The organism is Verrucomicrobiaceae bacterium, assembly GCA_016713035.1.
Lineage (GTDB): Bacteria > Verrucomicrobiota > Verrucomicrobiia > Verrucomicrobiales > Verrucomicrobiaceae > Prosthecobacter.
The window spans coordinates 57,672-115,342 of record JADJPW010000001.1; the positions used below are offsets into that span (position 1 = coordinate 57,672).

Here is a 57,671-nt window from a genome sequence, read left to right on the forward strand (position 1 = left end):
CCGACGCGGGCGACGACGGTTTCCTCGGTGGCACCGCCGACGAAGCGGTCGAGATTGGTGCGGACGGTGACGCGTGCGCGGACGCGGAGGGAGATGCCATCTTTGGCCACGGCGTCGATTTTGCCGCCGCGTCCCATGTCGGGGTGTGGGCAGTCGATGACTTTGGGGTTGATGCTGGTGCGTACGGCTTCGAGGACGGTTTTTCCGGTGCCTTTACAAGCGAGGTCGATGGCGCAGGCGCGATTGTAGTCGAGCGGGATGCCGGCTTTATCCGCAGCGATGAGGGCGAGGACGACGTGGGTGACTTCGCCACCGGCGAGGAAGTGTGCTTCGAGCTGATCGGTATTGATGGGGATGCCTGCTTTGGCGGCGGTGATACGGGTATCGACGATGAGTGCGTTTGGCACGCCGCGTAGCCACATGGCGAGTAGGGTGGTGAAGCTGACGGGGGCATTGGCGATCCACGCACGGAGCCAGAGATTGAAAAATTTCGTGCCGAGGAGAAGCAGGATTAGCCCGACGATGACGGCGATGCCGGTGAGGAGGATTTCAAAGGTGCTCATGGGAGTGGTGGGGTGTATTGGATGAAAGCGTGTGACGTGTGGAGTGGAAAAACCGTGTTAAATCGGACGGACGACCAAGGAACCGAAGTCTTGTGCGATGACTTCGATGGCGGTGCCGGCTGGTGCATGTCCTGTCTGGCAACGCACTTCGTAGCGCTGGCCGCCGATCTCTGCGCGGCCGAGTGGGCGTAGCTCGGTGATAGCGATGCCTTTGGTGCCTGGTGTGGCGGCTAGTTTTGGCTCTGCGCTGCTGCCGATGGCGGTTTCGAGGGTGAAGCTGCGCCGGAAAAACTTCACTGCGAACCATTTCAGCCACAACAGCATGACGATGGTGGCGAAGAGGATGATGCCTACGGCCATGGCTGTCCGCTGGGCTCCGCTCCAGTCATGCAGGTCGTCTGCGGTGAGGGTGAGCCAGACTGCCGTAATGAGGCTGAGTGTACCGATGATGCCTGCGATCATGCCCGGTAAGAATGTCTCCAAGAGGAGCAGCAGGATGCCGAACAGTGCGAGGGTGAGGATACTGACAAGCATGCAGGGGATGCTGGACGCCAGTGGTCTGAGCGTCAAGGGGGCTCTTCTGCCCGCTGCGCCGGGGCTAAAACTCAGCCTCGACACGCATGGCGGCGCTGAGGTGGGCGGCTAGCTCGCTAGCGGTGATGGGGTGGTGGCCTGCTCGCTCGGCGGCGTGGCCACAGAGCCAGGCTCCGAGTGCGGCGGCGCGGTGAAGCGGCACCCGCTGTGCGGCGAAGGTGGCACAGACTCCGGTGAGTACATCTCCCATGCCGCCACTGGCCATGCCGGAGTGGCCGGTGGTGTTGTAGAGTGTGACCTCGCCTGCGGTGGCGATGATGGTGCGGGCTCCTTTGAGCAAGAGGCTGCGGCCCGGCGCTGCTTTCACAAAGCGCTCTGCGAGTGTGCGCCGATCCATGCCGTGCCAGCCGGGGAAGCTGTCGAGGATGCGTGTCATTTCACCAGGGTGCGGGGTGAGCAGGCGCGGTAGGCCGTGCATTGCATCGAGCGTATCGGGATGGCGTGAGAGCATGGTGATGGCGTCAGCATCGAGGACGCAGGGCGCTTTCACCTGTCGTAACACTTCGAGGATCTCTTTTTCATGCTCAAAACCCAGCCCAGGACCGATGGCGAGTGCATCGGCCTTCAGATCGAGTGCTTCGCGGTAGTCATCGACGCATTTCACCATCACCTCGGGCGGCACGCGGGCGGCGAGTAGGTCATAGACGTCTTCTTTGACCAGGAGTGTGGTCAGGCCGGCTCCTGCGTGCAGGGCTCCGCGGCAGGCTAGCTCTGCTGCGCCGAGGAGGCCGCGTGAGCCTGCCAGGATGAGCACGCGGCCTGCATCGCCTTTATGCCAGTCATTGTGCCGGTGGGGCAGCCAGGTGCGGACGGTGTGTGGTGTGAGGATGGCGGCACCTGCATCTCCCTGCGCCTCTGCCAGAGCGGGGAGTGGCACGAGAGCGATGCGGCCGACGTTTCGCTCGGCACCGTCTTCGAGCAGGGTGTCTTTGATATGAGCGATGCAGGCGGTGATGTCGGCCTCCACGGCTTTTTTGCCACCAAGACCACTCGGTAGGTCCATGGCGATGATGGTGGCTTTGTGGCGCTGACGCAGCTCATGCATCTCTGTGGCCAGGGGGACGAGTTCTGGCCGCATTTCGCCGCTGGAGCCGATGCCGAGTAAGCCATCGAGCAGCACGAGTGGGCGGCGTGAGGATGCGGCAGCGGCCCGTGCATCGTCGATCTGTGTGAGCCAGGGGCCGAAATGGCCGCGTGGGAGCTCTTTCATCTCCGCTGGAGGTGCAGTGAGCCGTGCGAGGACACGCCAGCCTTTTTGTACCAGCTCACGGGCTGCGACGAGAGCATCACCGGCGTTGTTTCCTTTTCCGAGGTAGAGTATGAGTGTGCCTGGAGCAGGAAAAAACTGCTGCACGACCCGTGCGATGCCTTGGCCCGCCTCTTCCATGAGTGTGGCAGCGGAGATGCCGCGTGCGAAGGCTGTTTCTTCGCACTGCTGCATTTGCTGGCAGGTGAGGATCATGGTTGGCCGGTTTGCTCGATGAGTTGGCTTTTTAAGGCTCGGGCAAAGGTCTCTGCATCGGCGGAGTTGGCAGGGAGAGATGGGTTGCTGATGGCGGTGCCAGAGGATTTGGTCTTCCAGAGCTCGGGGAGCTTTTCTGGCATGGGGCCGAGGACGTGCAGGTGCATCACGCGGTCTCCCTCATCACGCATTTGAGCGGCCATGAGCTCTAGTGCGCCATCGACACGCGGTAGCGCGGCAAAGCGCAATGTACGCAGCATCGGGCGGCCGGTGAGCTCATGTGCGACGGAGAGCATCACGGCCAGTGGTAGGGCTGCGGAGTCCTCCCCAGCGGTGTAGGGCACGAGGATGAGATTGACCTCACGCCAGAGTTTTTTTCCAGCTAGCTCCGTGTCGATCAAGGCGCATTCCTGGCCTGCGGCATCAAAGCGCCGCCTGCGCATGGTGTAGCCCATGTTTTCTTCGCCCATGATGGACTGCAAATAGGCTGGCACGGCCTGGAGGGCATCTTTTTGGAGCAGGACGTGGCGGAGTAGTTCTGCATGCTTTTCGATGCCGCTGTGGCTGATCTCCCGCCTGAGTGCCTGGGCATACTTGAAGCTGCGATCTTCCTCTTGGTCTTTTTTGAGCTGCCAGATGCCAAAACTGGCGATGCCGAGGATCACGGTGCCTGCTGGGAAAATTACCAAGGCGGCACGAATCCAGCGGCCCGGATCTGGATGAGGAGTGGAGGAGGCTTCTGTCATGTGTAGCGACTCCCAGAGAGCCGAAGGATGGACGTTTGCCAAGTGCGGGCTTTTTACTTGGCGGGCTCGCGCATCAATTGCTCGCGGAGACTGCCAGCATTGGGCGGCGGGGCGAGTTTGATGCCATCAGCAGGCTCGACGGGCTCATCATCCGGCACGGGGATGGCTTTGAGCGGCACCTGCTCGGTGGGAGCGGGTGGCGGAGGAGGAATGGGGATTCCTGGCCGGGGGCGAATGACCGCTGGAGCCGCCGGAGGAGTGGGGAGGGCGGATTTTGGCGCGGTGGGAGCGGGGATGACGGTGGCTGAGTGGGTGCTGGGGGCTGGAACGCCGCGTTTTTTGAGCCAAAGAGCCCCACCACTGAAATGGGCAAAAATGGCACCGAGGATCATGGACCCGCCGATGAAGACGGCGGCTTTGAGCCAGCGTGGGACGCCATCGTTGAGTAAAAGGTGCTCTGGCAAGGTGGGGGCATGCCGCCGGAATTTTGAGCCCACTCGGGGGCCTGAGGCGGGGATGGATCGGCTGCGCCTGTGCGGAAAAGTAACTCGGCAAATCCCGCAGCGGGTGTTTCCTCTGCGGCGGCTACTGCGGGGGTGGTGAGTGCTGAGGTGACTGCTGTGGTGGTGGTCTTGGTGCCAGCACGGGTGACTGTGGCAGTCGTCTTGGGCTTGGTCTTGGTGATGAGGCGGTCTGTCTCCCCGCTGGAGGCCTGCGGCAGCGGTTTCACCAGATCGTGATGCTGCATGATGCGGGCAAAGCGAGCGAGGAAGTCTGCCCGCGTCGCTGGAGAGGCGTCCGCGATTTTTGCGGCTTCTTCATCGAGGAGACGGGGGATGGTCTCACGCTCGCGTGAGGCGGCTGGCGGCTCTGGCTGGACTCCGACGGGGGAGTGCATGCCGATGAGCAGCTTCGCCAATGCGGCGAGCCAACTGCCATGCCATGAGGGAGAGTTGGCCGCATTTTTCGACGGTGCTGGAAGTAGTGCGGCTGGATCTGTGCCACGGCCTGCCATGGAGGCGAGCGTGGGGTGGGCACGCACCATGATGTTGAAGGCGGGCCATTGATTGAGCCGTGTGGTGAGCAGCTTGGCCGAGCGCGTATCATCGCGGGAGAAGCCAGTGAGGAGGAAGATGTCCTCCAGCCGCAGCTTGCTCAGGGCGAGCGGTGAGGCGTCTAGCTGGGTGAGGGCTGTATCCAGATTCGCGAGGACGAGGTAAGCCTCCTGCACGTCGATGCTGCGTCGCTCACGGAGTAAATCGGCCAGGCTGATGCCTTCTGGGATTTCTTCTGCGAGGCAGGTGATGCCCTCGGCTTCATTGACGAGAGCGACGGTGATGAGCGCGGTGTTTTCACGCTTTTTTGTCGTCTTGAGTGCGGTCTGTGCGGCGGTGAGCACTTTGGGCGAGGTGACACGCGAGGGCGGCACCTGCTCGACGAGCACGGAGCGGCCCGTCTTGGTGAGCGTGCCGCGCATGCTGTATGGATTGGCCATGTCCAACCGCTGACTCTGGATGCGGACGAGATTGACCACGCCGCGTGCGACTTCCTGATAACCAGCCAGCAGGGGTGCGAGCAGCGCACGGGGCTTCTGCGCAGCGGGGATCTCGCCAGAGAGATGCTCTGGGGCTAGCCGCTGGAGTGCGGCGATGAGCTCACGCATGGCTGTGGTGACACTGGAGCCAGAATTCGTGAGGCAGCTCCCGAGTAGCTCCATCAGATCGGCAGCGGGCACCGGGTGATCTGGCAGAGCGACGTTGCTGGTGGTCTGCTCATTGAGAAAGGACTTCAAAAACTTCGCCTGCTTTTCAAAGCCACTTTTGAGGGCCTTTTTCTTCGCGACACCCGTGGTATCGAGCACACGGAAGTCGGCTGCGAGCACCTGCACCGTCTGCGGCCCGGTCTGCACGACGCGGAAGCCATCCAGCGGTGATTCGGTCAAATAATCGCCACGCTCCGCCACCGCGACGGCTGTCTCCAGCGAGCGACAGGCCAGCATGACGGCGAGCCAGCAGGGGATCTCGTTGAGGCGGGTCAGGTAGGAGCGCAGAGGCTCCCCGTCGATGCTGGAGGTGATGTAAAAGGCATTCCCCTCATCTTCACCGAACTCGATCATGCGTGCGAGAGCTGGGTGGCCCTCATTTTGAAGCGTGCGGCAGGCACTCTCAAAGGCAGCACGATTGGCCACCGGCTTCAGCAGCACATGGGTATGGACGAATTCGAGCTTGCGGGTGTCAAAGGCCAATACGGCCACCTGTCCGGCATCACGCACGAGCTCGACGTTGTTGCCGTCGGCGTCTTGGACGATTTGATAGTGCCTGAACTGGTTCGGCTCCGACATGCGGGGGCGTTTTTTGTGAAAGGGGGTGAGCGTGTACTGACGGGCAGAGATGTTCCTCCGCAGCAGTGGCTTTTCAAGGACGGGTTTCCTCCAGCACCCAGTGTTCGTAGCTAGGGGCGATGTGTTCCGGCCTCAGAGCGATGATTTCTGGCACCTCGTAGGGGTGTAGCTCGCGTAGCCGTGCCTCGCAGCGGGGCAGGGCGGTGGCGCTAGTCTTGATGATGGCCAGCACCTCCTGGGCAGACTCGGTCTTCCCCTGCCAGCGGTAGATGGACTCCACGGCGGGGAGCAGATTCACGCAGGCGGCTAGTTGAGCTTCCACCAGGGCCGTGGCAGCATAGCGGGCCTTCTCCATGTCGGGGAAGGTGCTGAAGAGGACGAGTACTTCGTTCATACTCGCTATCTTATATGAGATCCGCATTCATCGACAAGCTCATCAAACGTATGGACCGCCTGGAGCCAGGCGAGGTGCAGGGCATCGTCATCGAGCTCCTGCGGGAGAAAGGTCTGCTGGAAAAGGTCTTCGAGGCCCTACGTGAAGGCGTGATCCTCCTGGGCCAGGATGGCAAGGTGACGTATGTGAACCGTGCCGCCTGCCAGTTCTTCGGCATGGATAAGGCGGCCGTCATAGGCCAGCAGCTCGCCCAGGGCGTGCGTGGGCTCGACTGGGAGGCGCTGATGTCGCCAGGCACCGTCGTGAGCCGTGACATGGAGGTATTTTACCCAGAGAATCGCTTCCTGAACTTCTACATCACCGCCATCGACGATGGCACCACCGCGATGGGCTTTGTGATGCTCATCCGCGACGTGACGGAGACGCGGAAACGCACCGAGGAGCAGATCGAGAGTGAGCGGCTGAATGCCTTTACCATGCTCGCAGCAGGCGTGGCTCATGAACTGGGCAATCCGCTCAACTCACTGACCATCCACCTCCAGCTCCTGGAGCGGCGCATCAAGAAAATGGGGGCCAAAGGTGAACCGCTGCGTGAGCACCTGGATGTCGCTACTGGTGAGATCAAGCGCCTGGACAGCATCATTACCCAATTCCTCACCGCCATCCGCCCCACCAGCCCACAGCTCCAGCGCACCAGCATCCGCGACTTGCTCGATGAGTGCCTGAAGGTGCTCCAGCCCGAGATCAGCCGTGCAAAGGTCAAAGTGAGCCTCGATCTGCGCACCGATCTACCCGACATGCCGCTCGATCCCGCGCAGATGCAGCAGGCTTTTCTCAATCTCATCCGCAATGCCTGCCAAGCGATGCCGAAAGGCGGCGTACTCGTCATTCGCGGCACCTTCACCGATTTTGAGGTGCGGCTCGACTTTGAGGACAGTGGCAAAGGCATCGCCGCTGCGCAGATGGGGCGGATGTTTCAGCCCTTTGCCACCACACGCAGTGGCGGCACGGGATTGGGCCTCCTCATCGTGCGCCGCATCCTGCGTGAGCATGGGGGCGAGATCGACATCGAGTCCCGCGAGGGCAAAGGCACCCGCATTACCCTCTGGCTCCCCCTAGTGGAAAAAAAGACCCGCCTACTCGCCGCGCCGGGTGCAGAGCCCACGGCAGAAGACGGCAAAGAACCGCCGCCAGGCCTCTGAGCCGCTGCGGCAGCGCCCCCGAGCTGCCTCTTGGCTTGCAAAGCTCCCGTACCTCGCCAAAGAACGCGCCCTTCTTATGCCTGCCACCCCCGTCATCAATCTCCGCAAGGGACATGCTGTCCGTTACAACAACGACGTCTGCCTCGTTTCCGAAACTGAACTCAAAACACCTCCGCGCATGGCTTCCTATGTGCAGATGTCCATCCGCAGCATCACCAGTGGTAAGGTCTCGAACCTGCGCATGACCTCCAATGAGTCTCTGGAGTCTGTCAACCTCGTCCGCGACAACCACGAGTACAGCTACAAAGATGGCGACGGCTACCATTTCATCCACCCAGAAACCTTCGAGGACGTGCTCCTCGGTGATGACAAGATCGACGAAAAGACCCGCAAATACCTCATCGAAGGCCAGAAATACCTCGTCATCTTTACCGACGACGTCGTCGCAGGTGTGGAATTGCCCGCCAGCATCGTCATGACCATCACCGATAGCCCCGAGGGCGTGAAGGGCGACTCCGCCAACAACGTTTACAAAGAGGCCACCACCGAGTCCGGCCTCCGCGTGCAGGTCCCCCTCTTCATCGGCCCTGGTGATAAAATCAGCGTCAAAACCGAAGACGGCACCTATCTGGGCCGCTCGAATTAATCGGCCCCTCTCTCGTAGAAATTCCAAATGCCCGACCGCGAAAGCGTTCGGGCATTTTTTTCTTCACAAAACCGTAAAAATATCCTTCAATCCGCCGCGCTGCGGAAAATCCGCCCGTCCCCAATAAAAACTATCCTCCATCATACCATGAAGAAAGTCGCGCTCACCCTGCTCGCCCTCTCCCTCAGTCTCACCGTTGCTTCTGCTGGCGATGCCACCAAGGATGCCATGAAAAAGTACCATAAGCCCGAAGACGCAATCTGCAAAAAAGTAGGCAAGGGCGAGGCATCCAGCGCAGACCTCAGCACGCTGCTGAAATGCTACGAAGCCATGAAGGCCGACACTCCCGCCAAAGGCGACAAATTCTCCTGGGAAAAGAAAACCGACGCTCTCATCAGCGCCATCAAGAAAGTGCAAGGCGGAGACAAGTCCGGCATCGCCGACTACAAGAAAGCCGTGAACTGCAAAGCCTGCCACGACGTGCATAAGGGCAAATAAAGCCGCTCTAGCACAGCTCTTCACCATTCACAGACGCCTGTGGTGCCTCATCCGCCCACAGGCGTTTTCTTTTTACCAAGAAGCCACCACCTCATACGCATAACCACGCAGATACTCCGTCTCTGGGATCGTCGCCAACATAGGATGATCCGCACTCTGGCTAAAGGTGCGCACGCGGCGCAGCACCTTCCGCGCATCCACCGCAGCCTCCGTGATGCTGCTATGGAACTCTCCTGCGCTGACGTGGTGTGAGCAGGTGAAAGTGGCAAAGATGCCGCCTGGCTCCAGCATCTTCATCGCACGGAGGTGAATCTCTTTGTAGCCGCGCAGCGCATCCCGCACGGTGCTTTTACTCTTGGTGAAGGATGGCGGATCGAGGATGATGAGGTCGTAGCGTGCATCCGCAGCCTCTTGGCGCTTCAGGAAATCAAAGCAGTTTTCCGCCACGCAGTGAATCTTGGCCCCGGAGATTTCTGCGTTCTTTTTGGCAATCACGATCGCCGCCTCACTGATGTCCACCGCCGTCACCTCTGCCGCACCGGCCAGTGAGGCCGCTTGGGCGAAACCACCTTGATTTGAAAAGCAGTCCAGCACGCGGCGTCCCTTCGCCATCGAGGCGACATGTTGGTAATTATCGAGCTGATCGAGGTAAAGGCCCGTTTTTTGGCCCTCGATCAGGTCCGCATGAAAGGCACTGCCACCATGTCGCACCACAAAAGGCTCCGGCGTCTCACCCGAGATGACACCTTTCACCTGCTCCATCCCCTCCGCCAGCCGCACAGCCCCTTCATTGCGCTGTACGATGCCGCGTGGCTTCAGCAGCTCATTGAGAGCCTGCACGATCATGTCCTGTCTCTTATCCATGCCCAGCGTGAGCGTCTGAAGCACCAAAAAATCACCATACCGGTCCACCACCACTCCCGGCAGCCCATCCGACTCACTCCACACCAGGCGGCACAGCCGCATATCGGCCCCAGCAGCCTCACGCAGCTTGATCGCACGTTCGATCCGCCGGGTGAAGAAATCCTGATCCAGATCCTGCCGCCGGTAAGAAAACAAGCGGGCGCTGATTTGCGATTTCGGATTGTAAATGGCACTTCCCAGCGGTTTTCCCCGCACATCCTGCAAGCGCACCACATCGCCAGGCTGTGGATCACCGGCTCGTTTTTGGATTTCGGTGGCGTAAACCCAGACGTGACCATGAAAAAGGCGTGCGCGGGGCTGGATGATGAGTGTGGACATGCGTGGAGACGTTAAAAGATGCGTTTGAGCCGCAATGCAAGCGCGGTGACTCTCACACACCACCGATAGTCGTGTTGACGCTCGAACTTTGGGCACCGTTGCATTCGACAATCCGCATTCGTCATTCACCATAAGATCATCATGAAACTCGCGCTCAAAATCCTCGGCGTTCTGTTCCTGCTCGCACTGGCTGCACCGCTAGCCCTCACGATGTGGGTGCGCGGCTACGCCACACCGGAGTATCTCGTTCGCCTCACCGAAGAGTCCTGCAACTGCCGTGCCGAGCTCCAAGAATCCACGCTCACCCTTTTCACCTGGCCACCCACACTGCGGCTGAAAGGCATCAAAATCGCCCCACGGGATGCCTTTGTCAGCAAACCACTCGCAGAAAGACCCCGCCTAGAGTCCGCCCCCGTGCAGATCGAGCTCGCCTACGCCGAGCTACTCAGCGACGACATCTGGCGCGGCCTCGTGACGCCCAATCTACTCCGCATCAGTGGCGTGGAGGTCTGGGAGACGCTCGATCCACAGACCGGCAGCTCCCTGGAAAAGCTCTTTCAGCCACCACCAGCGCCCGATGCGCCAATCGCCGCCGTTGAGCCCGCTTCGGTGCCCAAAGCACTCCCTGTGCCCGATGAGCCACCGCCCCCAGGCACCCCGCGCACCTACACCATCGAGCCCGCACCGCCCCTCGCACCGCCACAGGCCTTTCCAGCCCCCGGAGACATCGAGCCGCCCATGCCCGAGATGGTCAAAGCCGAGCGCATCCCCCTGCGTGAGGTGCGCATCGAAAAAGTCCACGCTCACATCACCAACAAAGAAGTCGCCGCACAATTCGACGCCGACATCAGCGACCTAGAGATCGCCTTGACCGACATCGACGTCGATCCAGCCAATCCAGCCCGTCACAACACCCTCAACATCGATCTAGGTGGTCACGCCATCGTGCGCGGCGTGGCCGAAGTCAGTGGCCGCATGCAGGAAGTGACCTTTGCAGACATCCGGCTCATCGGACAGGGCGTCATGCATCCCATGGACCCCCAGGCAGGCGTATGGCGGCCCGCGACCAAGCTCACACTCACTCTCGAGCGCGGATCGCTCCTCGGCGGCCACATGACCGTCGGAGATGCCGCCGGGCAGCAGCTCGACCAGCTCCTCAAACACGGCATCGACATCCGTGACGTGCGACTCGGTGGCCCACTCGCAGAAGACGCCGTCGCCGTCATCGAGCATCAAAATGACGTCCTCACTTTCCGCCAGCCCATGCACGTCGTGCTGCCAGATTTCCAATTCACCGTCAAACAAGACGCCTGGATCGACCCCGTACATGACCAGCAAGGCGTGCCAGTGAGAATCACCTTCGGCCCCGTATTGCGTGAAAACATCCTCCGTGGCATCGCACAGACCGGATTGGGAGAAACCATCGGTCGCATGGTCATCGGCATGATCTCCGATGATCGCGGCAATCCCTACCTCGACCTGCAAATCACCGGCTCACTCTCCAAACCGAAAGTCACCCACAGCCTGATGGGCAAGCTCGAAAAAGTCGGCAAAGCCACCGGCCTCAAAGACCTCATCAGCAACCCCGCAAAAGCCAAAGGCCTCCTCGAAGGCCTCAAAGGCCTCCGCGGGCTGTTTAAATAGCGCCAGAACTTTTTTGTTCCTGAATCCTCGTCACACTGCCATCTCATGCTCCCCGAATTCATCCGCGACGACACGTATTTCATGCGTGAGGCTCTGCGGCAGGCCCAAAAGGCTGCTAAACAGAATGAGGTGCCCATCGGCGCGGTGATCGTGCATGAGGGGAGCATCATCGCACGGGCCTGGAATCAGGTGGAGACGCTGAAGGATGCGACGGCGCACTCGGAGATGCTGGCGCTGACGCAGGCGCAGAGCGCGGTGGGGGGATTGGCGGCTGGAGAATTGCGATCTGTATGTGACGAAGGAACCCTGCCCGATGTGCGCGGGCGCGATCGTGCACTGCCGTGTGCGGAGGGTCATTTTTGGCTGCGGTGATCCGAAGGGCGGCGGCGCGGGCGGTTTCTGGAATCTGGTGCAGGCTCCGAATCTGAATCACCGCTGCGAAATCACTCCTGGAGTGCTCCAGGATGATTGTGTGGCCATTTTGAAGGATTTTTTCGCCGAGGCACGTCGTCGCCGCGCGGAGGGGCGTGAGCATGCGAAGGGCATTCATCGACTGGATGAAGCAGAATGCCATCGACCTGTGTGTCGCAGGGGAGGAGGCCTGGCTGGTCAAAGAACGCGGCTTGGCGAATCTGTGTGCCGAGGCCGGTATCCCATGCTGGGGCCCGGTGAAGGAGGCGGCGCAGTTGGAGGCATCGAAGGGCTTTGCGAAGAAATTTTTGAAGCGTCATGGCATCCCGACGGCGGATTTCACCATCTGCACGGATGCCGCGCAGGCGAAGGCGGCACTGACGGAGGTGCCCATCGTGCTGAAGTTCGATGGATTGGCCGCAGGCAAAGGCGTGGCCGTTTGTACCAGCCAGGCGGAGGCGGAGCAATTCATCGACGAGGTGATGGAGAAGCGCTGCTTTGGCGCTGGTGACTTGTTGGTCGAAAAATGCCTCACCGGGCCAGAAATCTCCATTTTCGCGAGTGTGTGTGATGATCAGTATCAGATCCTCATGCCAGCACGGGACTACAAGCGAATCCGCGATGGCGATGAAGGGCCGAATACGGGCGGCATGGGTGCGGTGGCATCCATGCAGCTAGCGGATGCAGAGACGATGCGCCGCATCGAGGCAGAGATCGTGCAGCCCACGGTGCGCGGTCTGCTGGCTGATGGGCTCAAATATCGCGGCTTTTTGTATTTTGGCCTGATGCTGACTCCGAGCGGCCCGCAGGTGATCGAGTACAATTGCCGTTTCGGTGATCCAGAGGCGGAGGCGGTGCTGCCGATGCTGCGCGGTGATTTTTCCCAGTATGTGTTTGAGGCGGCGAAGGGCTCTCTGCGGCCAGAGTTGATCCAGTTCGCGGCGGGATGGAGCATCTGCCTGATCAGTGCGAGTGCGGGTTATCCGGCCTCTTCTCGGAATGGAGATGTGATCAGCGGCTTGGAGGCGGTAAGCGCGGATGCACGCGTCTATCACTGCGGCACCCGCCGCAATAGTGCAGGTCAATTTGAGACGAATGGAGGCCGCGTGCTCGCCATCGTGGCCCAGGGCACCACTCGGCATGAAGCACGCGATAAAGCGTATGCAGAGAGTGCTAAAGTGAGCTTCGGCGGCATGCAGCGCCGCTCAGACATCGGCACGCGGAATTTCGAGTGAGTTCTGTCTCTTTCTGCCTGCCCAGGTCTCCCGAATAACCTGAATTTTTATCCACAGATTTCACAGATGACGCAGATGGGCTTCCATCTGTGAAATCTGCGCAATCTGTGGATACACTCAAAAGTTGCTCTCCTTCCCACAATCAAGCCGCTTTGGGTTTCGGTGCTCTGTGGCAACATCCTCGGTGCTCGTGGCGTTTCGCACTCTGCACACCATGAAATCCATCTTCAGCCTCATTTTACTCACGCCGGGCCTGCTTTATGCGGAGCTGAGCGTGCCGCATTTCTTCAGTGATCACATGATTCTCCAGCGGGAGCGTGCTGCGGCGATCTGGGGGCATGCGGATGCCGGGGCGGAGGTGAGCGTGGCCTTCAAGGGCAAGTCTGCGAGCTCCAAGGCGGGTGCGGATGGCAAATGGCGTGCCCAGATCGAAACCGGTGCCGCAGATGCCACTGGCGCAGTGCTGACCATCTCGGCTGGCAAAGACAAAATCGAGATCAAGGATGTGCTCGTGGGCGAGGTGTGGTTCGCCTCCGGCCAGTCGAACATGTTTTACACGATGGGTCGGTCCCCAGAGTATGCCGGACTCATCGCCGAGTCGAATCACCCTGCCCTGCGCATGTTCAATGCGCCGCTGGTGACGGCGGAGCAGAATCAGGACGACATCGAAGGCAACTGGCAGGCATCCACACCAGGGACGGTGGCGGATTTTTCCGCCGTCGCGTTCTTCTTTGCGCGGAAGCTGCATCTGGAGCTGGGCATCCCTATCGGCGTGATCAAATCCGCCTGGGGTGGCAAGCCCGTGGAGACCTTTACCAGCCGCGAGGCGCTCAATACGCTGCCAGGCACCAAAGCACTCGTCGATGCGATGCTGAAGGACGAGGCCAGCTACGAGCAAGCCAAAGCGCAAGCTGCTTATGAAACCAAGCTGGAGCAATGGAAGGCCACAATGGCTGCCGCGAAGGGCAAATCGCCCGAGGAGCGCAAGCGCCTGCCCAAGAAGCCCGATGCGCCAAAGCGTCCACTGCTCACCGAGGGCCGGCCCGGCGTGCTCTATGCGGCGATGATCCACCCCTTCGTGGGCTACACCATGCGCGGAGCGATCTGGTATCAGGGCGAAGGCAATGCCAAGGCCGGAGCGGTGCCCTATGACCAGACGCTGCCGCTCATGATCCGTGACTGGCGCCAGCGCTGGGCGGATGAGTTCAGTTTCTATTATGTGCAGCTCGCCAGTTACCGCGCACCTTCCACCGCACCTGGCACGCCTGATCCATGGGCCCTTTGCCAGGATCGCATGCGCCGCGTGCTCGCTACCACGCCCAAGACTGGCATGGCCATCATCAACGATGTCGGTGAGGCCGGTGACATCCATCCGAAGAACAAAAAAGATCCCGGCGAGCGGCTCGCCCGCTGGGCATTGGCCAAAGATTACGGCAAGCAGCTCATCTACTCCGGTCCGCTCCTCCAAACCAGCACGGTCAAAGACAGCGCGATCCGCGTGACCTTCGATCATTGCGGCACGGGCCTGAAATCACGCGATGGCGCTGCGCTGAAGCGCTTTGAAATCGCGGGCGCGGACAAAGTCTGGAAATGGGCAGACGCCAAAATCGACGGCACCGACAGCGTCCTCGTCAGCAGCGCTGAGGTGAAGGCACCTGTGGCCGTGCGCTACGCCTGGGCCAGCAATCCAGAGGGCTCCAACCTCATCAATAGCGAGAGTTTGCCCACCTCGGTCTTCCGCACCGATGACTGGAATGATGTAGAGGTCCCCGCCGACACCGCAGCCGAGGATCGCCGCGCTCTGGGCGTGGAAATCCGCGCAATTGCCGCCGAGCGTGCCAAGCACGACCGCAAGAGCCCCGAGTACCAGGCCTTGAGCCAGAAGTTTCAAGAACTCATGACGAAGTTCAAAGCGGGTGCTCCGAAGAAGTGATGAGCTGCCGCATGGCGAAAAACACCTCTCCACGGCTTCTTTTCATTTGAAGCAGCCACGATTTGCCGATCAAGGACAACTCGTCTTTTATTCATCCTCCTTTCCACTTCTGACTCATGACTCTCACAGGCTCTCAACTCATCGCCGGACGCGAATCCGCTCCTCGTGGCCACTTTTACCATGGTGTGAACCCTGCTACTTCAGCCAAGCTGGAGCCTGCCTATGGCGACGCCACCGATCTGGAGGCCGATGAGGCACTCCAGGCCGCCGATGCCGCCTTTGATGATCTGCGCCTCGCTCCCGTGGAGACGCGTGCGGCCCTCCTGGAGGCTATCGCGGATCAAATCATGGCCCTGGGCGATGCGCTGCTGGAGCGTGCACACGCAGAGACCGGCCTGCCCATGGCACGCGTCACGGGCGAGCGCGGACGCGCCATCGGCCAGTGCAAGCTCTTCGCCGCACTCATCCGCGAGGGTTCCTGGGCAGATGCACGCATCGACCACGCAATCCCGGACCGTCAGCCTTTGCCAAAGCCGGACGTGCGCCGCGTGCTGGCCCCTATCGGCCCGGTGGTCATCTTTGGCGCATCGAATTTCCCCTTCGCCATCGGCGTCATCGGCACGGATACGGTGTGCGCACTCGCCGCAGGCTGCCCCGTCGTGGTGAAGGGCCACCCTGCCCATCCCGGCACCTGTGAGATGCTAGGCCGCGCAGTCATGGCCGCGCTGAATCAAGTGGGGCTGCCCGCAGGCTGCTTCTCCCTCCTGCATGGCAAAGGCACCGACATCGGCATGTCGCTGGTGCGTCATCCGCTGACTCAGGCCGTCGGCTTCACGGGCTCACTGCGTGGGGGCCGTGCGCTCATGGATGCGGCAGCCGCGCGGCCACACCCCATCCCCGTGTATGCCGAGATGGGCTCCATCAATCCGGTCTTTGTCCTCCCAGGGGCACTCAAAGAGCGTGCCGCCAAAATCGCGGAAGGCTACATCGGCTCCGTCACCATGGGTGTCGGCCAATTTTGCACCAATCCAGCCATCGTCCTCGGACTCAAAGGCGCAGAGCTCGATCAATTCATCCGTGATGCCGCAGCAAATGCCGCCAAAGTGCCGCCCCAGAGCATGCTCCACCGTGGCATCTGCGAGGCATATGATGCCGGCACCGCCGTCTGGAGCACCATCGCTGGCCTGGAGCTCGCTGGCCAATCCGAGGCCCCCGCCAGCCACGACGCCACCCAGGCCGCCTGCCGCATCTTTACCACCCAGCTCCCCGTCCTGGAGGCCAATGCCGAGCTGCGCCGCGAAGTCTTCGGTCCCTGCTCCATCATCACCCAGTGCGAGACATTGGAGGACATGCTCCGCTTTGCCAACAGCCTCGAAGGCCAGCTCACCGCCATGATCCACGGCACCGAGCAGGACCTGCGTGACTACGCGCCACTCATCCGCGTGATCGAGCGCAAAGTCGGCCGCCTCATCTTCAATGGCTACGCCACCGGCATCGAAGTCTGCCCCTCCATGCACCACGGCGGCCCCTTCCCCGCTGCCAGCCACAGCTTCTTCACCAGCATCGGCACCGCCAGCATCTACCGCTTTGTGCGGCCTGTGTGCTACCAGGGCTTCCCAGACGAGGCCCTGCCGCAGCCGCTCCAGGCCAAGAACAGCCTCCACGCCATGCGCCTCGTCGATGGCACCCTCACACGCGACGACGCGTGAGTCGGCAGCACCACGCGTTTTTCCCCTCGCCCTAAAGCTGGGTATCGTTCAAAGTCTGCGCCCTCCTCATGGCCCACGATCCCCAGCCTGCACACACGCCCCCTTTTGACGTTCCCAGCGTCGGGGAGATGTCTGCGCTGCTGCCTCAGTATGAATTTGAAAAGCTCGCGGCCTTTGGCGGCATGGGGGCGGTGTATAAGGCACGGCAGGCCAGCCTCGACCGGCCTGTCGCCGTCAAAATCCTGCCCCCCGCCTACGGTGAGGATCACGCCTTTGCAGAGCGCTTCAAAAGTGAGGCACGGGCCATGGCACGGCTCAATCACACCCACATCGTCGCCGTCTATGACTTCGGCATCACCAGTGAGGGCCACTTTTACCTCGTCATGGAGTGGGTCCAGGGCCCCACGCTGCATGAGCTGATCCAAAAAGGCAGCATCCCGGTCAAAAAAGTAGCCGCACTCATGATGCAGCTCTGTGATGCCCTGCAGTTCGCCCACAGCCATAAAATCCTCCACCGCGACATCAAGCCCGGCAACCTCATGGTCAATGAGGAGAACCAGCTCAAAGTCGCCGACTTCGGGCTCGCACGCCCACTCACCGGCGAGGCAGAGGAAAACCCACTCGGCACCCCAGATTACGCCGCGCCAGAAATCATGGGCGGCGCCTCCGTCGATCAGCGCACGGACATCTTTGCCGCAGGCATCGTCCTCTACGAAATGCTCACCGGTCGCGTGCCAGGAAAGCCGCACCGCAGTGTGACCGAGTTCTCCCCCGTCCCTGCACGGTGGGATGACATCATCGCCAAAGCCACCGCCCCAGATCCGGCCCAGCGCTACCCCGACGCACTCGAATTCCGCGCCCACATCGCCGCCGCACTCAATCAGGCCGCCGCAGCAGCCACAGGATCGCTCAACGCCGTGCCGGTCGCAGAGCCGGTCTCGAATTCCAGCTCCCCATTGCCGAAGCTGGCCTTCATCGCATCCATCGTACTCGCAGCCGCTTTCTTCATCCTTATGCCCAAAACGGAGTTGGAGCCCAAAACCGCCCCCATCACCGAAAAGGCCGAAAAAGCCGAAAAAACTGAAAAGCAGAAGCTCCCGCGCCCGACGACGAAAAGCCCGTAACCGTCAAAAAAGCGCCCCAAATCTCCGCGCAACCGCCCGAGCCCCCCAAAGCCCCCGAAACCGCTCCCCCTGCCCCTCCATCTCCCAAAACTTCCCCTCCAGCCCTCACCGCCTCCACTACTCCGCCTCCGACTCCGACCCCGCTTCCAACTCCCTCTCCCACGCCACCGCCCCCAGCCCCCACCATCGCCGAGCTCCTCGCCAAGCTCGAAGCGGATGATCCAGAGCTCACGCAGATCCTCGTCGGTGTCGGAGCCGAGTGGAGTGCCCACACCGAGGCCAATCCCGGCCCAGCGCTCAAAGAACTCGCCAGCAAGTACATCCCCGCCTTGCAGCGCTCCCTCACCGGACTCTCAGTCGATCAGCGCAACCACATCCTCACCGAGATCTCCCACGTCGCCAATCAGCAGGCCCTCCCTGCCCCCGCCGACACATGGCCCCCTACCCTGAAGACCCTGCGCAGCACCTACGACTCGCAGAGCTCTGCCATCCAGACCAAATCCGCCCAAGCCGCCGCCGCTCTGGCCAAAACCAACCACGAGGCCCTGCTCGAAATCGCCAAATCCCGAGCCGCCAAAGGCGACATCAATGGAGCCAAGCGGGCCGAGGCCGCCGCTGCCGCCCTCTTAAAAATCCAGGGCCAGCCCACGCTCGAAGCCATCAAAGAACTCGGCAGTAAAATGTAGCCCGCCGCCTGCGCCCCTTCAGCCCGGCGGAGCCCAACCAAAGCTCCACCGGGCCTTTAAGTGACCGTTCTGTCCCCCAATCATGAAGTGACAGCCCAGCTCGATTCATAAGCGAGACCGTGAAGACCCGCCGCTACATCCCATAGCAACCACCGGGCCAATTCAGCGCACGATTCACGCTGAATTGCCATTTTACCAAAAACGCCTCCGCCATGCCAGCCTCACTTCTCCAGGCGTGAGAGCAGCGCTTTGGCCTTATCCACGTCGATTCGGCCAGCAGGCAGATCAAAACCCAGCGTATCGCCATTCGGCGTGAAGCCGCCACCATCCACGTCGATGTAGATCGGGTTGTTATACGCACAAGGCCGCATCTTTGCGTAATCACTGGTCCCAAAGCCGATCTCCTCATTCCCATCCTCATCGATCGCGACCACGATGAGGTGCGCATCCTTTTGCAACGGGATGTGGATCTTCTCATCGAACTTCACCACACCGTCTTTGAACATCGCGGCATGCGTGGCACGCGTGAAGTTCAGCTTCGGATCAGGCCGTGCGTTCACCAGCACCTGGACGCGGTCGATGTCCATCCAGTCCGTGCACTGCACACGCACATGCAACTCCGTCCCACCCGTGGCGCGGTCATCGTCACCTGCGATTTTGCCATTTTGCGTCGTCACCTCCAGAAAGGGCCCCGTGGAGAGCACGATATGACCCGCCTTCGCATGCGGAGAGAGCTCCGCCCAGTCGATCTGCTGCGGCTCATCGCTCCGGCTCGGCAGGTAGCAGCGCCAGCAGCCCACACCATTGCCATAAACCGAGTGCGCATCCGCCACCCCCACCGCCGTGACACGCAGCCCTTGATTCAAAAGCTGCCGCCAGATGAATTCACGCACCGTGCTCACCTTCGTCGCGATACTGCCCGCCGGACGGCTCAGACGATACGGCGCCTCGGCCAAAATATCCGTGCCGGGGCCGTTTTGGCTCTCGCTACCGTCGATCATCGCCCCCACACCGATGAAGCCACCATCCGCGATGCCATCGCTATCACGGTCGATGAACATATTGCTCAGATCAGGGTGATTGAACTGAATCCAGCGATCCGCCCGCTCCCCCTGCCAGCGGCGCAGTGTCAGCGCGGTGATACGCGGATCATCATTCCACACAGGAGCACCCCCATCCTGCTTCAGCGCATCTGGCTCAAAGGGGAAGGCATTGAAGTGCTGCCTGCTACCCGTCAGCTCCATGCCTTTGACCGTTTTGATGTGCTTTTCCAGTCCCAGAGCCTTGATCGTCGGTTCCCAGTCGTAGAGCCGATTGTGCTCCGTCGTGGGAGCGAACTCCAGGTGCTCCGCCGCGATGTTGATCAGCCGTCCGTCCGTATAGCAGACGTTGTCACCGCTGGGCGTGCTGTGATTGTGAAAATCCGCACTGATCCAGCCCTTCGTATTCACCAGCCGCTTGAGCGTCCCTTTGAAAACATGCTCCTTCGCGGCCTCCAGTGTCACCTCCTGGATCAGATGGCCATATTCCGGCCCACGCACCACGACGACGCGATACTTCCCCGGCGGGAGCTGCTGGGTGAAGCGGCCATTCTCACTGTGATACTGATCCACACAGCCATGGGCACGATGTTTTGGCCCCAGATCCAGCTTCGGCGCAGCAGCATCCAGCGGCGTGAAGTGTGCCTTACACGGGATAGCAGCCCCAGCCTCGTCACTGATCTCAAAGCGGATGCGTGCGGCATTTGGCAGCGTGAGCTTTGGCGGCTGAATGCTGCCCTCTGCCACGCTGAAGCTCACCACCGCCTGCGGACGGCCTAAATCGTCGATCTTCAGCTCCGCAGCCCCCAGCGGCATCTTGAAGCTGTAATAGCCCTCCGCATCCGCATAGGCAGCGACGCTGCTCTTTCCCAAAGGCACATGGATCGTCGCCGTGGAGATACCTTTGCCATCCGTGCCCACGATCTGGCCCTTCACCTCACCCGTTTTTTCACCCTTCACAGCCAGCACCTCACCCACAGCCTGCGCTGGCGATGTACCGACCGCAAAGAAGCGTGTGATGACCACTTCTTTGCCCGCTGGGATCTCCACCGTATCCGCCAGCTTCTCCACGCCACTCACACTCAGTGTCGCGAAAGCGTAGCCGCAATGATGCGCTGGATTGATGGCATCCGACCAGCGGATGCCACCTGCGGCCGTGCCCGTGCTGTCAAAGCGGGTAAAGTCATCCTTCGTGCTCGTTTGCTGCGGCTTATCCGTCTCATTGCGCAGCACCGTGGTGATGAAGATGCCCTGCACGCCATCTTTGACGCGGTACTCATGCCTTTTGAAGACGCCGCCATTCTTCGCCGCCGTCGTCACCGACTCCACCGCCGCAGCACCGTCTTCCTTCACATTCGCCACACGCACATAACTCACCTGCCCATGCCCGCAGGGGCTGTAAATCACCAGTTGATCATTGTTCTGCCCACGCAGCGTGATGTCATAAAGCGCACCAGGCGTGACCCCGTCCTCACCATAAAAAGTGCTCATATTCGCCCGGCGATTCGGCGCATTGTGCGAGATCACAGCCTCCACCTTATCACTGCGCAGCACGAAATCGCCACGGATACCATCCGCCTCCTTGCCACCAGGCAGCTCCGATTCACGACCAAGCGCCGCCTCAAAAACTTCAGCAGCAGAGAGCCTGCTGACAAGCAGCAGCGGGAGGAGCAAGAGACATTTCATCATAAATAGAAGTCGTGAAACCAACCACCAGCCCCATTCTTTCTCACAGGCAGGTAAAAAGAACGTCGCCGTGCCTGCACAAGGTCCTCCATCTCCACACAAAAGAATCCTCTTTGGGAAACGCGGATGCACCGCACACCACAGACTTCATGCAGAAGCAGCTAGCGCAGGGTGACACAAGCTGGGCTAAGTTGTCGGACCAATAACAATGACAACAAAGAAACCAGCTACTTATTTGAGTCGGAGAGACCGTATTCGAGGCGCTGTATGGGTAGTGTTGGATACCTTCCCATTATTGCGGCATCAGGGAGGATTAGACAGCTAAAAAAATTATGGCATCACGTGATGCACTTTTCTTTAGAAAGCCCCATTTTAAAGTTGCGTGTCAAGTTGGAATTTGAAATACTCGTAGCATGATGAATGCTCAATACCCTGATGAAGTTAGTTCTGCCAAAAGGTATCTGAATCAACACTACGCCGTCAAATCGGCTTTCGATAATCGAACGGCTCTCCGGGAAGGTGCCGATCTTACTTTGGGGGCGGCTGAGGCAGGCATTGAGCGTGAAGATTTGCATTACGGGATGGGCCTCGACTTCGCGAATTGGCTCGTCAACAAAAGACGTGAATCTCGCTATCAAAAAAGCAAGAATCGCCTACCAAAGATTGTCGCTGAGGGCGACTCATGGTTTCTCCATCCCCTGGTCTCCGATATCATTGATAACCTCAGCGATACCTATGCTGTTAAATGTTTAGCTGCAGCAGGAGATGAGTTTATTCAGATGATTGAGGCCCAGGATAGTATTTCCTCAGCACTCATAGAAGAGGATTCGTCCATACTCCTGTTAAGTGGGGGGGGGAATGACTTACTTGGAGATCGTTTTGTGAATTGGCTCCGAGAAAGACCAAGCGATGGGGCCTTCACGCCTACAGATATTCTCAATGAAGACTACTCTCAGATGCTCAATAAAGTGCTAACTGAGTATGGAAACTTATTCGACCACCTCTTTACAAAGCACAATAAACTTCGCGTGATTACTCATGGTTATGACTATGTCATTCCTCGCTACGGCAAAGAGGGCAAGTGGCTAGGCAGTGCTTTGGAAGTTCGCGGCTTTGACTCTCGCTACGAGAATGAGCGCCGAGGAATCGTTCGGGAAGTGGTCAATCAGTTCAACCAACGACTGAAACTGCTAGCAGACGATTTTAATAGCCGCAATGGTGGTAAGGAGCGTGTATTGGTTGTTTCCGGACTAAATGTCGTGCAATCATGGTATGATGAGATCCATCCTGACGCAGAAAACGCAGGCAAAATTGCGGAGCTATTCCATGAAAAACTCAGATCGCTTTTGTGAGGCATGCAAACGCTCACTTTTAGAAATTTTAGAATCCAAGATGAAGGCATCCTTTTTGATGCTCAGTTCCCGCGTGCCAATTTAGCTGCATTGGGTCCTTTCAAATCTATTGAAGAACTCAATGGATCCCAGTTTATGCAGATGTTGGCGGCGTTTGCAGAGATATCCACGATAAACATCATGCTCCCACAAGAGGCTGATGTTTCAAGTCGGGTAGAACAGCTGCAATGGGAAAAGGCAACCGCCAGCCAATCGCGTTTAATCCCGCTCATGGTTACAAATGAGGAGCGTGGAGCTGCCAATTGCGCGATTCAGCATCCACCTAAAACGCTCATACTCGCTTCAAAGAATCAAGCTAAACCGGATCAGACAACCTGGAGCGCCCTTCAACCTTTTTCTGATGATGAAATTAAGAAAGTCTTTGGCGAATCTGCTAACATAGGCAGTACAGCGCAAAGCCAGCTTTCCAAGGCTGTGGACGCGGATGTTTTAGTGCTCATAGCTCATGGAATCCCTCCATCGCCTGGTAGATACATAGAAGGGGCGATCCTGCTTGACGAAGAATCTGAAGGTGTGAAAGCCCTGTCTCCTTCAGACCTTGCGGCAAAGCTGAGGCTGCTAGGCCCTGACTGTTGTCCGCCGGTTCTTCTGCTAGTCTGTTGCGCTTTGGCAATGTCTTGCGAGGCGATTCAGGCGACTTCCTTTGCCGGCCAGCTAATGAAACTTGTCCCAGAACTGGTCATTGTTACAGCATACACGGAACTGGTGGCACGTAACTATGCACTAGAGGCTGCCAAAATGGCTTTACAAAGGTTTGCGCAGATGAAGGTGGGTCAAGAATTGGGCCATGTCTTCGCTCTAGAAAATCAGCAGGTTAAAGGGACTTCTCTGCGTGTGTTTTTGCGCAGTGACAAAGTTAATTTCTCACGGCGGCACGTTCAGATGATAGCGGTACAGGATGCCGAAATTATCCAACGACTTAAACTAGCCATGCAATCAAACTCTCCACCCGTATTGGTGGTTGGATCTGGCATGATGCCAGAGCTTGAAACACGGCTGAAAGAGGTGGCTGAGGGAATCGAATTTAAAATGAAAGGCTGGCCGCGGCGCGATCCTGCTGAACTATCGGCGGGAATCTATCACAAAAATCAGGATAATGCCTACATCAATAGAATGGCAAAGAAACTGTTACTAGCTGACCCTCCGCCTAGTGTGCAGAATTTGCTGCTCGTTCGACAGCTAGCAGCATTGAAGCCGACCGTTATTTTTAATCTCAATCGGAACATAACCCTCTACAAAGAGTTGAAAAAAGCAGGAAGGAAGGTCAAGGTCCTGTTCACCTCTCCGCGTGTACCGGTGGCTGAGTACAGGCATAATGATTTTAACGAATTACTCAAGTCTGCCGTTCGGGACCAAACAACCATTCTGATTCAACCTTTTGGAATCATCCCCATCGCTGAGGTGGATGTTAACGACTTTTTCGACGAAAAGGACAAAAGAAGTCATTGGCCAAAAACAAGGCGAAACAGCGCTGCACGAATTGGGGAGGTCTATTCTACTCAGATTGATATGCTTGAGTGGCTTTGTACCTCGGGTGAGAACCAACCTGCCGCGGGTAGCTTACCAGATGTCCTGGAAGAAATGATAACACATTCAGATCATAAGGGAGTCGCATTTCTTGGCGTTGCACCAGACATGTTAGAAACCCAGGTATTTTTGACTTGGTTTGCAGATCAACTGAGCTCCCCGCCCTCAAGTGTCTATGTTAATGCTTGCTTGTCTGGGCTTGATCAAGATCACCTTTGTGAAGACCAGTACAAAGTCACTGCGTATTTGGTGGACCTTGTCAGGTATTTCTTGCGCATCGAAACCGCAAACTTTTTTCAAATTAGCTCTTCATGCGAAGGGCTCATGGCTGAATTAACGCGAGAATGACTTGCCTTGTAATATGACTGAAGACATTACAAAACTGGCTCCAACTGCCGCTTATACTGAGGAGCTAACAGAGTACTTTGGCGGACGTATTCAGGAGATTCAATCTTTAACGAGACTGATTGCTAGCAACCGGTTTGTGCTCCTTCATGGCCCCGCAGGAGCCGGTAAGACCTCATTGCTCGGTGGCGGCGTTTTTTCTTCACTCCGCAGCAAGAAAAATGCTTCTGCCATTTTTCATTTCCGCGTGCCAATCGGCTACAACTGGACACATCCTACAAACCAACCCGAGCCTGCGTGCGAGCAATGGAACCCACCAGAGGTACATGGCCAAGAACGTGAGAAATGGACTCATGAAGAAACGCTGCGTGCCTTGAATAGGTTCTGCAAAGCATTTTTAGATCTGGGCTTTCTGCAGGAAAATGAAAAGAGTATTTACGGCCTTGAATCTTCTACTACCTGCGATTTCTCGAAATCGGGTGCACGGGTTTTTGTCGCGCTCGACAGCTTCGAAAATGCACTTATAGCCGCCGCTGAGTCACCGCGCTCAAAAGATACTTCGGTTGATTCAACAGCAAGCTCAGAGGAGCGCATGGTCTGCCATATTTCTGCGATCATTCAATGCCTTGAAACGGATCTGAACGAAATCGAGCGTCTCCGTGAGTGTTCTTCGCCGAATTCATTTTCATGTTCAGGTATCTGGGTGATGCGGAACCGCTTCGTTGGCAGATTCATGCGGTTGAGAAGTTATATTCCTGGGCACGGAAACTGTAGTCTGCCGTTAAGTCGGCTCCCCATTTCATCAGCAATAGAATCGATATTTCGGTTGGTTCCTGAACTCCAAGAAGAACAGTTCAAGAATAAGCTTCCATTATTGCAGCAGGCACTGGGGAATCATCAAATACAGGGTACGGAGGATGGAGAAGAGAGACTGGATGGTGTCGTTCAGCCGGTGCTTGTTCGGCTATTCGCTCGTGAACTACGCCGAAATCTTGACAAAATAAGAAGCGGAGAGTTAGCAGTGAATGGCCTGCTCAATAACCTGGACCCAAATAGTTTATTGGAGAGCTATGTGGACGAGGCTGCCGATAAGGCGGCAATGCAAGACCTGCGGTTGGAGCGTGCCCTGCGCCTCTGGCTGGAGGGATACCTTATCAATAACAATAACGACCCTAAAGTTCCTAGTCTTGAGGAAGTGGCAGAGGTATGGAAGGGCAAACCGGACGCTTTTAGTCAGGCTCTTGATGTCTTTGATCAGATGGGGGTGATTGAAATCCAACGTACAGGCTCTGATAACAGCATGGTGGGAATTTGTCGGCTGAGGCATCGCACCCTGATTCCAGCGATTCAGAAAAGCAATCTTCAAAAGGCATCCAACGAAGACGCGAGTACTGAGTTGAAATATCTCAAGCAGACAGTGCGCTATGCCCAAAACGGTGAATTAGACATTATCGAGGACGCAGAGCTTGAGCCATTCCCCGATAGTCCTGAACTTGCACCAATTGAATGTAACTTTCGTCAAGCTTGGGTTGAGAGGCAAGAAGCGGAGTCGAAACACAAAAAACTACAGACAGAGATAAAGGCTTTAACATTAGAGCAAAGCAAAGCTTTGATCGAGAGACAAGAAGCGGAGTCGAAATACAAAAAACTACAGACAGAGATAGAGACTTTAACATCCGGGCAAATTAAGTTAAAAAAAGCTAGGCTCTTTGCATTTGGCATTTTGATCGTGCTACTACTAGCACTTGGTGTTACTCATTCCTTTTTAGAGAAAGCAAAAGCAGACAAGATTAAAACAGAAGGAATAATTCTGAATCTGGATATTGCCAAGAAGGAGGCAGAGAAGAAGGTGGCTGAGGCGAAGAAGGAGGCAGATAAGAAGGTGGCTGAGGCGAAGGAGGAGGCAGATAAGAAGGTGGCTAAGGCGAAGGAGGTGGCAGATAAGAAGGTGGCTGAGGTGAAGGAGGTGGCAGATAAGAAGGCAGATAAGGCGAAAACAGAAGCAAAAGATCAGGTGGCTATTGCCCAAGCAAACGCAGATGCTGAAAAAAAGAACGTAGCTAATGCAGCTAAAGTCTTTCTACCTACATTAGGTGCCGGATTGACTACCTACGGCTCTGTTTTCAATTTCAGTCAGTTGGTTGAAAAATTAGGCAGCCCCTCGAATGCAGTGGACTTAAAGACCAAGCTGAATGCGCCTTTTGCCAATGTGAATACAAAAGTTAAGTGGCGCACTTCTTCGACCTTAATGCCTCCCATCCTTGCGATTGGGAAAAGTAAAACTGCCTACTGGCAGCCTGAGGGAGCAGTTGTGAAAGTGGGAGCGGGGGATATCACTCATGTAGTGCTAAAGCGGCCAAACGCTAAAGGTTCATTGTCTCCGCTAAGCCTATTTTGGGAGAGTGATGATCAATCACTATTCGCTATTGGCTTTTGTGACGGAAAACTCGAGGTTTGGAAGTGGGGTTTCGATCCGTCTTTAGCTATTGATGCAGTCGTGCCCGAGTCCCTAGCTATAGCTGGAGACACTGAACAATTCATCAAGGAGAGATTGGGAAAGGCGGAAGCCTTTCCGACTGCAAAAAAGGTTTTGTTTTCCACGGATGAGTCGCTTTGGCTGTGTGATCTCTCTTCTGCCCAACCTCAGCTCACATGTCTCTTGGGTCGTCAACAGTACTACACGAGCAGTCAGGGACTTGGTATTGATAAGAATTTAGAAAAAACGGTAGGAAAAGCTATTGTTGGGGAGGGGGTGTCTGACAGCGTTTGGTACCAACTTGAATCTGGGAACTTCGTTTTTGCATCACTCTGTTATGTTGATACTAACAGGCCGCAAAGGTCTACAGATAAGAATTCGCCCATTCAGACTCAGCGCTTCTATTATTGGTTTCATGGTGCCACCACGACAGGCGGAAACCCCAAACTCGCTGACGTAGCAAAGTCCGACCGAGAAACCATCCATGACTGGTGCCTTGGAAATGAAATGCCAAAGAAATTCAAAGATCCATCTGGACTCTTTGGGGGATTTGCTGAGGACCTAAATTTGTCGCTCATCTTCAAGGAGAGCATCGTCATGAATACCTCAATGAAAGATGAAGCTATAAAAAATCAAGCAGCGAAAAGCGTAGATGGAGAGTTGGGGGTTTTAATGGCATCTGAATCCAAGACCACACTGGCCAGCTACAGTTTCAAGCTTTCGGAGGAACCGAAGAATATAACTGTGCAAAAAATAGCCTCCGAATCCAGAGATGTGGTCTCAAGACCCCCCGTTTTACTTCAATCCATCCTCCATTCGGGCAAAAAAATTAGTTTCGCCGCCTTTGCCAGAGGCGATGGCACTTGCGTGGAATGGTCAAACAAAGGGAGCGCGTTCGGAGCATACAAAACGCTCTCCTTTGGCAAAGCTACCTTTTGGCTTCAGGACGGCCTCATCCATGTCGTTGACCCATCTGGAATTCATTGCATCACGCCATCGCTGCCGAGTATGGAAGGCCTCACTGCTCTAAAATTATCTGGCGTGTATCGTGTAGGTGACTGCTCGAATCGGCGGGTTGCTTTGTCTAAGAATGGAAAATGGTTGGTAGCAGCTTGCTTTAATGACGCTAAAACTCAGGACACTCGACCTGTCGTATGGGATACGAAGACTCAACAAATAAAATGGGTGCTCGATAAATCAGGCTACCCCGTGACGGCGGAAGAGGTGGATGAGGAGGAAGACGAGCTGCATGTTCTGTGGGCAGATAATGCCGGGCAAATATTCCGGCAGAATGGGGAAACAGATTCAAAGAAAACTAGGCTGTATCCTCCTGAAGAAGAGCCAGGGGAGAAGAAAGAATCATCACTAGCTAATTCTACCAGGTCCCTTTCTACGCAATGGCGGGTTGTTCGATGGATCAATTCATCAACAGGGGTTTTCGCAGCAGGGAGTGAGGACGGCATGTTTTGCTGGAATGGAACGGAATTTCTTTCGTCCGAACACACCCTAAATGACGCAGTTGTTGAAATTGTCCCTGTCATTGATAGTGAATTTAAAAATAAGCTCCCGAACGTGGTGGCGCTTGTAGCCACACTTTCTGGCAAAGTTTATGCGGTGAAAAAAGATTCTGATCCAGAAATAAAGAGTTTAATTTATCAACCGATTCTGGATAGAAATGACAGTATTGAGTCAATGACACTCATGAAACATCCGAACGATGAAGCTCCGTTGGTCGTTCTAGGTCACATCTCTGGTTTAGTGCGGTTTTATGAATGGAACGCCGATGGCGAAAACCTGACTCTTAGAGATGCCGCGCCGTCCAGCTACCAGCCTTTCTCATTTCAATCGACACGCGTGTTGCGTCTCGAACCAAGCGATAATGGTCAGTATTTGTTTGCTGGCTCCTACAGAGGCGATTCCAGACTGTGGAGCAAGCTACTCAATGATAGCGGGGTACAACCTGAATATGATCCCTTTCTACCTCCTTTACAGGCGCATGTGCGTGCTATTCGTTTTCTGTCAGATCAAAATATACTTATTGTGCTTGCTAGGATAGGCGAGGATAAAATAAATTCACTCTACTTGCAGAAGTTACCACTTAAAATGACTAAAAACCAATGAGTCATGAACTAGATGCGGGTCGGCTTTTCTCAAACTTTCCAGGTTATGGAGGGCGTGAGTTGTCAGCCTTGGAAATGAGGCAGGGTACGGGAGCTCCTATGGCCTGGAGTCATGATCCTCGAGAGGTCGGTTGGGGTGTGATTTTTGGCAAAAGTGCCTCAACCGAACTATCCCATGCTATTCGCGAATCTTTGGGGCAATTGCGATTAGCTGGGGCCTCCGAACTTTGGAAGAAGCAGCACCTTTACTTGAGAACCCCCAGCCCCGATGAGTCCTGTGAAAGCTATTTGAGAAGCTACCGTCAAGAGCCTGGTGCACCTATCGATCCAGATCGCTTTCCTTACTATGTGCTTATCGTGGCCGATCCTGCAGACATTTCATTCGAATTTGAGATGAACCTGGGAATGCAGAATGCCGTTGGACGATTATGGTTGGGCGATGAGCTGGAGAATTATCAGCCGTATCTGGATGAGATCACTCAAGCAGGGAACGGTGCAGGACAATCCGCCAGAACACCCATATATTTATTGGAATCTTCTGACCCAGACGGGGCCATTCAATTGGGACGAAAACATTTGATGTCCCCCCTCTGTACAAAGTTAGCCAATATCACAGGAGCTCCAGAGTCTCCTGTACCATCAGCTCCATCAGACTTTCCAAAAAACTTTTCGACACATGGAATGTACTTCAGCCTTTCTCACGGCATGGAAGTTCCCTTTCAAACGGATGAAGATAAAGAACGTCAATTGGAACGTGAAAGACTACAGGGTATCCCTGTGGATATTTCTCAAATACAGCTAAATCCTTCTTTCGATGTAGCGCCATCGCTACCCTATTCGAATAAAGCATGGTGGGCATTCGCTTGTCACTCTGCGGGAACAACCAAGTTCGATCCCATAGAAATCGCCATGGGTAAGTCAAAACAACAGGCAGACACCGATATGTCTTCTAAACTTGAAAGACACTGCTTGGGCAACGCAAACGGATCCATGAGGTTTTTTGTTGGAAGCTTAAATCGCGTTACGGTCATGAGTTATCTAACCAGCGACTGGACCAGCTATATAACCCATTTTGTCAAAATGCTAGACGGCCTTGCTCGTGGCCTGCCTGTTGGATGGGTTCGAGAACACACCTTATCGGGGTTATGGACCTCTGCCCTGTTGCAATTGGAGTATAGCCGCTCAAGAGGGAATTTGGGTGCGTTAAAAGCATGTTTTCAACAATACCATGATTTCAGAAGCTTTGTGGTGCGTGGAGATCCTGCAGCGTTTCTCGGCTAATCATAATTTCGACACTCGGGGTCGTCCCACAAGCACGCCAATAGTGGCATTCCAGCAGCAACGAGAACAACAACCGAGAAAATAAGGCGCAGGTGGTTTCGCATACTCAATTATACCCTACTCCCGCCCAGCCAAGCAAGCAGCAAATCATGATGGAGGGTGATGTTGAGCGTTGAATGTTTCAGGTTGAGCGTTCAATGCTCCGCATGCTTCTCGCCGCTCACTGCATCACCAAGACCTTTCCTGGCGTCACCGCCCTGAAGGATGTGTCGTTTGATCTACGCGTGGGGGAAATCCATGCGCTGTGCGGTGAGAATGGCGCGGGGAAAAGCACGCTCATCAAGCTGCTCTCTGGCATTCACCCACATGGCAGCTATGAGGGGCGATTCGAGGTGAATGGCCGCGAGGCGCAGTTCACCGGCATTGCCGATGCAGCGCAGGCGGGTATTTCGGTCATCTACCAAGAACTCGCGCTGGTGGAGGAGATGACCGTGGCAGAAAACATCTTCCTCGGCTGTGAACCGCGCCGCTGGGGCGGCCTGATCGACTGGCCACGCATTCACCAGGAGGCTCGTGAGCTCCTCCAGCGCTTCAAGGTGGCCCTCGATCCCGCTGCACGCGTCTCCAGCCTCGGTGTCGGGCAAAAGCAGCTCGTCGAAATCGTCAAAGCTTTGGCAAAAAACAGCCGCATCCTCATTCTGGACGAGCCGACCGCCGCACTGGCCGAGCATGAGGTGCGCATCTTGCTGGAGATCCTGCGTGACTTGCGCCAGCGCGGCATCGCCTGCATTTACATCTCCCACAAGCTGGATGAGGTATTCAGCATCGCTGACCGCATCACTGTATTGCGAGACGGCAGCACGGTAGGCACTCAAAATGCCTCCGAGTCGAATAAGGCCGCCATCATCCGCCAGATGGTCGGACGTGAAATCAGCGATCTTTTCCCGCGCCGCTCATCCCAGGCTGGAGAGACGCTGCTGAGCGTCAAAAACCTCACTGTGGCTGAAAATGACCGAGAGGCACCGCGTCTGCACGACATCGGCTTTGAGCTCAAAGCGGGTGAAGTGCTCGGAATCGGCGGTCTGATGGGCGCAGGCCGCACGGAGCTGCTGATGCACCTTTTTGGTGCCTGGGGCCGCCGCGTGAGCGGAAGCGTGCGCCTGGCAGGCTGCGACCTGGAGCGCCACACACCCGAGCAGAGCATCCAGCACGGCATGGTGCTCGCTAGCGAGGATCGGCGGCGATATGGGCTGATCTTGGAGCATGAGATTGGCTTCAATCTGTCACTCTCTTCTTTAAAGAGCATCACCAGCGCGGGTTTCATCCAGCGGAGCCGCGAAGCGAAGCGCAATCAGGCCATCTTCAGCGACCTACGCATCAAAGCCACTGGCCTAGGTGCCACTGCTGGCCGTCTCAGCGGCGGGAACCAACAAAAAATCGTTCTCGGCAAAGCACTACTCACACAGCCGCGCATTATTTTGCTCGATGAGCCCACACGCGGCATCGACGTGGGCGCGAAGCTGGAAATCTATGAGATCATCAATCGACTCACCGCCGAGGGAAAGGCCGTGCTCCTCGTCTCAAGCGAGCTGCCCGAGCTCCTAGGGATGAGCGACCGCATCCTCATGCTCCGAGAGGGCCGCATCGGTGGTGAATTCTCCCGGCAAGAGGCCACTCAGGAAAAACTCATGCACGCAGCGATGGTGGCTTAAAACACGCGCCAGCCGCTTTTTTTGCCCACTCAGCGCCCCTCCAAGACACAGCGGAAGCCCACACTATCACTGCGATAGCCGCGTGGATCATGCGTGCGATGGGATGAGAGCAGTGTGTGTCGATTCATGCTCTTCCACGAGCCGCCGCGCAGCACACGCCAGTCTTCCTTATCCGCACGGAATGGATCCTCACACCATTCCCACAGACTCCCAGCGAGATCATACAGCCCCAGGGCATTCGCGGCAGAGGCACGTGATCGGAGCTTCCCACCTGCTAGGCCATCTCGATAGCCCTGGATGTAGCAATCGGGGAAATCGGACTGCGACTCCTCACCGCAGAGATTCCCAGCCCCCTCCGGCGGCGGCCATGCACTGCCCCACGGATGCAGATCACCAATACGATTGGATTTATCCTCTGGTGTACCCTTCACGGCCTCATGCTCACCGATTCCCACCGCGCAGCTCCACTCACGATCAGTCGGTAGGCGATAGCGAGCCTGTGAGCTGATCAGGCCAGCGGCTCGCTCTTTTTGAGTCAACCATTCGCAGAATGCCACAGCTTCATACCAGTCCACATAGGCCGCTGGCGTCTTGGATGCGAAAAAGCCCACTTTCGCCGATTGCGCGATATTCCGCTCTTTTCGGAAAGTCCGCATTTGTGCTTCCTGCGTCTCCACGACGGCCATCCGCACCTCCCGCGCACGCACAGGTATCGGCACGAAATCCATGCCCAGACTATTTCTCCACACCGCAGGGCCCACTGGAGCGTTTGTCACACCGAGCAGCACAGTGCCACCTAACAGCAGCGCCAGCAGAGTTTTGATGAATCGGGAGTGCTTCATCGGGATCAAAGGTTGTAGTGAAGTTTATGCAGTACCTAGCTTCGCATTTTGCTCGATCTGGTCCGTGATCTCCAGTGCGATGCGCACCGCCTCTGCGCCCTCCTGTCCAGTGACGACGGGGCGGCGGCCCTGGCGGGCACATTCGACGAAGGAAGCGAGCTCGAGCTTCAGTGGCTCGTCTTTTTCCACCTCCACGGCCTCGCGCACGATCTGCATGCCATCTTTGCGGTAAATCCAGCCGCTCTGCTCCTGGTAGTCGAGGCTGAGGTAGCTATCACTCTGGAAGACGCGGATTTTACGCATCTTCTCGGGTGAGATGCGGCTGGCGGTGATGTTGGCGATGCAGCCGTTGGCGAATTTCATCCGCGCATTGGCGATGTCTTCACGCTTTGTCAAAACGGGGATACCGACTGCATCCACCTGAATGAGTGGCGACTTCACTAGATGCAGCACGATCTCGATGTCGTGGATCATGAGGTCCAAGACGACACCGATGTCGATGCTGCGATTCGGGAAGGGCGAAAGGCGATGCGCCTCGATGAACTTCGGATTGTCCATGCGCTGCTCCAGTTGCAGCAGCACCGGATTGAAGCGCTCGATGTGCCCCACCTGCAAAATGACGCTTTTCGCTTTCGCTAGCTCGATGAGGGCCTGCGCCTCGGCGTAGGACTCGCTGATGGGTTTTTCCACCATGACGTGAATACCAGCCTGCATGAGCGGCTCGGCCACCCTGCGGTGAAACACCGTCGGCACCGCCACGCTGGCCGCATCCACCCGCTGGGCGAAGTCACCGATGTCGCTGGCCGCATGCGTGCCGTATTGCGCCGCGAACTCCGCCGCCCGCGCTGGGTCAGCATCATAAATCGCCGTGAAAGCGACCGTACCACCGCTCTTCGCGGCGATGTCCGCCATGAGGCGTGCGTGATTTTTTCCAATGGCGCCGACTCCGGCGACTCCGATGCGAAAGGGGGATGTCATGAGTTATTTATGATAGTGGTGGCGGCATTGGGCGATTTCCAATGCGGTGTCTGTGATCCAATAGACCAGTCGGTGCTCATCGTCGATGCGGCGTGACCAGAATCCCGCGAGCCCATGTCGCAGCGGCTCTGGTTTGCCGATGCCGTCGTGGGGGCTGCGTTGGATGTCTTTGATTAGCGCGTTGATTCGCTTCAGCATACGGCGGTCAGTTTCCTGCCAGTAGAGATAGTCTTCCCAACCTTGGTCCGAAAAGGTCACCTTCATGCTTCGAGGTCGATTTCACGGACTTTGCCCCGCCCCGCTTTGAGTTGCGCCACCGATTCGAGCAAGCGGCTGGCATTTGCCGGGTTGCGCAGGAGGTATTCGGTCTCGTTCATCGACTCATACTCTTCCAGCGGGATCATGACCACGCTGCCATGGTCTCCATGCTCGATGACGACAGCTTCTCGGTTCTCACGAACTCGCGTGAGAGTTTGAGCGAGGTTCTTGCGGAGCTTGGAACTGGTGATCGCAGTCATGTCGGGGAAGTAGCACAGAATCAAAACTTCGGCAACTTCATGCCCGGCGGGAGCTTGGGCATCTGGCCGCCACGGGCACCGAGGCCACCGCCAAGACCGCCGAGCAGGCTACCGAGGCCGCCCATGCCGCCGCCTCCGCCGCCCATCATGGCGCTGGCCATCTGCATCATGGCACCCTGGTTCTTCATCATCTTTTTCATCATCTCGAACTGCTTCAGGAGCTGATTCATTTCCATGACGGGGCGTCCCGCACCGTTGCAGATGCGTTTGCGGCGCTGGCCATTGATGATCTCGGGGCGAGACCTCTCTTTCGGCGTCATGGACAGGATGAGTGCCTCCGTGTGCTTCATTTTACGGTCGGCGTCGTCATTGCTGACCATGTCCTTCATCTTGCTCATCCCCGGCAGCATGCCTAGCAGGCCACCGATGCCACCGCCTGAGGTGAGCTTCTTCATCATGCGCATCTGGGCGAGCATGTCGTTGAAGTCGAATTTGTTGCTCTGCATGCGCTCGGCCATTTTCATGGCCTCTTTCTCGTCGATCTCCTCTGTCGCTTTTTCGACAAGGCTGACCACGTCACCCATATCGAGGATGCGCTGCGCCATACGATCCGGGTGAAAGACTTCGAGCTGATCCGTCTTCTCCCCCGTGCCGAGGAACTTCACCGGCCGGCCCGTCACCTGCCGCATGGAGAGCAAGGCACCGCCGCGAGCATCGCCATCCAGCTTCGTCATGATGAGGCCGGTGATGCCGACAGCGTCATTGAACTTCTGCGCCACACTCACAGCCTGCTGGCCAGTGGCAGCATCGGCGACGAGCAGCGTCTCACTAGGCTGGACGATGTCGCGGACTCTTTTCAGCTCAGCGAGCAGCTCCTCATCGAGGTCCTGACGACCAGCGGTGTCAAAAATCGCGATACCAGCGCCTTGGGCCTTCAGCCATTCGAGCGCGGCCTTGGCCGCTTTCACCGGATCGGTCTCCCCTGCTGCGGGAGCAAAGACCGGCACGGCTAGCTGTTGCCCGAGCACCTGGAGCTGCTGGATCGCTGCTGGGCGGTACAAATCGAGCGCGAGGAGCAGCGGGCGACGGCCTTGCTTCTTGAGCCAGCTCGCCAGCTTCGCCGAGGTGGTCGTCTTGCCAGCTCCATTGAGGCCGGTCATGAGGATGCGCTGCGGCGGATCGAGATTGAGCGGAGCTGCCACGCCAAGGATTTTCACCAATTCATCGTGGAAGATTTTCACGATCTGCTGGCCTGGTGAGACCGTGCGCAGCACCTCAGCACCTACCGCCTGTGTTTTGACCGCGGTGACGAGTTCCTTCGCCACTTTAAAATCCACATCGGCCTCTAGCAGCGCCATGCGGATATCCTCCATCGCATCTGCGACATTGGATTCGCTGATCTTGGCTTGGCCGCGCAGCTTCTTGAAGGCGAGTTCGAGTTTTTCGGTAAGGGAGGAGAACATGGGCGGCTGATCGTGGGCAGAATGCGCCCCGGGGCAAGATGAATGACGCTAGGGAACTTCCCCCTTGATCTCGAAGAGCCTTTAGGTCAGGAGAGGTCGCGCATGCGCATAAGATAATAGCAAAATGGTTGCTAGGCTCCCCCCTCCCAAGGCCTTAAATCCTAGCTCCACAGGCCCCCACCTGGGTCCACCTCTGGCACTGACTCGCAGTACCTATTTTTTTCGTTGTATGTTCGGTGTGGGGTGTTGATGATAGGTGTTCCCTGCATGACGGAGTGCCCGCGTTTTATTCTTGAGCATCTGAGGGCCGCTCCGGGCGGCAGGTTGTCGTTTGCTCGGGTGATGGAGCTGGCGCTGTATGATCAGCAGGAGGGTTATTATGGGGCGGGGCCGCCACGCATCGGGCGTGGGGGGGATTTTTTTACCAGTGTGAGCACGGGGCCGTTGTTTGGGCGTTTGTTGGCTATGCTGGCGCGGCAGCGGTGGGAGCGCTGCGGGAGGCCAGCGGATTTTATGCTGGTGGAGCAGGGGGCGCATGATGGACAGTTGGCGGAGGATATTCTGGCGGCGCTGGACATCCCTGGGGCGTGCTATGGGATCGTGGAGCCGAATCCGCGCTACCGGGAGGTGCAGCGAAAGCGGTTGGGGGAGCGGGTGCGGTGGCTGGATGGGCTTTCGCAGGTGCCGCAGGCGTCGTTTTTGCTATCGAATGAGCTGCCAGATGCTTTTCCGGTGCATGTGCTGCGCTGGGTGGCCGGGGAGTGGCTGGAGCTACAGGTGAATGAGGCGCTGGAGTGGGTGCCATGCCCCGTGGTGGAGGCTGAGCTGGCGGCGGAGGTGGCGCGGCTGCCGCAGGATGTGGAGGAGGGACATACGGTGGAAGTCTCTCTGGAGGCACTGCGCTGGCTGCGAGCACTGGCTGCGGTGCGGCCGGCGGGAGGCATCTTGATCGCTGATTATGGACTGGATGCGGAGGAGATCGCGCTGCGACCAGCGGGCACGCTGCGGCGCTACCATGCACATCAGACGGATGAGCGGGTGCTGGAGAATCTTGGGCGCTGCGATTTGACGGCGCATGTGCATTTCACCCGCTTGATCGAGGAGGCGCAGGCACTGGGACTGCGGGTGGCGGATTATGATCTGCAAGGCCGTTTTTTGACGCGGTTAGCCGCGCCGTGGCTACGGGAGCAAGAGGGCCGCAGGATGGATGCGGCGACGCTGCGGCAGTTTCAGTCGCTCACGCATCCTGCGCTGATGGGGCGCTCTTTCCGCTGCCTGCTGCTGGAGTGTGCGTAAGGCCGCCCTGCCCTATTCTCATCGTTTTGGCAGACGAGACCACGAAAGCATTTCAGGGGCCTCGGGGAATCGGCTTTTTGGCGATGGTGATGAAGGCCTCTGCGAGATAATGTGGCAGCAGTGGCGCGGTGCTGAGGTGCTGGCGCTCATTTTCCGTGAGGGCGAGGATGTTGCGTGCGAGCTGGGCAGCGTCTGGGCGTGCGAGTTGGATGCAGGGTAGATCGAGCGGGATTTTGGCATCAAAGGTGAGCCAGGTGGCCTGGGGAGCGGCCAGGACACGGGCGCGGGCGGCATCAGCACTGAGGGTTTCGATGCCGGGCTGTAACCGCCCGTTTTGCACGCGGGCGAGGTAGTAGCTCTGCCGCCGTGCATCGCCGAGGATGTGGTAGTCTTGCGGTGGAGGAAAGTGTGGAGCGGTGAGGGAGGACCAACCGATGCAGGGGATGCCACGCGAGAGGGCGATGCCCTGTGCGGCGGCGATGGCGATGCGTACGCCGGTGTAGGAGCCAGGGCCGATGCCGATAACGATGTGGCTGAGGGCGGTGCCTGCGGCCGTGAGGGCCTGGCGCAGTGGGGCGAAGACCTGGGCATTGTGCGAGCGCTCGGACTGAAAGGTGGCCTCAAAGAGCTGGTCCCCTGCCCCGTTGACGACGGCGATACTGCCGTGCGCGGTGGAGAGATCGAGCGCGAGGAGGACGGGGGGCGAGGCGTGGCTCATCATCATCGTCGTCGTGCTCAGGGCGCTCCGGCTTCTTTGGCCTGCTGCTGGCTGGCTTCGTTGAGCTTGGCGAGTGGGTAGGCAACTTCTTGGCCATTGGCAGGCATGCGCAAGACGACGCTGGCACCATCGAGACGCACGAATCCGGCACGGATGGTTTTCCCTTCGAGATTGGTCCAGCTCATGATGGGTGGGAGGTCTTTTTTGGCGGGAGCGGAGGTCGTGGTGGCGGCGACGAGGGGCTTGGTGCCTTCTTTGTCGAAGCTGGCCCCTTCAGTGATCCAATCGGAGATTTTTTTGATCTCTGAGGAGGAGAGATCATCTTTGGGCGGCATGTGGCGCTCGTGACTGGGATTGGAGATGACTTCGAAGAAATGGCTCTCGGAGGGCTTTCCGGGCCGGATCTGGGCGACGTCGTTGTCGGCGATGTCGAGTTTGAAGGTATTGAGGTCATCAAAGACGAAGCCCCCTTTGCGTTTGCCGGTTTTCTCGCTGTGGCATTCGTAGCAGTTTTTCTCCAGGATGGGCTGGATGTCCTTTTTGAAGTCCACGGCGAAGCTGCACGAGGTCAGGGCGAGAAAGAGGAAGTAGCGAGTCATGAGATGGACACGGAGCAACGAACCAAGGACAAGGAATAGGGGACTAAAGGCAGCGCCCCGGCTTTCAACGTAATACGGAGACTTTCTTACCGCCATCGAGGAGTTTTTCGAGGCTGGCGTCGGGCTTGACGCCTTTTTTGATGGCGGCGTCGTAGGATTCGCGGGCTTTGTCCCACTGCGGGGGATCCCAGGTGGCGTAGAGGACGGCGAGGTTGAAGTGGGCTTCGCCGTGGTTGGGGTCGATGGCGAGGGTAGTCTTGAACTCACGCTCGGCACGCTCCATGAGGCTGAGCTTGGTGGCGATGATGCCGAGGTAGTGGCGTGCGCTGGCGTTCTGGGGCTGTTTTTCGAGGCTTTTTTCAAAGAAGGTCATGCTTTCCTTCCAGCGCTCCTGTTTGAAATGGGTGACGCCCATGGCGTAGGCGGCAGAGTCGTTGTCGGGCTCGTAGGCGAGGGCTTTTTGAAGGGCGGCCTCGGAGTCGGCGTATTTGCCGACGCGTTGCTGAGTCATGCCGAGCCCGATGAGGGCGTTGATGTTCTTGGGCTCGGCGCGGAGGGCCTCGGTGTAGTATTCGGCGGCTTTGGAGAAGTCTTTGGTGCTGAAGGCTTCTCCACCACGGAGGAGGAGGGCATCGACGGAGCCGGGTTTGGGTTTTTCTGCGCTGGCGGCGATGAGGGTGGCCTGGACGCCGGAGCCAGAGATGAGCTCGCGGGCGGCGGGGTCTTTGAAGAGTTTTTCTTCCTCGGGACTGAGGGTCATGCGGGAGCTTTTGAGTTCTTCGACCTGCTTGAGCAGATCGCCGGAGGCATTCTGCATCTTGGATAGCTCGGCGATGATGAGGTCTTTGGCCTGCTGCTGGCGGTTCTGGATGCGGAGCTGGCGCATGATGATGTTGCGGAGCATTTCATTCTCTTTGGTGACGAGCTCGATGGAGTCTGAGCCGGCGGCGGCCATGGCAGCGCTGCCGGGTGAGTCTTTGAGCTCTTTGAGCTGGCGGGTGAGGTCTGCGACTTGGGTCTGGTAGGTGGCGCTCTCCTGGCGCAGGGTGGTGAGCTGGCCCTGGAGGGTGGTGATTTCACCGCGCAGCTTGGTGATTTCTTCGTCTTTGCGGGTGACATCGGATTTGAGCGTGGCGACCTGCTTCTGGGCATCTGCGAGCTCGCCACGGAGGCGCTCGTTTTCGGCGATGAGTTTCTGCATTTCACCGGAGGCGGTGCGTTTTTTGATCTGCTCGACTTCGGCGGTGAGGCCGAGGGATTTGGCGGCAGCGGCGTCACGCTCCTTCATGGCGATGTCGCGTTGCTTGAGGGCGGCATCGCGGTCTTGAGCGGCTTTGTCGCGGTCTTTGATGAGTTGGTCGTGTTCAGCGTCGATTTTGGCTTTGTCTGCTTCCATGGCTTTCATGGAGGAGGTGGCGGCGGCGAGCTTGGCGGTGGCCTCAGAGGCACTTTTTTCGGCAGCGGCGAGTCTGGGGGCTATTTTGGCCAGTTCGGCATCGACGAGGGCTTTTTGCTGCTTGAGGCCATCGAGCTGGGTGGAGGCGGCGCGGCCTGCATCGACCTCTGCTTGCATACCGACGATGGCTTGCTCCAAAGCGCCCGATTTTTTGACCAGGCCGGTATTGAGCTCGTTGACGCGGTTCATCTCACCTGCGGCCCAGTCGTGCCAGACGCCCCATTTGTGGAGATCGACTTCGAGCTGCTTTTTGTCAGCATCGAGCTGGAGGATGCGTCCGCGCATTTTGGACTCCCAATCGCGTAGGAGGCCTTCGATGGTGGGTAGCTCACCAACGGTCGCCGTGGGCCCAGTGGGAGAGAGGAAAGAGCCGAGCCCGCCTGCGGGCGGGGTGGCAGGGGCAGGCATGGCATCGGTGGCATTTTTCAACTGTTCGGCGGCAGCGGCGGCTTTGCTGAGGGTGCCTTCGAGACGACCGATGGCATTGGCGACGGCACGCTGGCGGCTGGTACGCATTTCCACCTCGTAGGTGGGGAAATCACGGGCGATGCGCTCAAAGATGGTGGCGGCTTCTTTGTACTTGGTGAGGGCGGTTTCATTGTCACCGGTCTTTTCGATGCGTGCGGCCTCATTGAAGGTGACAAAGCCATTGTAGTAGAGATCCGATGCCTCGCCAGTGCCCTGCGCCCCGAGAGGGGACGCGACGAGCAGGCAGGTGAGGGCCAGCAGGATGGCAGAAAGCAGTCGATTCATGGGAATGGGCGTTTTTTTCGGGACGGGGGGCGTGATCCTATCGCCTTTGGCCCTTTTTGGCAATGGTCTTGGCGTAAGGTCTTTTGTGGCGGTTCTGGGTTCGTCCTACGCTGACGCGGACTCCTGATCCGAGACTTGGATATGGAATGGTGCGTGAAATGCGGGAGCGGACGGAGGAAGCGCTTCGCGTGGCAGTGGGCTTTGAATTCCTTGACCCAGGGGGGGAGACTCGGCATGATCGGGGGCTTCGCATGCCGGGCGCATGCTCCTGTAGCTCAACGGTTAGAGCAGGGGACTCATAATCCCTTGGTTCTGGGTTCGAATCCCGGCGGGAGCACCCGCTGCCTAGGAAGCCGCCATTTTCCGTTACCCATGAACAAACTGGACGAAATCATCGCCCAAAAGCATCTCGAAATACAAAAGCTCCTCCCCCGGGCCGAAAAGCTCCGCGCCGCTGCCGCGACACGCGATGACGTGCGCTCTTTTTATGATGCACTCCGAGCAGATACGACCCGCCTGGCGATGATCGCTGAGGTGAAGCGTGCGTCACCCTCTGCGGGCACGATCTCGGCTGATTTTGATCCGCTCACCATCGCCCGTGGCTATGAAAAGGCGGGTGCCAGTGCCATCTCCGTGCTGACGGATGAAAAGTTCTTCCAAGGCCGTCTGGATTACCTCTCTCTCATCCGCCAGCAGCTCGACATCCCTTGCTTGCGGAAGGACTTCATCATCCATGAGGCGCAGATATTTGAAGCGGTGGTCGCGGGGGCAGATGCGATCCTACTCATCGTCGCGGCACTCGATCAGCCGACTCTGGAGCACCTGCTGGAGGTGGCGCACACCTTCCAACTCGATGCGCTGGTGGAGGTGCATGACCTGCCGGAGCTGGAGCGTGCGCTAGCCACAGATGCACGGATCATCGGAGTGAATAACCGCAATTTGAAGAGCTTCACCGTGGATCTAGGCACCACCGAGCAGCTCGCTGAGGAGGTGCCTGATGACATCATCCTGGTGGCGGAAAGCGGGATCAAAACGCCCCAAGACGCCGCCCGCCTAGCTGAGGCAGGTGCCGATGCCCTGTTGGTCGGAGAGACCCTGATGCGTAGTGCCAATGTGATGATCGACCTGCCCGCGCTACGTGCGCCACGTCCGATGCGTGAATAACCGTGGCGAGGGAGTGACGCTGACCGCTTTTTGCTTCAGCCTAGCGGGGTGTGGAGCTCGACGAGCACGGCTTTCTGCGCATGCAGGCGGTTTTCTGCCTGATCGAAGATCACAGCGGCATGGGATTCCATGACTTCATCGGTGATTTCCTTGCCACGATAGGCCGGCAGGCAGTGCATGACGATGGCGCTGGGTTTTGCATGACTGAGGAGGGCATCATTGATTTGCCAGGGCTTCAGGGTTTCGATGCGGTCGGCACTTTCTGCTTCTTTGCCCATGCTGACCCACACATCGGTGTAGAGCACGTCGCAGCCCTTTACCGCCTCGATGGGATCATCGACGATGCGGATGGTGCCGGAGGGCACGGCCTGCATGAAGCTTTCCTGCGGCTGGAATGCCTTGGGGGCACCGATCACGAGCTCAAAGCCGAGCCGCACGGAGGCCCAGATCCATGAGCGTGCGACATTGCAGTCTCCATCGCCCAAAAAGCACACCCGTTTGCCAGCCCAGCCGCCGAGCCGCTCGCGCATGGTCTGGAGATCCGCGAGGATCTGGCAGGGGTGCTCGTCGTCGGTCAGGGCATTGATGGTGGGGATGCCGCTGTATTTGGCAAAATCGACGACATCCTGCTGCGCAAAGGTGCGGATGACGGCACCGTGGATCATGCGTCCGAGCACGCGTGCAGTGTCTTTGATGGGCTCACCGCGTCCGAGCTGGATCTCTGCCCCAGAGAGGAACATGACCTGCCCACCGAGCTCGCGAATACCGACCTCAAAGCTCACACGCGTCCGCGTGGATGACTTGGTGAAGATCAGAGCCCATTGCTGACCAGCGAGGACCTGCGGGGAGGCTTTGCGGTCCTTTTTGAGCCTGATGGCTAGCTCGACGATTTTTTCGATCTGGGCCTTGCTCAGTTCTTCGATGGAAAGGAGGTGCTTCATAGTCAGGGGGCGGAAAAAGGGGAAACCGCACCCTAAATGACGATTCCCTATTGTGCGAACGCCGAATGAGGGCTGCGGCCAAAATCTGCTCGGGGCCGTTTTTGGGCGAGACGGCCTGGAAAGACGAAAAAGCCGCGTCTGCGGTAGCAGACGCGGCTCGTAGGATGCTGAGGTGACTCAGCGGCCTAAATTACTTGGCCTTCTTCTTGGGAGCGGCGGTGAACTCTTCTTTGGTGATCTTGCCGTCTTTGTCTTTGTCTTTGCCAGCGAACATTTTGTCAGCTTTGGCTGCGTCTTTCTTAGCCTGGGGGGAGGCAGCCCACTCTTCTTTGGAGATGGAGCCGTCGCTGTTGCTGTCGAGCTTCTTGAACATGGCCTCAGGATCGGCCTTCTTCTTGGCACCCTCTGGCTTCTTGTCGCCTTCTGCGGCGTTCACAGTGGCGGCGATGGCGAGGAGGGTGAGGATGGAGGTAATGACTTTCATGTGGATGTGTCTGTTGTCTTTGTTTGGGTTTGGAGCGCTGGGGGTGGAGTGTCCAAGCCTTGCGCTTGTGGGCTTTAACGAGAGGACCCCTTTTCCGTTTCAAAAAAAGTACGACCTTTTTTTGTGCTGGCTTCAAATGGGCTGAATTTCCAGAGCACAGCGCTTTTACAAGAGACGGGCTGCGGCCTCTGCCAGCGGGCTGCGCTCCCCCTTCACCAGTGGGATGTGGGCGGCAAATGGCTGCCCCCGCATGCGCTGCCGGGTGTAAACGAGCCCATTGCTGCGGCTGTCCACGTAGGGATTGTCGATCTGAGCGGGATCTCCGACGAGGACGAGCTTGGACCCACGCGACATGCGGGTAACGATGGTCTTGGCCTCCAGCGGAGTGAGCTGCTGCGCCTCATCGAGGATGAAGAAGCGGTCTGGGATGCTGCGTCCACGGATGTAGCACAGCGCCTCGATCTCGATGACTCCCTGCTGAATGAGCGGATCATACGGAGCGGCGGGTAGGCACCGCCGCCTGATGGAGCACGCGTGGGGTCTGGCAGGAAGCGGTTTTTCTTCCGTGCGGGGCCCTGGGCGCTTTCGACGGGCCGCATGAGGAAATCGAGGGCGTCATACACGGGCTGGAGCCAGGGGCGCATCTTTTCCTGGAGCGAGCCGGGCAGGAATCCCACCGTCTGGCCCATCGCCACGATGGGGCGGCTGACCGTGAGGCCCTGGTAGGTGCGGCCAAAGACCTGCTGGAGTGCTGCAGCGACGGCTAGCAGCGTTTTCCCCGTGCCTGCTTGGCCAAAGCAGGTGACGAGCGAGATCTCGGGGTCCAGCAGCGCATCGAGGAAGCAGACTTGGCCCAGGTTCATCGGCTTGATGGCCCTACCCTGCCCTACTTTGATGGCCTCGGGCGTATTCAGACGGACGAAGTCACCCTCCTTGCTCAATCGTGCGGGCATGGTGGCCTTTTCCCCTGCGCTGAGGAGGGCGTAATCATTCACCGCCAGTCCGGCGCTGCGAGCCGCATCTAGTGTGAGCCTGCCGCTGCTCGCATAGCGCTGGAGCTCATGCTGAGTGATCTCGATCCTGGCTATTTCCATGTTCGAGACCTCACGCGGGGCGACTTTGTCATGCAGGTAATCCTCGCACTCGATGCCCACGGCACGGGCCTTCAGTTGCATGTTCAGATCCTTGCTCACGAGGATGACGGGCTCGCGGGTATTTTCACGGCGCAGCTTCTCACGCAGCCAGAGTGCGCAGGCGAGGATGCGGTGATCCGTCTTTTCCATATCATGGAAGATGCGCTCAAAAGCCCGCACATCCTCCATCCCAGCGCCTTCGGCAGAATCGTAGGCGACGAGGCGGATGCTGCCGCCCCCAGGCGTGGGCACACCCTGGATCACCGCAGCACCAGCAGGAAAGGCCTTCATCAGCGAGCGGTGCACCTCACGGGCGTTCGCCCCGCGCTCGGTCATCTCGTTCTTAAAGCGGTCCAGCTCGCCCAGTACATCGACGGGCACACAGACATGGTGCTCCTCAAAGCGGTGCATGGAGGCCGGGTCATGCAGCAGCACATTCGTATCGAGGACGAAGGTTTTGACGGCGGTGGCAGACGAGGGAGTAGAGCGACGACGGCGGGGACTTTGAGGAGATGGCACGGTGAGTGAGGGGGCAGTGGAGGCAGTAGGACCGGAGTCGCTGCCAAAACGGGAATCAATGAGCGTGGGAGCTACTGTGGCGGGGTGGTCGTCGCGGTCCATGGTGTTATGGAAAAGAGTTGGCCCATCGGTGTTCGATGGAGCAGATGAAAAAGTCTTCCAGCGCCTCCTCTCCTGCGCTGGAGCCTGCTCCAGCGTGCCGCGCCCGGAATGTGATCGTTTATGTAAATCACGGTAATACCCAGAGCGTGTCAGAAAGCCCACCAACTGGCAAGATTTTATTCACAAGATGGCAGTTTGTTCACAATACACGGCCCTCAAGCATACTCGATCAGCGCCTTCACCACCTTCCGGCCCCGCACGGCCTCGAATGCCGCCGCGATCTGCTCCAGCGGGAACCGATGCGTGATAAAATCCCGCGAGCTGAGCTTCCCCGTGCGAATCCACTCACAGAGCTGCGGCTGCGCTTCACGCTCATAGCGCCGCGTCGGCCACTGGTGCACGAACAGGTTAAAATTAAAATCCGCCAGCTTGCGGTCGATATGCAGCGGACCGCCCGTGAGCACTCCATACACGCAGTGCGAGCCCCCACGCCGCAACAGTGGCAGCGACTGCATCACGATCTCCCCCTTCCCCACCGCATCGATCACTGCATCGAGCTTTTTGCCTCGTGCCGCGGCCAAATTCGCGATTTCGGCATCTCCTGGAGAAAACACCGCATCCGCGCCAAAAGCCCGCGCCCGCTCCTGCTTCTCCGCATGCCGATCCACCACCCCGATCCAGCCCAAGCCGAAAAGTCGGCCCAATTTCACAAAACTCAGCCCCACCGGCCCCGCGCCATAAATCAGCACATCATCCCCCGGCTGGAGATGAAAATCGCGAAAAGCCCCCAGCACCTCACGCCAGGTGCAGAGCAGCACCGCCTCCTCCGCCGGGATGTCCGCATCCACACGCGTCTGGATCTCAAACACCTCGATCCAGCCATTTTTCTCATCCGCCACGCCATCCGCCACCATCGCTAGGTGATCATTCGCCAGCGTCTGCTCGCAAAAGCCGCCCCAGCCACTGTCCACGCCCTCTTTTTGCAGATCAAACACCAGTCCACCCACCACACGGTCGCCGATGGCGAAATTCCGCACCTTTTCCCCTACCGCCGTCACCACCCCCACGCTCTCATGCCCCAGCGCAAAAGGAAATGCCTCCTCCATACCGGGGAATTTGCCCGCGAGCAGCTCACTATCCGTCTGATTGCACAGACAGGCCACCTCCGTGCGCACCAGCGCCTGATAGGGCCCCGGCACGGGCACTGGCGTGTCGATCAGGGCGAGTTCATAAGGCTGTACAGCGATCACGGTCTTCATAGAGCCGCATTGCTCGTCGCAGCAGCCACGCCTGCAAACGCAAATCCGCTCTCCCAGACACTCTGGCATCGTTTTCGCTATTTGTAGCCTTGAAGCGGCCCCTACCCTGCTCCATGCCCACAGCACAAAACATCCCTCCCCATGCGTAAAACCAAAATCCTCTGCACCCTCGGTCCCGCCACGGAAAACCAGGAAACCATCGCCGCACTCATCACCGCAGGCGCAGACATTTTCCGCCTGAACATGAGCCACGCCTCCCACGACTGGGTCCGCAGTGTCCACACCCGCATCCGTGATGCCGCAGCCACCTGCGGCCGCGAAATCGCCGTCCTCATGGACCTCACCGGCCCCAGCATCCGCACGGGCGACGTCGATCAGCCCTGGCAGCTCCAGCCCGGCGACATCGTCGAATTCCGCTGCAAGCCAGACGCACCTGCCCGCACCACCTACTCCGTCACCGTCAACTACCCCGACCTCGGCAAAGACCTCAAAGTCGGCGACATCATCATGCTCGATGGCGGCATGATCCAGGTCAAAGCCACCGAGGTCACACCCCAGCACGTCACCGGCACCGTCCTCACCCAGGGCGAGATGAAATCCCGCCGCCATATCAATCTCCCCGGCGTCCCCGTCCGCCTCCCCCCGCTCACCCAGAAAGACTACACCGATCTCGACCTCGGTCTGGAGCTAGGAGTCGATTACTTCGCCCTCAGCTTTGCCCGTGAGCCCGGCCATGTGCAGCACCTCCAGCTCCTCATTGACCAAAAGAAAAGCAAAGCCCGCGTTATCGCCAAAATCGAAAACCAACAAGCTCTGCAAAACATCGACGCCCTCGTCGAAGCCAGCGGCGGCATCATGATCGCCCGTGGCGACCTCGGCAGTGAATGCCCCATCGAAGACCTGCCCCTCATCCAGCGCCAAATCGTCGAGCGCTGCTCCTACCATGGGCGCAAGGTCATCGTCGCCACCCAGATGCTCGAAAGCATGATCGAAAACCCCGTCCCCACCCGGGCAGAAGTCACCGACATCTTCAACGCCGTCATCGAGCAAGTGGACTGCGTCATGCTCAGTGGAGAAACCAGCGTCGGGCGCTACCCCATCAAATGCGTCGAAGTGCTCAACACCGTCGTGCGCCGCATCGAGCAAAAATACCCCGCAGGCCGCTTCGCCAGCGACGCCCCGCTCAAAACCAACAAGCACAAAACCGTCAAAGCCGCCGTCACCCTCGCCAACAGCATCCCTGGCTCCAAACTGCTCGTCTTCACCCTGCGTGGTGTCATGGCTCACCTACTCGCTCACCAGCGCCCGGAAAACGCCCCCATCTTTGCCTTCACACCGCATCTCCACGTCAGCCGCACCCTCGTTAGTGCCCGTGCCGTCCACCCCTTCGTCATGTCCTTCACGGAAGGCCAGCCCGAGACCACCATCCACGGTGCCCTCGACATCCTGCGCCGCGAAAAACTCATCCAGCCCGGTGATCCCCTCGTCATCCTCAGCGATGCCCTCTACGACGGCCTCAACGTCGATGCCATCCTCCTCCGTGAAGCCTAAAACATTCTCCGCATCGCCAGATAAAGCTCCATCTTCGGATCAGTGAACACTGGGTATTTTCCAGCAAGGAATATCATAGCTGCTCATTGAATGCTGTTGATGGAGCGTTAGCCTCGCCAGGATGAAACTGGACGCCAGAGCCACCAAGAAGACCCAGAAGCAAGAGGGGGCGCATTACACGCCCGCTGGGCTGGCTGCGTTTGTGGCGCGGCATCTATCGGCGGTTTGCACAGCAATAAATCCGCTCGTCCTTGACCCTGCTGTCGGAGATGGCGAGCTTCTACTGGCTTTCGGACGAACATTCGGAAATGCCTGCACGCTCAACGGCTTCGATCTGGATGAAGTGGCCGTCGCAAATGCCGATAAACGATTGCGCGAAGACCTGCCTCAAATAACCGGCAAAGTACAGCAACAAGATTTCCTCGATTTCGCACTGGAGCACCGGACTGACTCGCTCTTTGCAGTCCCCGCCTGCTATGATGTGGTGATCGCGAATCCTCCGTATGTCCGGACGCAGGTGATGGGCGCGGAGCGTTCGCAGCGCCTCGCTCGGCAGTTTGACCTCAGTGGACGGGTGGATCTGAGTTTCGCCTTTATCGAAGGTATCGCTGATGTGCTGCGCGAGGGCGGCGTGGCCGGGATCATCGTCTCCAATCGCTTCATGACGACCAAGGCTGGTGCGCAGGTGCGTGAGCGCATCCTTTCGCGTTTCGAGGTGCTTCACGTCTGGGACTTTGGCGACACCAAGCTATTTGAAGCCGCCGTTTTACCCGCAGTGCTGCTCCTGCGGAAACGCAGCGGCATTGCCTCCTCGAACCCGCGCTTCACCACGATCTACTCGACTCGCGAAGAACCCATCCATCAGGCAGAAACAGTGTTTGAGGCACTCTCAAATGGCAGCGGCTCGGTGAGCGTGTCAGGCACCACGTTTCTCGTCCAGCACGGTTTGTTGCATCACGGCACTGCTGCCAATGGCACCTGGCGCATCGCCACGGAGCGCGGTGATGCCTGGCTGGACACGGTGATGGCGAACACGCACTGCACTTTCGGTGAAATCGGGAAAATTCGCGTCGGCGTGAAGTCCACTGCGGATAAGGTTTTCGTTCGACAGGACTGGCAGGCATTGCCCGAAGACATGCGACCCGGAGGTTTTGAGGCCGCTGATCACGCACCATGTGGCGCGGCGGTTCAAAGCGCTGCCCGCTGACCGGCAGATTCTTTACACGCATGAGGACCGATCTGGCAAAAAGGCCGCGATCGATCTCGACCAGCATCCGCGCACGAAGCGCTATCTGGAAAGCCACCGCGCCACTTTGGAGGCACGGACTTATGTGATGGAGTCAGGCCGCCAGTGGTTCGAAATCTGGGTTCCGCAGCTTCCCGCGTTGTGGGCCGTGCCAAAGCTCGTTTTCCCCGACATCTCGGAGCGTCCCACCTTCTGGATGAGCCTCGATGGAGAAATCATCAATGGCGATTGCTACTGGCTAGCAGCGGAAGATCGTACCGAGAGCGATCTGCTCTGGCTGGCACTCGCGGTGGCCAACTCACGCTTCATCGAGAACTTTTACGACCACGCTTTCAACAACAAGCTCTATGCCGGTCGCCGCCGCTTCATGACGCAGTATGTGGAGAAGTTTCCGCTGCCATCACCCGAGCTACCAACATCGAAAAAGATCATCGCACTCGCCCGGCGGATTTATGAGCTGACACCCGGAAACGAAGCGGATGCACTCGCCGCTCAGATCGACTCTCTAGTCGAGTCAGCCTTTGGCCTTGCCGAAAAAGCCACGCGGTAAGGGAATCTGAATCTTCTTGTTCAAGACCTTCCCCTCAAAGCGCGGAAACCGGCTGAAAAAAGCCTCGCCAGTAGTGAGAACGAGGCTGTTGATCAGCACCTGATTGTCTTTCATCGAAGCGCCAAAGATGGCATATCGCACATCGCAATGCCGCACCGTGCCTTCGGGTAGAGCATTCAGATCCAGCGGCTCTGTGCTGGATGGCTCGACCAGTCCGAGATCAATTGTCGGCGAAGCTTGCAACTTCACCTCGAGCAATTGGTTCCGCACATCGGGAAACTGGCCATCGTCTGCGTAGCTCGCAAAACCAAGAGCCTTGCATACCAGCCGATGGAGTTCCGCGCCACGATTCCGCTCCTGGTCGTGCCCAGCATTGGCAAAAGAGCTGCCAACAAGCGAAGTCAGCCGCTCAAACAGCGACCGAATCGGTAGCACGGCTCCGCGTTCAGGATCGTCGGTAGGCTCGCGATTTGAAAAAGTGCCCAGCAGTGGCTTCAGATGCTCAGAATCGGTGCTCGAAACAAGCTCCGCCGCCTGCGTGCCTGGAATAAACCGGGCCTGATACTTCTGCGTGAGCGTCCCAGTGGTATCGAGTTTTGCCAGCATGGCTCCCGTGACGACCTTTACCCGACTGACGAGTCCGTTTTCATCCACTGCGATGAGCACATAACGGCGTCGCGGCTTTAGCTCCTCATTCCAGATTTGGAGGTTATCCGATGCCTGCACATAGGTGTCGAAGTTTTGCCCAGGAAAGCGAGCGTGAGGCTTGCATCTGCGGAACGACTTCGGCACCGGATAGCCCAGCACCCTGCAAACCTCGGTCTTCACCACCTTCGAGCGAGTTCGCAGAGGCAAACCCGCCGTATTGAAGCCGCGCAGCCCTGCGTCGAGCAGCTTTTCGAGCTCCTGGGTCGCCAGATAGAGCGTCGAGTCTTTGGGGAGCAGATCAAAAATGCTTAATCCACTCTCACGGATGGCCTGCGCATGATTCACCGTGTTCATGCCACTCCATCCTTGGTGAGCAGGTTCGGCACATCTGTCTTCATCGCCTTTGCGAACAGTTCTAGCGTGGCCAGAGTCACATTCCGCTCACAACGCTCCACTTGGCCAACATAGGTGCGATGCACGCCACACTCGATAGCAAAGTTGTCCTGGGAGATGCCAACACGGGAGCGGTAGCGGTGAACGTTGTCTGCGAGAATTTGGCGAAGATTAAGTTTTGCCATACCTCACAGGATGTCCTGGTGATGACCATGAGGCGACCGACTCTGAGTAGCATTATCTGCTCCGCGTCAGCTCGATGGGCGATTTGAAGGCAACAAGGATGAAGATGGCAGAAGAGCTCCATTTGGGGCGTAGATATAGGCTTCCATTGCCTCTGGAAGCATTCCCATGCTACTCGACGCCCGCATCATCCTTTCCCTGCTCATCGCTCTTACCTGGGCCGCTCCTAGTGGTGCTGCGGAGGAGCCTTTCACGTCCTTCATCGCACAGGCCAGCGCGGAGCACCCGCGCAATTCGGAGGGCGACATCATCGTGCTGCGGGATGGCACTCTCTTCGCCGCGTGGTCGCAGTTTTATGGCGGAGCAGAGGACCATGCTGCCGCACGCATCGTCGCGGTGAAGTCCACGGATGGCGGACGCACCTGGGGTAGTCCCACGACGATCCAGGAGAACCATGGAGGAGCCAATGTGATGTCTGTGAGTCTCCTCCGCTCCGCCAGCGGGGATGTTCTGTTCTTCTACCTGATCAAAAACTCGCTCAGCGACCTCAAAGCCTATGTGCGCAGATCGAAAGATGACACGCAGAGCTGGAGCGAGCCGACGCTCATCACTCCAGAGCCCGGTTATCATGTGATGAATAATGCACGCATCATCCAGCTTCGATCAGGCCGTCTTCTGGCTCCTATCTCGACCTGCGGCACGGTGTTTGCCAAAGGTGATCCCTTCCGCACGGTCGTGTATCGCTCGGATGATGATGGCAGGACGTGGCAACGCGGCAGGACGCTGGTCTCTGCCCCGAAGCGTGGTGCGATGGAGCCTGGACTCATCGAAATGAAAGATGGCCGCGTGATGCAGATCATCCGCACACAGACAGGCTACATTTGGCACAGCTACTCCAGCGATGGTGGAGATACCTGGACGGAGGCACAGCCATGGATCGTCGAAGCGCCTGAGTCACCCACCACCATCACGCGTATTCCTGGCACAGGCGATTGGCTCCTGGTGCTCAATCCCACGGTGGAGTGGAAAAACCCAGAGAAAACCGTACTCGGCACCAATCACGGCGGCGCACGCACTCCACTCTCGGCAATGATCTCACACGATGAAGGCAAGACATGGAGCCGCCCCAAGAACATCGAGTCTGATCCTTCGCTGACTTTTGCCTACACCAGCATCACACCACATCAGGATCGCATGCTACTGAGCTATTACGTCTTTCCGCTGAAGGGGAAGCAACTCTCACTGAAATTCCAAAGCATCCCGCTGGATTGGCTGATGAAATGACCGAAAAACCGCAAATCGGCCTCGGCTGTGTCACCTTTGGGCGTGAGATTGATGAGGCAGCCTCCTTTGCCCTGCTAGACCATGCTTTGGAGTGTGGGGTGCGGCAATTTGATACGGCTGCGGCTTATGGCGGTGGTGCTTCAGAGGCGATCCTGGGCAGATGGCTGGCCTCGCGGCGACCAGTGGGCATCACCATCGCCACGAAGATTCTGCCGCCTTATGACCGCATCGACATCACTCCGAGCCTGAAGCGTCTCGGCGTGGAGCAGATCGACCTGCTCTACCTCCATCAGTGGCATGAAACTGCGCTACAGCTCGATGCCGCAGCCGATGCGCTGCCCGTGAGCCGCTGGGGCGTGAGTAACTTCACACTGGAGCAGCTCCAGGCCATCGGGCCACGCTTCCGCGTGATCCAGAATAATCACAACCTCGCCGTGAGCGATGTCGCAGAGGATTTAAAAGCCTACTGCGAGCGAGCAGGCATCTCCATCGTCACCTACAGCCCGCTGGGGGCAGGTTTCCTCACGGGGAAGCATCAAAACGGCGTCGCGGCTGGTTCACGCTTTCAGATCATCCCAGGGCATCAAAACGTGTACTTCCATGAGCTAGCCTTTCAGCGCTTGGCTAGGCTCCGAGCGCTCGCAGAGCGCACAGGGCACTCGCAGGCACATCTGGCCCTAGCTTGGGCACTGCATCAGCCGGGGATCGAGACCGTGCTCATCGGTGGTCGCAGTCCAGCGCATCTCGATCAAGCCATCTCGGCACGCGGATTCGATGATGTGGGCATTTTGGACGCATTGTCCTGCATCACGAAAAACCCCGCTCCAGCGTGAACCAGAGCGGGGCGGAAAAAATGGCTAAGAAGCTCAGTTTTTCAGCTTCTTGATCAGATACTCCACGGAGGTGGCAGCGACACCTTCTACACCTGGGTAGTAGATCTCACATGCCACGCCATTGGCTTTGCAGTGCTCCTGGAGCTTCACACCGAAGTTCGCGGTGTGGGTGGGATCTTTTTCCTCTTTGCCCAGGTTGGGCTTGCCATTGAAGCTCATATAAATCGCGGGATCATCACTGGTGACGAGTGCGTAGGGCGAGTACTCTGCGATCCACGGAAGGATTTTCTCCCGTGCTGCGAGGAAGGCATCAAAGGTGGGGCGTTCCTTGCCGACGAGGAAGGCGTGGCCGCCGTATTTGCTGTTTGGCGTCCATTCCTTCATCTGCTGGGGATCGAGCGTGGTCTGCGGTCCCATCACAGCGGCGCAGTAGAGGCGGGTGGACTCACGGGCGATGGGATCGCTGCTCTTCGGATCAGCCATGTCTGGGTGAAAGGCCAGCCACAGACTGCTGCAAGCCCCCGCGCTGCCTCCGCTGGCACCGATGCGGACTTTGTCGATATTCCACTCACCGGCTTTGCTTCGCACGGTCTGTAGCGCCAGTGCAGCATCATGCAGCGGGGCTTTGACCGGCGGCACCACCTCCTGCGCTTGCGAGATGTAGCGGTAATTGATCGAGACGACGGAGATGCCCTCCTTCAAAAATGGCTCCACCGCGATGCCTGCCTTGTCCCCGCCCATCCAGCCACCGCCGTGGATGAAGAAGAGCACCGGAGTGGGCTTGTCCGACTTCGCCTGCCAGAAGTCCAGCACGTTGCGCTCATGCGGGCCATATTTGAAATCAGCCACTGTCTTCGGCGGATTCTTCGGATAGACTTTTTTCTTGGCAGCGACGGGTTGCTTCGGTGCAGCGGCCTTTTTGGCCGGTGCTTGTGCCTGGAGAGACACGCTGGAGAGCAGCAGGAGGAGTGAGAGAATGAGTTTCATGGTGGAAAATGGTCAACGGACAGGGCACCTCCGATCTGTCGACCAGCGTGACTCACAGGATCATAAATCCAGCTCGAGCTGCGCCACAGGAGCAAAGCTACGCCGATGCTGCGGACATGGGCCGTGCTTCCTCAAAGCAGCGAGATGAGCCGGAGTGGGGTAGCCCTTATGCACATCAAATCCATAGTGCGGGAACTGCTGCGCCAGGCGCTGCATCAGCCGATCACGCGTCACTTTGGCGATGATGCTGGCTGCCGCGATGGAGAAGCTGATGCTGTCCCCCTTCACCAAGGCCACCTGCGGCAGCGGAAAGGCCTTCACAGGCCGTCCATCGATCAAAACCGCATCAGGCCGTGGATCGAGCGCTAGAGCGGCACGTCGCATGCCTTCCCAGGTGGCCTGGAGGATATTGATGCGGTCGATCTCCTCTGGCTCGATGGCCACACAGTGCCAGCGGATGCGTGGATCAGCGGTGAGTTCTTCATAAATGGCCTCGCGCTTTTTCTCGCTCAGTTGCTTGGAGTCATTGAGCACCGCATGGGTGAAATCCGCTGGCAGAATAACCGCCGCCACCGTGACAGGCCCCGCCAGAGGCCCCCGCCCAGCCTCGTCGATGCCCGCTACGAGAGCGTGACCGGAGGCGCGGAGTTTCATTTCGTGTTCGAGACTGGGCATGTGCAGTGACATCCAAGCGAAAAGCCCCGCACAGGCCAGAACAGAGTGTGCGAAAACTTTCTCCCTGGTGTATCGTTGTAGCCGCCCTCCAATGAAACCCACGCTCACCGTCCTTCTCCTTCTTTCTGCCGCCGCCTTTGCCAAAACTGACTGGAACCGCTTCCGCGGCCCGAACGGAAGTGGCGTCGTGGAGACAACCGGCCTGCCCAGCGTCGTCGATGACAGCACCACCCTTTGGATGGCACCTCTCGGCAAAGGCTGGTCCTCACCCGTGCTCTGGGAGGATAAAATCTTCGTCACCGCCGAGACAGCGCCGACCAAGCGTGCCGTGCTCGCTCTCAGCGCCACCGATGGAAAGGAAATCTGGCGTCACGAAGAAGAATTCATCCCGCACACCATCCACAAGACCTACAACACCTTCGCCAGCAGCAGCCCCTTTGTCGATGCCACCGGCATCTACGTGAACTGGAGCAGCGGCCCAGACATCCAGGCCCTGGCACTCGATCACAATGGCAAAGTGATGTGGAAAAACCCCAAAGTCACCGGCTACATCCACGAGCACGGCACTGGCGTCTCCGCTCTGGTCGAGGACGGCATCATGATCATCCGCAGCGAATTCGATGTGGAAAAAAACGGCAAAGACCTCACCACCGCCCCAGAGCAGCGTGAGTGGAAAAGCTGCATCCTCGGCCTCGATGCCAAGACCGGCAAACAAGCCTGGAAGCTCGACCTCCCAAACTGCCTCAACACCTTCTCCACCCCCGTCATCCATACCGTCGGTGGCAAAAAAGAAATCATCTGTGCAGACACCGGCAGCGGCGTGATGGGCATCGACCTCCAGACCGGCAAAATGAACTGGCAGCACAATCCTGGCTACTCCCAGCGCAGCCTCGGTAGCGGCGTCCTCAGCAACGACTTCTATTTCTGCACCTTCGGCACAGGCGGCGGCGTGAAGGAGATCGCCGCGCTCGATCTGAAAAGCGGCAAGCCCCAGCCCGTGAATTTTGACATCCCCAAAGGCCTCCCCTACGTCCCCTCCCCTCTCGTCATCGGTGAGCACATGTATCTCCTCGGTGATGGCGGCGTCCTCCGCTGCGTGGAGCAAAAAACCGGCAAGGTCATCTATGAAGAGCGTCTCGAAGGTACCAAAGGCAGCGCCAAGTTCTTCAGCAGCCCCGTCGCCGCTGATGGCAAAATCTTCTGCGCCAGCCAGCAGGGCGACCTCATCGTCATCAAAGCCGGACCGAAATTCGAAAAGATCGCCGTCAGTGCCCTCGACGGTGCCGTGAACTCCGTCCCCGCCATCGGTGACAAGCGCCTCTTCATCCGCACCGCAGGCTCCCTCTACTGCATCGGAGCCAAAGGTGCCCCGATCCCGTAACGGCGATACGGGCTGAACTTGTGAAAAAGCAAAGACACCGTCGTTGTCAGTGCGGAATCGTGCCCTACACTCCGCACTCTGCATGAATCTGCCGCCGCCGAATCTCCCACCTCCATCCCAGCCCAGCCCTCCGCCGCCGCCCTCTCATCTGCCCGCTCCACATCTCCCGCCCCCAGCCACCGTGGCCCCAGAGCGCGTGATCTCGAAGTTCGAGCAGCCACCGCCTCGGTCCAGCGTGGTGAAGACGGTGGCCCAGCAGATCGATGAAACCATCGCCGACCGCCCTGTCCTGAGCCGCGACGCCCTCATCACCGAGGCCAAAGCCTATCTCTGGCGCCGTGGGCAGCCCCACATCCTGCGCACCAGTCTCATCCTCGCCGCACTCCTCGGCATCGCCCCCTACATCCAGATCGCAGGCATCGTGCTCGCCGTAGTCTGCGCCATCTATGCCGGTGACTATTTCTACCGCATCATCCAGACCACCATGGAGGGCAAAGACGAGCCCCCAGACTGGCCTGCATTCAGTCAATCCGTCGATGAGCTCGTCAAACCTGGTGTGCGCATCTCCAGCACCTTTTTGCTCACCCACGCCATCGTCCTCTTCGTCTGGATCAAAATCGGTTCCGAACTCGCCACAAGCTGGTGGCCCTATCTCAAAGCAGAGCCCACGCTCTGGCTACTCGGAGCCGCCCTGCCCTGTTTTTACTTCCCCTTTGCCGCGATGATGATCGTCTTCCAGGAGCGCTTCGGTGCCTGGTGGCCGCACTTCGCCTTTGGAGCCTTCAGCCGCACCAAACCCGCCGCCTGGGCCTCCATCCAAGTCTGCGCCGCCACCATGGTGATCGGCAGGCTCCTCCAGCTCATCCCATTCATCGGCTTCTTCGCCTCAGCCATTGTTTCCCTGCTCGGCATGATCATCCTCGCCCGCATCATCGGCATGACCGCCGCCCAGCACCGCCACGCCCTGCTGGAGCTCCATTAAAGCCCTCACCCAGGTTCAAAAGAAAGCCTCACGAGAAGCCCGCTTCTCACCCAGGCCGAAATACGCCTCCGTCCTGCATACGGAAAGCCACGAACTCGACTTGTCGGATAGCTAAGCTTTAACGACTCAGTAACCGCATCATTGCCGCCAAGGCCTCACCTCGCGTGATGGGCTTGTCACCCGCCAAACGTAACGCGGCCATGGCGTCGGCTTTCAGGCTCTTCGTCTGCCTCAGTGTAGCCATGAATTGAGCACCCGACATTGGCTTTAAATCGCTAGTATCTAGCTTCGCCAAGCGAGCCGCGAGCATTTCGGGCTTCAGTTTCTTCACGACCAGATAGTCGAGGCCTGTAACCCAGGCTTCAGCCGTCCTAGGGTCCAGTAGGTCATCCAACCGTGCATCGTAATCGGCAAAAAAGCCCTTCGTGGCAAAATACTGAGCCGCAGCCACTTGCGGATCATCGCTAGCGACATCCACGTCGTTGAAAAAGCTCAACATCACATGACTCGCGGCCAGTTTTCGCAGCAGCACATCAGTATCGAGCTGCGCAGGCGCGATTTGCTGCTGAACCGCCATCGCGGCGGCATGACCAGCCGACTCACAGAGATTCATCCATGTCGGCTCCAGCCGAATCGTGCCCCACGCGACATGCGTGCTGCTCAGGCACACCGGCACGAGGAGATTGTCCACGCTCTGCGGCAGA

At 58.2% G+C, this 57,671-nt stretch carries 48 protein-coding genes, 1 tRNA gene and 2 pseudogenes (2 of these 51 cut by a window edge); 25 read left to right on the forward strand and 26 right to left on the reverse strand.

Translation table 11 applies throughout. The features are described 5' to 3' along the window. The 7 genes from floA to IPK32_00275 form a co-directional block, all read right to left on the reverse strand. On the reverse strand, positions 1-563 hold the 5' portion of the coding sequence (gene floA / locus IPK32_00245; GenBank protein MBK8090455.1) for a flotillin-like protein FloA. 448 nt of this gene lie to the left of the window's left edge; 563 of the gene's 1,011 nt are visible here — the first part of the coding sequence; the start codon lies at positions 561-563; the stop codon falls past the left edge of the window. 57 nt (positions 564-620) lie between these two features. After that, the gene (locus IPK32_00250) at positions 621-1,097 is read right to left on the reverse strand and encodes an NfeD family protein (protein MBK8090456.1); all 477 of its coding nucleotides are present in this window, start codon (positions 1,095-1,097) and stop codon (positions 621-623) included. A 64-nt stretch (positions 1,098-1,161) separates the two neighbouring features. Then, positions 1,162-2,619: an NAD(P)H-hydrate dehydratase gene (locus tag IPK32_00255; protein MBK8090457.1), complete on the reverse strand. Its 1,458-nt coding sequence runs from the start codon at positions 2,617-2,619 to the stop codon at positions 1,162-1,164. Then, complete coding sequence (locus IPK32_00260; GenBank protein ID MBK8090458.1) at positions 2,616-3,365, reverse strand: hypothetical protein; 750 nt, start codon at positions 3,363-3,365, stop codon at positions 2,616-2,618. The genes IPK32_00255 and IPK32_00260 overlap by 4 nt, the downstream gene beginning before the upstream one ends. A gap of 53 nt (positions 3,366-3,418) precedes the next feature. Next, entirely contained in the window at positions 3,419-3,757 is a 339-nt protein-coding gene (locus IPK32_00265) for a hypothetical protein (protein MBK8090459.1), read from the reverse strand. Beyond that, positions 3,754-5,706 (reverse strand): hypothetical protein, encoded by a 1,953-nt coding sequence (locus tag IPK32_00270; GenBank protein MBK8090460.1) that lies wholly within the window; start codon positions 5,704-5,706, stop codon positions 3,754-3,756. The genes IPK32_00265 and IPK32_00270 overlap by 4 nt, the downstream gene beginning before the upstream one ends. A gap of 73 nt (positions 5,707-5,779) precedes the next feature. After that, on the reverse strand, positions 5,780-6,100 hold the full coding sequence (locus tag IPK32_00275) for a divalent-cation tolerance protein CutA (protein ID MBK8090461.1): 321 nt from the start codon (positions 6,098-6,100) through the stop codon (positions 5,780-5,782). 14 nt (positions 6,101-6,114) lie between these two features. Here IPK32_00275 and IPK32_00280 point away from each other — a divergent pair, with 14 nt between their 5' ends. The 3 genes from IPK32_00280 (at position 6,115) to IPK32_00290 (ending at position 8,446) form a co-directional block, all read left to right on the forward strand. After that, positions 6,115-7,302 (forward strand): PAS domain S-box protein, encoded by a 1,188-nt coding sequence (locus IPK32_00280; GenBank protein ID MBK8090462.1) that lies wholly within the window; start codon positions 6,115-6,117, stop codon positions 7,300-7,302. A 76-nt stretch (positions 7,303-7,378) separates the two neighbouring features. Continuing rightward, positions 7,379-7,948, forward strand: a complete 570-nt coding sequence (locus tag IPK32_00285) for an elongation factor P (protein MBK8090463.1) — start codon at positions 7,379-7,381, stop codon at positions 7,946-7,948. A gap of 147 nt (positions 7,949-8,095) precedes the next feature. Next, positions 8,096-8,446 (forward strand): hypothetical protein, encoded by a 351-nt coding sequence (locus IPK32_00290; protein ID MBK8090464.1) that lies wholly within the window; start codon positions 8,096-8,098, stop codon positions 8,444-8,446. Positions 8,447-8,518: 72 nt separating this feature from the next. Here the strand turns inward: IPK32_00290 and IPK32_00295 are convergent, their stop codons facing one another. Continuing rightward, positions 8,519-9,688 carry a class I SAM-dependent rRNA methyltransferase gene (locus IPK32_00295; protein ID MBK8090465.1) on the reverse strand — a complete coding sequence of 390 codons (1,170 nt, stop codon included), beginning with the start codon at positions 9,686-9,688 and terminating at the stop codon, positions 8,519-8,521. Positions 9,689-9,829: 141 nt separating this feature from the next. Here IPK32_00295 and IPK32_00300 point away from each other — a divergent pair, with 141 nt between their 5' ends. The 7 genes and pseudogenes from IPK32_00300 (at position 9,830) to IPK32_00330 (ending at position 18,430) form a co-directional block, all read left to right on the forward strand. Further along, the gene (locus IPK32_00300; GenBank protein MBK8090466.1) at positions 9,830-11,332 is read left to right on the forward strand and encodes a hypothetical protein; all 1,503 of its coding nucleotides are present in this window, start codon (positions 9,830-9,832) and stop codon (positions 11,330-11,332) included. Positions 11,333-11,413: 81 nt separating this feature from the next. Further along, positions 11,414-11,849: pseudogene (locus IPK32_00305) on the forward strand (nucleoside deaminase). A 16-nt stretch (positions 11,850-11,865) separates the two neighbouring features. Next, complete coding sequence (purD, locus tag IPK32_00310) at positions 11,866-12,978, forward strand: phosphoribosylamine--glycine ligase (protein ID MBK8090467.1); 1,113 nt, start codon at positions 11,866-11,868, stop codon at positions 12,976-12,978. Between the two features lie 214 nt (positions 12,979-13,192). Beyond that, entirely contained in the window at positions 13,193-14,911 is a 1,719-nt protein-coding gene (locus IPK32_00315) for a sialate O-acetylesterase (GenBank protein ID MBK8090468.1), read from the forward strand. A 116-nt stretch (positions 14,912-15,027) separates the two neighbouring features. Continuing rightward, positions 15,028-16,620, forward strand: coding sequence for an aldehyde dehydrogenase (NADP(+)) (locus IPK32_00320; GenBank protein ID MBK8090469.1), 1,593 nt, complete (start codon positions 15,028-15,030; stop codon positions 16,618-16,620). 68 nt (positions 16,621-16,688) lie between these two features. Beyond that, positions 16,689-17,744 carry a serine/threonine protein kinase gene (locus IPK32_00325; protein MBK8090470.1) on the forward strand — a complete coding sequence of 352 codons (1,056 nt, stop codon included), beginning with the start codon at positions 16,689-16,691 and terminating at the stop codon, positions 17,742-17,744. 329 nt (positions 17,745-18,073) lie between these two features. Then, entirely contained in the window at positions 18,074-18,430 is a 357-nt protein-coding gene (locus IPK32_00330) for a hypothetical protein (GenBank protein ID MBK8090471.1), read from the forward strand. A 221-nt stretch (positions 18,431-18,651) separates the two neighbouring features. On the opposite strand, the gene IPK32_00335 is transcribed toward IPK32_00330, so the two are convergent. Next, the gene (locus IPK32_00335) at positions 18,652-21,159 is read right to left on the reverse strand and encodes a CehA/McbA family metallohydrolase (GenBank protein MBK8090472.1); all 2,508 of its coding nucleotides are present in this window, start codon (positions 21,157-21,159) and stop codon (positions 18,652-18,654) included. Positions 21,160-21,569: 410 nt separating this feature from the next. Here IPK32_00335 and IPK32_00340 point away from each other — a divergent pair, with 410 nt between their 5' ends. The 5 genes from IPK32_00340 to IPK32_00360 all read left to right on the forward strand — a co-directional run bounded on the left by IPK32_00340 (position 21,570) and on the right by IPK32_00360 (position 32,029). Then, positions 21,570-22,508 carry a hypothetical protein gene (locus tag IPK32_00340; protein MBK8090473.1) on the forward strand — a complete coding sequence of 313 codons (939 nt, stop codon included), beginning with the start codon at positions 21,570-21,572 and terminating at the stop codon, positions 22,506-22,508. Positions 22,509-22,511: 3 nt separating this feature from the next. After that, the gene (locus IPK32_00345; GenBank protein MBK8090474.1) at positions 22,512-24,443 is read left to right on the forward strand and encodes a hypothetical protein; all 1,932 of its coding nucleotides are present in this window, start codon (positions 22,512-22,514) and stop codon (positions 24,441-24,443) included. A gap of 13 nt (positions 24,444-24,456) precedes the next feature. Beyond that, entirely contained in the window at positions 24,457-29,037 is a 4,581-nt protein-coding gene (locus IPK32_00350) for a hypothetical protein (protein ID MBK8090475.1), read from the forward strand. Further along, positions 29,034-30,317: a hypothetical protein gene (locus IPK32_00355; GenBank protein ID MBK8090476.1), complete on the forward strand. Its 1,284-nt coding sequence runs from the start codon at positions 29,034-29,036 to the stop codon at positions 30,315-30,317. The genes IPK32_00350 and IPK32_00355 overlap by 4 nt, the downstream gene beginning before the upstream one ends. Before the next feature lie 197 nt (positions 30,318-30,514). Next, complete coding sequence (locus IPK32_00360) at positions 30,515-32,029, forward strand: sugar ABC transporter ATP-binding protein (GenBank protein ID MBK8090477.1); 1,515 nt, start codon at positions 30,515-30,517, stop codon at positions 32,027-32,029. 29 nt (positions 32,030-32,058) lie between these two features. Here the strand turns inward: IPK32_00360 and IPK32_00365 are convergent, their stop codons facing one another. From IPK32_00365 to ffh, 5 genes are read right to left on the reverse strand one after another with little or no spacing between them, the layout of a single operon-like run. Then, on the reverse strand, positions 32,059-32,871 hold the full coding sequence (locus tag IPK32_00365; GenBank protein ID MBK8090478.1) for a formylglycine-generating enzyme family protein: 813 nt from the start codon (positions 32,869-32,871) through the stop codon (positions 32,059-32,061). A gap of 24 nt (positions 32,872-32,895) precedes the next feature. Next, positions 32,896-33,849, reverse strand: a complete 954-nt coding sequence (locus tag IPK32_00370) for a Gfo/Idh/MocA family oxidoreductase (GenBank protein MBK8090479.1) — start codon at positions 33,847-33,849, stop codon at positions 32,896-32,898. Between the two features lie 3 nt (positions 33,850-33,852). Continuing rightward, complete coding sequence (locus IPK32_00375; protein ID MBK8090480.1) at positions 33,853-34,113, reverse strand: Txe/YoeB family addiction module toxin; 261 nt, start codon at positions 34,111-34,113, stop codon at positions 33,853-33,855. Beyond that, a complete protein-coding gene (locus IPK32_00380) occupies positions 34,110-34,367 on the reverse strand; it encodes a type II toxin-antitoxin system prevent-host-death family antitoxin (GenBank protein MBK8090481.1) in 258 nt (85 codons plus the stop codon). The genes IPK32_00375 and IPK32_00380 overlap by 4 nt, the downstream gene beginning before the upstream one ends. Before the next feature lie 20 nt (positions 34,368-34,387). Next, positions 34,388-35,830: a signal recognition particle protein gene (gene ffh, locus IPK32_00385; protein MBK8090482.1), complete on the reverse strand. Its 1,443-nt coding sequence runs from the start codon at positions 35,828-35,830 to the stop codon at positions 34,388-34,390. Positions 35,831-36,172: 342 nt separating this feature from the next. On the opposite strand from ffh, the gene IPK32_00390 reads away from it, so the two are divergent. Next, complete coding sequence (locus IPK32_00390) at positions 36,173-37,126, forward strand: SAM-dependent methyltransferase (protein MBK8090483.1); 954 nt, start codon at positions 36,173-36,175, stop codon at positions 37,124-37,126. A gap of 52 nt (positions 37,127-37,178) precedes the next feature. Here the strand turns inward: IPK32_00390 and tsaB are convergent, their stop codons facing one another. The 3 genes from tsaB to IPK32_00405 all read right to left on the reverse strand — a co-directional run bounded on the left by tsaB (position 37,179) and on the right by IPK32_00405 (position 40,652). Then, positions 37,179-37,850, reverse strand: a complete 672-nt coding sequence (gene tsaB, locus IPK32_00395; GenBank protein ID MBK8090484.1) for a tRNA (adenosine(37)-N6)-threonylcarbamoyltransferase complex dimerization subunit type 1 TsaB — start codon at positions 37,848-37,850, stop codon at positions 37,179-37,181. Between the two features lie 11 nt (positions 37,851-37,861). After that, on the reverse strand, positions 37,862-38,443 hold the full coding sequence (locus IPK32_00400; GenBank protein MBK8090485.1) for a hypothetical protein: 582 nt from the start codon (positions 38,441-38,443) through the stop codon (positions 37,862-37,864). Positions 38,444-38,507: 64 nt separating this feature from the next. After that, entirely contained in the window at positions 38,508-40,652 is a 2,145-nt protein-coding gene (locus tag IPK32_00405) for a tetratricopeptide repeat protein (GenBank protein ID MBK8090486.1), read from the reverse strand. Between the two features lie 264 nt (positions 40,653-40,916). Between IPK32_00405 and IPK32_00410 the strand changes: the two genes are divergently transcribed. Together IPK32_00410 and trpC are read left to right on the forward strand one after the other, a co-directional pair. After that, positions 40,917-40,989, forward strand: a tRNA-Ile gene (locus IPK32_00410). A 35-nt stretch (positions 40,990-41,024) separates the two neighbouring features. Continuing rightward, positions 41,025-41,816: an indole-3-glycerol phosphate synthase TrpC gene (gene trpC, locus IPK32_00415; GenBank protein MBK8090487.1), complete on the forward strand. Its 792-nt coding sequence runs from the start codon at positions 41,025-41,027 to the stop codon at positions 41,814-41,816. Positions 41,817-41,851: 35 nt separating this feature from the next. Here the strand turns inward: trpC and argF are convergent, their stop codons facing one another. The 4 genes and pseudogenes from argF to IPK32_00435 form a co-directional block, all read right to left on the reverse strand. Continuing rightward, on the reverse strand, positions 41,852-42,757 hold the full coding sequence (argF, locus tag IPK32_00420; GenBank protein MBK8090488.1) for an ornithine carbamoyltransferase: 906 nt from the start codon (positions 42,755-42,757) through the stop codon (positions 41,852-41,854). Between the two features lie 190 nt (positions 42,758-42,947). After that, on the reverse strand, positions 42,948-43,241 hold the full coding sequence (locus IPK32_00425; GenBank protein ID MBK8090489.1) for an EF-hand domain-containing protein: 294 nt from the start codon (positions 43,239-43,241) through the stop codon (positions 42,948-42,950). Between the two features lie 165 nt (positions 43,242-43,406). Continuing rightward, positions 43,407-44,995 (reverse strand): annotated as a pseudogene (locus tag IPK32_00430) (PhoH family protein). Positions 44,996-45,210: 215 nt separating this feature from the next. Continuing rightward, a complete protein-coding gene (locus tag IPK32_00435; protein ID MBK8090490.1) occupies positions 45,211-46,254 on the reverse strand; it encodes a zinc-binding dehydrogenase in 1,044 nt (347 codons plus the stop codon). Positions 46,255-46,395: 141 nt separating this feature from the next. Between IPK32_00435 and pyk the strand changes: the two genes are divergently transcribed. The 3 genes from pyk to IPK32_00450 all read left to right on the forward strand — a co-directional run bounded on the left by pyk (position 46,396) and on the right by IPK32_00450 (position 49,601). Next, positions 46,396-47,805: a pyruvate kinase gene (pyk, locus tag IPK32_00440; protein ID MBK8090491.1), complete on the forward strand. Its 1,410-nt coding sequence runs from the start codon at positions 46,396-46,398 to the stop codon at positions 47,803-47,805. A 121-nt stretch (positions 47,806-47,926) separates the two neighbouring features. After that, on the forward strand, positions 47,927-49,012 hold the full coding sequence (locus tag IPK32_00445; protein MBK8090492.1) for an N-6 DNA methylase: 1,086 nt from the start codon (positions 47,927-47,929) through the stop codon (positions 49,010-49,012). Further along, positions 48,957-49,601 (forward strand): hypothetical protein, encoded by a 645-nt coding sequence (locus IPK32_00450; protein MBK8090493.1) that lies wholly within the window; start codon positions 48,957-48,959, stop codon positions 49,599-49,601. Before IPK32_00445 ends, IPK32_00450 begins: the two co-directional genes overlap by 56 nt. Here the strand turns inward: IPK32_00450 and IPK32_00455 are convergent. Together IPK32_00455 and IPK32_00460 are read right to left on the reverse strand one after the other, a co-directional pair. Then, entirely contained in the window at positions 49,566-50,603 is a 1,038-nt protein-coding gene (locus tag IPK32_00455) for a restriction endonuclease (protein ID MBK8090494.1), read from the reverse strand. The genes IPK32_00450 and IPK32_00455 overlap by 36 nt on opposite strands. Then, on the reverse strand, positions 50,600-50,827 hold the full coding sequence (locus tag IPK32_00460; protein ID MBK8090495.1) for a helix-turn-helix transcriptional regulator: 228 nt from the start codon (positions 50,825-50,827) through the stop codon (positions 50,600-50,602). Before IPK32_00460 ends, IPK32_00455 begins: the two co-directional genes overlap by 4 nt. A gap of 166 nt (positions 50,828-50,993) precedes the next feature. On the opposite strand from IPK32_00460, the gene IPK32_00465 reads away from it, so the two are divergent. Then, complete coding sequence (locus IPK32_00465) at positions 50,994-52,109, forward strand: exo-alpha-sialidase (GenBank protein ID MBK8090496.1); 1,116 nt, start codon at positions 50,994-50,996, stop codon at positions 52,107-52,109. Continuing rightward, positions 52,106-52,942 carry an aldo/keto reductase gene (locus tag IPK32_00470; GenBank protein MBK8090497.1) on the forward strand — a complete coding sequence of 279 codons (837 nt, stop codon included), beginning with the start codon at positions 52,106-52,108 and terminating at the stop codon, positions 52,940-52,942. Before IPK32_00465 ends, IPK32_00470 begins: the two co-directional genes overlap by 4 nt. Positions 52,943-52,975: 33 nt before the next feature. Here the strand turns inward: IPK32_00470 and IPK32_00475 are convergent, their stop codons facing one another. Next, positions 52,976-53,929, reverse strand: a complete 954-nt coding sequence (locus IPK32_00475; GenBank protein ID MBK8090498.1) for an alpha/beta hydrolase — start codon at positions 53,927-53,929, stop codon at positions 52,976-52,978. A gap of 60 nt (positions 53,930-53,989) precedes the next feature. Continuing rightward, the gene (locus IPK32_00480; GenBank protein MBK8090499.1) at positions 53,990-54,604 is read right to left on the reverse strand and encodes a ribonuclease HII; all 615 of its coding nucleotides are present in this window, start codon (positions 54,602-54,604) and stop codon (positions 53,990-53,992) included. Between the two features lie 91 nt (positions 54,605-54,695). On the opposite strand from IPK32_00480, the gene IPK32_00485 reads away from it, so the two are divergent. Both IPK32_00485 and IPK32_00490 read left to right on the forward strand, forming a co-directional pair. Continuing rightward, positions 54,696-55,985, forward strand: coding sequence for a PQQ-binding-like beta-propeller repeat protein (locus tag IPK32_00485; GenBank protein MBK8090500.1), 1,290 nt, complete (start codon positions 54,696-54,698; stop codon positions 55,983-55,985). Between the two features lie 82 nt (positions 55,986-56,067). Next, positions 56,068-56,967: a hypothetical protein gene (locus IPK32_00490; protein MBK8090501.1), complete on the forward strand. Its 900-nt coding sequence runs from the start codon at positions 56,068-56,070 to the stop codon at positions 56,965-56,967. A gap of 118 nt (positions 56,968-57,085) precedes the next feature. Here IPK32_00490 and IPK32_00495 read toward each other — a convergent pair whose 3' ends face one another. Beyond that, a protein-coding gene (locus IPK32_00495) for an FAD-dependent oxidoreductase (protein ID MBK8090502.1) crosses the window boundary here: on the reverse strand, positions 57,086-57,671 show its end. 1,367 nt of this gene lie beyond the right edge of the window; only the last 586 of its 1,953 coding nucleotides appear in the window; its start codon lies off the right edge, out of view — the gene reads right to left on this strand; it ends in the stop codon at positions 57,086-57,088.

Bases quoted from the DNA above. Each gene is read 5' to 3' on its own strand.
- IPK32_00475 (MBK8090498.1), bottom strand. From the start codon at position 53,929: ATGAAACTCATTCTCTCACTCCTCCTGCTGCTCTCCAGCGTGTCTCTC.
- IPK32_00265 (MBK8090459.1), bottom strand. From the start codon at position 3,757: ATGATCCTCGGTGCCATTTTTGCCCATTTCAGTGGTGGGGCTCTTTGG.
- IPK32_00360 (MBK8090477.1), top strand. From the start codon at position 30,515: ATGCTCCGCATGCTTCTCGCCGCTCACTGCATCACCAAGACCTTTCCT.
- IPK32_00470 (MBK8090497.1), top strand. From the start codon at position 52,106: ATGACCGAAAAACCGCAAATCGGCCTCGGCTGTGTCACCTTTGGGCGT.
- IPK32_00445 (MBK8090492.1), top strand. From the start codon at position 47,927: ATGAAACTGGACGCCAGAGCCACCAAGAAGACCCAGAAGCAAGAGGGG.
- IPK32_00270 (MBK8090460.1), bottom strand. From the start codon at position 5,706: ATGTCGGAGCCGAACCAGTTCAGGCACTATCAAATCGTCCAAGACGCC.
- tsaB (MBK8090484.1), bottom strand. From the start codon at position 37,850: ATGATGATGAGCCACGCCTCGCCCCCCGTCCTCCTCGCGCTCGATCTC.
- IPK32_00295 (MBK8090465.1), bottom strand. From the start codon at position 9,688: ATGTCCACACTCATCATCCAGCCCCGCGCACGCCTTTTTCATGGTCAC.
- IPK32_00485 (MBK8090500.1), top strand. From the start codon at position 54,696: ATGAAACCCACGCTCACCGTCCTTCTCCTTCTTTCTGCCGCCGCCTTT.
- trpC (MBK8090487.1), top strand. From the start codon at position 41,025: ATGAACAAACTGGACGAAATCATCGCCCAAAAGCATCTCGAAATACAA.
- IPK32_00260 (MBK8090458.1), bottom strand. From the start codon at position 3,365: ATGACAGAAGCCTCCTCCACTCCTCATCCAGATCCGGGCCGCTGGATT.
- pyk (MBK8090491.1), top strand. From the start codon at position 46,396: ATGCGTAAAACCAAAATCCTCTGCACCCTCGGTCCCGCCACGGAAAAC.
- IPK32_00480 (MBK8090499.1), bottom strand. From the start codon at position 54,604: ATGCCCAGTCTCGAACACGAAATGAAACTCCGCGCCTCCGGTCACGCT.
- IPK32_00460 (MBK8090495.1), bottom strand. From the start codon at position 50,827: ATGGCAAAACTTAATCTTCGCCAAATTCTCGCAGACAACGTTCACCGC.
- IPK32_00275 (MBK8090461.1), bottom strand. From the start codon at position 6,100: ATGAACGAAGTACTCGTCCTCTTCAGCACCTTCCCCGACATGGAGAAG.
- IPK32_00435 (MBK8090490.1), bottom strand. From the start codon at position 46,254: ATGAAGACCGTGATCGCTGTACAGCCTTATGAACTCGCCCTGATCGAC.
- ffh (MBK8090482.1), bottom strand. From the start codon at position 35,830: ATGTTCTCCTCCCTTACCGAAAAACTCGAACTCGCCTTCAAGAAGCTG.
- IPK32_00455 (MBK8090494.1), bottom strand. From the start codon at position 50,603: ATGAACACGGTGAATCATGCGCAGGCCATCCGTGAGAGTGGATTAAGC.
- IPK32_00345 (MBK8090474.1), top strand. From the start codon at position 22,512: ATGCAAACGCTCACTTTTAGAAATTTTAGAATCCAAGATGAAGGCATC.
- IPK32_00250 (MBK8090456.1), bottom strand. From the start codon at position 1,097: ATGCTTGTCAGTATCCTCACCCTCGCACTGTTCGGCATCCTGCTGCTC.
- IPK32_00315 (MBK8090468.1), top strand. From the start codon at position 13,193: ATGAAATCCATCTTCAGCCTCATTTTACTCACGCCGGGCCTGCTTTAT.
- IPK32_00405 (MBK8090486.1), bottom strand. From the start codon at position 40,652: ATGAATCGACTGCTTTCTGCCATCCTGCTGGCCCTCACCTGCCTGCTC.
- IPK32_00350 (MBK8090475.1), top strand. From the start codon at position 24,457: ATGACTGAAGACATTACAAAACTGGCTCCAACTGCCGCTTATACTGAG.
- IPK32_00285 (MBK8090463.1), top strand. From the start codon at position 7,379: ATGCCTGCCACCCCCGTCATCAATCTCCGCAAGGGACATGCTGTCCGT.
- IPK32_00365 (MBK8090478.1), bottom strand. From the start codon at position 32,871: ATGAAGCACTCCCGATTCATCAAAACTCTGCTGGCGCTGCTGTTAGGT.
- IPK32_00335 (MBK8090472.1), bottom strand. From the start codon at position 21,159: ATGATGAAATGTCTCTTGCTCCTCCCGCTGCTGCTTGTCAGCAGGCTC.
- IPK32_00465 (MBK8090496.1), top strand. From the start codon at position 50,994: ATGCTACTCGACGCCCGCATCATCCTTTCCCTGCTCATCGCTCTTACC.
- IPK32_00280 (MBK8090462.1), top strand. From the start codon at position 6,115: ATGAGATCCGCATTCATCGACAAGCTCATCAAACGTATGGACCGCCTG.
- IPK32_00375 (MBK8090480.1), bottom strand. From the start codon at position 34,113: ATGAAGGTGACCTTTTCGGACCAAGGTTGGGAAGACTATCTCTACTGG.
- IPK32_00390 (MBK8090483.1), top strand. From the start codon at position 36,173: ATGGAGCTGGCGCTGTATGATCAGCAGGAGGGTTATTATGGGGCGGGG.
- IPK32_00255 (MBK8090457.1), bottom strand. From the start codon at position 2,619: ATGATCCTCACCTGCCAGCAAATGCAGCAGTGCGAAGAAACAGCCTTC.
- IPK32_00380 (MBK8090481.1), bottom strand. From the start codon at position 34,367: ATGACTGCGATCACCAGTTCCAAGCTCCGCAAGAACCTCGCTCAAACT.
- IPK32_00370 (MBK8090479.1), bottom strand. From the start codon at position 33,849: ATGACATCCCCCTTTCGCATCGGAGTCGCCGGAGTCGGCGCCATTGGA.
- IPK32_00425 (MBK8090489.1), bottom strand. From the start codon at position 43,241: ATGAAAGTCATTACCTCCATCCTCACCCTCCTCGCCATCGCCGCCACT.
- IPK32_00400 (MBK8090485.1), bottom strand. From the start codon at position 38,443: ATGACTCGCTACTTCCTCTTTCTCGCCCTGACCTCGTGCAGCTTCGCC.
- IPK32_00490 (MBK8090501.1), top strand. From the start codon at position 56,068: ATGAATCTGCCGCCGCCGAATCTCCCACCTCCATCCCAGCCCAGCCCT.
- IPK32_00325 (MBK8090470.1), top strand. From the start codon at position 16,689: ATGGCCCACGATCCCCAGCCTGCACACACGCCCCCTTTTGACGTTCCC.
- IPK32_00355 (MBK8090476.1), top strand. From the start codon at position 29,034: ATGAGTCATGAACTAGATGCGGGTCGGCTTTTCTCAAACTTTCCAGGT.
- IPK32_00290 (MBK8090464.1), top strand. From the start codon at position 8,096: ATGAAGAAAGTCGCGCTCACCCTGCTCGCCCTCTCCCTCAGTCTCACC.
- purD (MBK8090467.1), top strand. From the start codon at position 11,866: ATGCGAAGGGCATTCATCGACTGGATGAAGCAGAATGCCATCGACCTG.
- IPK32_00300 (MBK8090466.1), top strand. From the start codon at position 9,830: ATGAAACTCGCGCTCAAAATCCTCGGCGTTCTGTTCCTGCTCGCACTG.
- IPK32_00320 (MBK8090469.1), top strand. From the start codon at position 15,028: ATGACTCTCACAGGCTCTCAACTCATCGCCGGACGCGAATCCGCTCCT.
- argF (MBK8090488.1), bottom strand. From the start codon at position 42,757: ATGAAGCACCTCCTTTCCATCGAAGAACTGAGCAAGGCCCAGATCGAA.
- IPK32_00340 (MBK8090473.1), top strand. From the start codon at position 21,570: ATGATGAATGCTCAATACCCTGATGAAGTTAGTTCTGCCAAAAGGTAT.